Source organism: Clostridium sp. BIOML-A1, from assembly GCF_009874105.1.
Lineage (GTDB): Bacteria > Bacillota > Clostridia > Lachnospirales > Lachnospiraceae > Coprococcus.
Map to the genome: position 1 here is coordinate 230,686 of NZ_WWTL01000002.1, position 46,550 is coordinate 277,235.

The 46,550-nt window shown below is 40.1% G+C and carries 37 protein-coding genes and 2 tRNA genes (1 of these 39 running past the window's edge); 6 read left to right on the plus strand and 33 right to left on the minus strand.

Annotated elements, in window-relative coordinates; all coding sequences use genetic code 11:
- The 5 genes from GT641_RS02595 to thyA all read right to left on the minus strand — a co-directional run.
- A protein-coding gene (locus tag GT641_RS02595; protein WP_243143674.1) for a hypothetical protein crosses the window boundary here: on the minus strand, positions 1-1,329 show its 5' end (the start). The gene continues 2,208 nt to the left of window position 1, outside the view; 1,329 of the gene's 3,537 nt are visible here — the first part of the coding sequence; the start codon lies at positions 1,327-1,329; its stop codon lies beyond the left edge, outside the window.
- A gap of 63 nt (positions 1,330-1,392) precedes the next feature.
- Positions 1,393-4,008: a hypothetical protein gene (locus GT641_RS02600; protein WP_161116756.1), complete on the minus strand. Its 2,616-nt coding sequence runs from the start codon at positions 4,006-4,008 to the stop codon at positions 1,393-1,395.
- Between the two features lie 66 nt (positions 4,009-4,074).
- On the minus strand, positions 4,075-5,091 hold the full coding sequence (locus GT641_RS02605; RefSeq protein ID WP_161116757.1) for a rhomboid family intramembrane serine protease: 1,017 nt from the start codon (positions 5,089-5,091) through the stop codon (positions 4,075-4,077).
- A 2-nt stretch (positions 5,092-5,093) separates the two neighbouring features.
- The gene (locus tag GT641_RS02610; RefSeq protein ID WP_119963519.1) at positions 5,094-6,203 is read right to left on the minus strand and encodes a heavy metal-binding domain-containing protein; all 1,110 of its coding nucleotides are present in this window, start codon (positions 6,201-6,203) and stop codon (positions 5,094-5,096) included.
- Between the two features lie 131 nt (positions 6,204-6,334).
- The gene (gene thyA, locus GT641_RS02615) at positions 6,335-7,165 is read right to left on the minus strand and encodes a thymidylate synthase (protein ID WP_119963518.1); all 831 of its coding nucleotides are present in this window, start codon (positions 7,163-7,165) and stop codon (positions 6,335-6,337) included.
- Positions 7,166-7,328: 163 nt separating this feature from the next.
- Between thyA and GT641_RS02620 the strand changes: the two genes are divergently transcribed.
- Together GT641_RS02620 and GT641_RS02625 are read left to right on the plus strand one after the other, a co-directional pair.
- Positions 7,329-7,745, plus strand: a complete 417-nt coding sequence (locus GT641_RS02620) for a helix-turn-helix transcriptional regulator (RefSeq protein WP_044944927.1) — start codon at positions 7,329-7,331, stop codon at positions 7,743-7,745.
- Positions 7,742-8,158, plus strand: a complete 417-nt coding sequence (locus tag GT641_RS02625) for a helix-turn-helix transcriptional regulator (RefSeq protein WP_008400699.1) — start codon at positions 7,742-7,744, stop codon at positions 8,156-8,158. Before GT641_RS02620 ends, GT641_RS02625 begins: the two co-directional genes overlap by 4 nt.
- Before the next feature lie 22 nt (positions 8,159-8,180).
- On the opposite strand, the gene GT641_RS02630 is transcribed toward GT641_RS02625, so the two are convergent.
- The 6 genes from GT641_RS02630 to GT641_RS02655 all read right to left on the minus strand — a co-directional run bounded on the left by GT641_RS02630 (position 8,181) and on the right by GT641_RS02655 (position 16,671).
- Positions 8,181-9,059, minus strand: a complete 879-nt coding sequence (locus tag GT641_RS02630) for a TIGR01212 family radical SAM protein (protein ID WP_008400698.1) — start codon at positions 9,057-9,059, stop codon at positions 8,181-8,183.
- A gap of 103 nt (positions 9,060-9,162) precedes the next feature.
- Positions 9,163-9,810, minus strand: a complete 648-nt coding sequence (locus GT641_RS02635) for an HAD-IIIA family hydrolase (RefSeq protein WP_008400697.1) — start codon at positions 9,808-9,810, stop codon at positions 9,163-9,165.
- A 26-nt stretch (positions 9,811-9,836) separates the two neighbouring features.
- Entirely contained in the window at positions 9,837-11,495 is a 1,659-nt protein-coding gene (locus GT641_RS02640) for a putative manganese-dependent inorganic diphosphatase (RefSeq protein ID WP_008400696.1), read from the minus strand.
- 80 nt (positions 11,496-11,575) lie between these two features.
- A complete protein-coding gene (gene carB / locus GT641_RS02645; protein ID WP_008400694.1) occupies positions 11,576-14,779 on the minus strand; it encodes a carbamoyl-phosphate synthase large subunit in 3,204 nt (1,067 codons plus the stop codon).
- A complete protein-coding gene (locus tag GT641_RS02650) occupies positions 14,779-15,852 on the minus strand; it encodes a carbamoyl phosphate synthase small subunit (RefSeq protein ID WP_161116758.1) in 1,074 nt (357 codons plus the stop codon). Before GT641_RS02650 ends, carB begins: the two co-directional genes overlap by 1 nt.
- A 165-nt stretch (positions 15,853-16,017) precedes the next feature.
- Positions 16,018-16,671, minus strand: coding sequence for an epoxyqueuosine reductase QueH (locus GT641_RS02655; RefSeq protein WP_347562829.1), 654 nt, complete (start codon positions 16,669-16,671; stop codon positions 16,018-16,020).
- Between the two features lie 148 nt (positions 16,672-16,819).
- On the opposite strand from GT641_RS02655, the gene GT641_RS02660 reads away from it, so the two are divergent.
- Complete coding sequence (locus tag GT641_RS02660) at positions 16,820-17,053, plus strand: hypothetical protein (RefSeq protein WP_021943757.1); 234 nt, start codon at positions 16,820-16,822, stop codon at positions 17,051-17,053.
- 141 nt (positions 17,054-17,194) lie between these two features.
- Here GT641_RS02660 and GT641_RS02665 read toward each other — a convergent pair whose 3' ends face one another.
- From GT641_RS02665 to GT641_RS02700, 8 genes are all read right to left on the minus strand, one after another.
- Complete coding sequence (locus tag GT641_RS02665; RefSeq protein WP_008400688.1) at positions 17,195-17,611, minus strand: hypothetical protein; 417 nt, start codon at positions 17,609-17,611, stop codon at positions 17,195-17,197.
- A gap of 65 nt (positions 17,612-17,676) precedes the next feature.
- A complete protein-coding gene (locus GT641_RS02670; RefSeq protein WP_008400687.1) occupies positions 17,677-18,198 on the minus strand; it encodes a DUF6106 family protein in 522 nt (173 codons plus the stop codon).
- 59 nt (positions 18,199-18,257) lie between these two features.
- Complete coding sequence (locus tag GT641_RS02675; protein WP_008400686.1) at positions 18,258-19,184, minus strand: GNAT family N-acetyltransferase; 927 nt, start codon at positions 19,182-19,184, stop codon at positions 18,258-18,260.
- A 12-nt stretch (positions 19,185-19,196) separates the two neighbouring features.
- The gene (gene ispF / locus GT641_RS02680; RefSeq protein ID WP_008400685.1) at positions 19,197-19,745 is read right to left on the minus strand and encodes a 2-C-methyl-D-erythritol 2,4-cyclodiphosphate synthase; all 549 of its coding nucleotides are present in this window, start codon (positions 19,743-19,745) and stop codon (positions 19,197-19,199) included.
- 147 nt (positions 19,746-19,892) lie between these two features.
- Positions 19,893-19,966 (minus strand) — tRNA-Met (locus tag GT641_RS02685).
- A 15-nt stretch (positions 19,967-19,981) separates the two neighbouring features.
- Positions 19,982-20,054, minus strand: a tRNA-Val gene (locus tag GT641_RS02690).
- A gap of 118 nt (positions 20,055-20,172) precedes the next feature.
- The gene (locus tag GT641_RS02695; RefSeq protein WP_008400684.1) at positions 20,173-20,697 is read right to left on the minus strand and encodes a DUF1700 domain-containing protein; all 525 of its coding nucleotides are present in this window, start codon (positions 20,695-20,697) and stop codon (positions 20,173-20,175) included.
- Positions 20,698-20,788: 91 nt separating this feature from the next.
- The gene (locus GT641_RS02700; RefSeq protein WP_161116759.1) at positions 20,789-21,856 is read right to left on the minus strand and encodes a transglutaminase domain-containing protein; all 1,068 of its coding nucleotides are present in this window, start codon (positions 21,854-21,856) and stop codon (positions 20,789-20,791) included.
- A 199-nt stretch (positions 21,857-22,055) separates the two neighbouring features.
- On the opposite strand from GT641_RS02700, the gene argH reads away from it, so the two are divergent.
- A complete protein-coding gene (gene argH, locus GT641_RS02705) occupies positions 22,056-23,441 on the plus strand; it encodes an argininosuccinate lyase (protein WP_008400682.1) in 1,386 nt (461 codons plus the stop codon).
- A 15-nt stretch (positions 23,442-23,456) separates the two neighbouring features.
- Positions 23,457-23,687 carry a hypothetical protein gene (locus GT641_RS12940; RefSeq protein ID WP_008400681.1) on the plus strand — a complete coding sequence of 77 codons (231 nt, stop codon included), beginning with the start codon at positions 23,457-23,459 and terminating at the stop codon, positions 23,685-23,687.
- Positions 23,688-23,972: 285 nt separating this feature from the next.
- Here the strand turns inward: GT641_RS12940 and sigG are convergent, their stop codons facing one another.
- The 6 genes from sigG to GT641_RS02735 form a co-directional block, all read right to left on the minus strand.
- Positions 23,973-24,749, minus strand: a complete 777-nt coding sequence (gene sigG / locus GT641_RS02710; RefSeq protein WP_008400680.1) for an RNA polymerase sporulation sigma factor SigG — start codon at positions 24,747-24,749, stop codon at positions 23,973-23,975.
- A 101-nt stretch (positions 24,750-24,850) separates the two neighbouring features.
- Positions 24,851-26,449 carry a peptide chain release factor 3 gene (locus GT641_RS02715; protein ID WP_008400679.1) on the minus strand — a complete coding sequence of 533 codons (1,599 nt, stop codon included), beginning with the start codon at positions 26,447-26,449 and terminating at the stop codon, positions 24,851-24,853.
- 2 nt (positions 26,450-26,451) lie between these two features.
- The gene (locus tag GT641_RS02720) at positions 26,452-26,955 is read right to left on the minus strand and encodes a helix-turn-helix transcriptional regulator (RefSeq protein WP_021943746.1); all 504 of its coding nucleotides are present in this window, start codon (positions 26,953-26,955) and stop codon (positions 26,452-26,454) included.
- A gap of 51 nt (positions 26,956-27,006) precedes the next feature.
- Entirely contained in the window at positions 27,007-27,711 is a 705-nt protein-coding gene (locus GT641_RS02725) for a 4'-phosphopantetheinyl transferase superfamily protein (protein ID WP_008400677.1), read from the minus strand.
- Between the two features lie 153 nt (positions 27,712-27,864).
- Positions 27,865-30,438: a tubulin-like doman-containing protein gene (locus tag GT641_RS02730; protein ID WP_008400675.1), complete on the minus strand. Its 2,574-nt coding sequence runs from the start codon at positions 30,436-30,438 to the stop codon at positions 27,865-27,867.
- 558 nt (positions 30,439-30,996) lie between these two features.
- A complete protein-coding gene (locus GT641_RS02735; protein WP_161116760.1) occupies positions 30,997-32,649 on the minus strand; it encodes an alpha-amylase family glycosyl hydrolase in 1,653 nt (550 codons plus the stop codon).
- 227 nt (positions 32,650-32,876) lie between these two features.
- On the opposite strand from GT641_RS02735, the gene GT641_RS02740 reads away from it, so the two are divergent.
- Positions 32,877-33,089, plus strand: coding sequence for a DUF6198 family protein (locus GT641_RS02740; protein WP_347562830.1), 213 nt, complete (start codon positions 32,877-32,879; stop codon positions 33,087-33,089).
- A 113-nt stretch (positions 33,090-33,202) separates the two neighbouring features.
- Here GT641_RS02740 and GT641_RS02745 read toward each other — a convergent pair whose 3' ends face one another.
- From GT641_RS02745 to GT641_RS02775, 8 genes are all read right to left on the minus strand, one after another.
- On the minus strand, positions 33,203-40,840 hold the full coding sequence (locus GT641_RS02745; RefSeq protein WP_161116761.1) for a fibronectin type III domain-containing protein: 7,638 nt from the start codon (positions 40,838-40,840) through the stop codon (positions 33,203-33,205).
- Positions 40,841-41,351: 511 nt separating this feature from the next.
- Positions 41,352-42,254: an SGNH/GDSL hydrolase family protein gene (locus GT641_RS02750; RefSeq protein ID WP_161116762.1), complete on the minus strand. Its 903-nt coding sequence runs from the start codon at positions 42,252-42,254 to the stop codon at positions 41,352-41,354.
- A 117-nt stretch (positions 42,255-42,371) separates the two neighbouring features.
- Positions 42,372-43,334 carry a cation diffusion facilitator family transporter gene (locus tag GT641_RS02755; protein WP_161116763.1) on the minus strand — a complete coding sequence of 321 codons (963 nt, stop codon included), beginning with the start codon at positions 43,332-43,334 and terminating at the stop codon, positions 42,372-42,374.
- 239 nt (positions 43,335-43,573) lie between these two features.
- Positions 43,574-43,708 (minus strand): hypothetical protein, encoded by a 135-nt coding sequence (locus GT641_RS13275; protein ID WP_279282133.1) that lies wholly within the window; start codon positions 43,706-43,708, stop codon positions 43,574-43,576.
- 313 nt (positions 43,709-44,021) lie between these two features.
- Positions 44,022-44,555, minus strand: coding sequence for a hypothetical protein (locus GT641_RS02760; protein ID WP_044944921.1), 534 nt, complete (start codon positions 44,553-44,555; stop codon positions 44,022-44,024).
- A gap of 14 nt (positions 44,556-44,569) precedes the next feature.
- Positions 44,570-45,538, minus strand: coding sequence for a hypothetical protein (locus GT641_RS02765; protein ID WP_161116764.1), 969 nt, complete (start codon positions 45,536-45,538; stop codon positions 44,570-44,572).
- Between the two features lie 81 nt (positions 45,539-45,619).
- The gene (locus GT641_RS02770) at positions 45,620-46,069 is read right to left on the minus strand and encodes a hypothetical protein (protein WP_161116765.1); all 450 of its coding nucleotides are present in this window, start codon (positions 46,067-46,069) and stop codon (positions 45,620-45,622) included.
- Positions 46,070-46,086: 17 nt separating this feature from the next.
- Positions 46,087-46,550 (minus strand): polymorphic toxin type 35 domain-containing protein (locus GT641_RS02775; RefSeq protein WP_243143675.1); only part of this gene is annotated, 464 nt, incomplete at its 5' end.

Genomic DNA, 46,550 nt, shown 5'->3' on the forward strand with positions numbered 1-46,550 from the left:
TGCTAAGAGTTTCTCATCAGCCTTCTTCTTTGCATCGAATTCTGCCTTCATCTTATCTTCATAAACGGCTTTTTTCTTTGCACATTCTTCAAGCTGTGATTTCAGTTCTTTTTCTTCTTTTTCAGAATCTGCAATCGTCTTCTTGGCTGTTTCAACGACATTCTTTGCATCCTGAGCCTTACGTTCAGCAAGTTCGATAGCCTGTTTTTTCTTGGTCTCGGCTTCAACCTTTGCCTTTTCAGCCGCAGCCTTCTTACGTGCCTCTTCTGCTTTCTTTTTGGACTCTTCCTCTGCTGCTTTACGTTTAGCTTCTTCTTCAGCTTTTTTCTTAGCTTCTTCTTCAGCTTTTTTCTTAGCTTCTTCCTCTGCCTTCTTCTTAGCTTCTTCTTCTGCCTTTATACGTGCAGCTTCTTCTTCGCTGGTTTCATCAATATTGGAGAGGTTCTCAATACCGGCTCCAAGGAAGTCTTCATCTTCATCGTCATCATCTATATCATACATAGATGAAACATCCGCGTCATCTTTGTTTCTGTCAGGTAAAATACTGAAAAGATCACCATTATTGTCATTTCCTTTTTTAGTCTTAACCTCTTTCACCTTAACATTCTTGCCCGGTGTCCATTCAGCATCATCTGAAACAACAGATGTCATATCATCTTCGTCAAATCGTTCTGCTTCATCAGATAACGTTGTCTTATCTTTACCTTTTATCTTATTCGGTTCAAGGGAAGCATTCATATTCAAAGTCGAACCAAGACCGCCTCCTGTCGCACCCGGTTTTCCTGAAAGGCCTTCTCCTGAAGGTGCACTACCAAGTCCACCAAGTCCGCCGGCTCCTTCTCCAAGGCCACCGCCAAGTCCGCCGAGACCGCCAGAGCCTTCTCCAAGGCCACCACCAAGTCCGCCGAGGCCACCACCAAGTCCCTCATCGGCAATACCACCGAGGTTAAGACTGATCTTTGGCATTTCCTGCTTTTCATTCTTTTTCTCTGTTTTAGCTTCACTCTCTGCCTCTATATTATTTGTATCCGGCTTTTCAGCTTCAGCTTCTTTGTTCTCTGTCTTTTCAGGCTCATCCTCATGAACAATACCTAATGCTTCTTCTCTCTTACGACGCTTCTTCTCCTCAATACGCGCAAGTTCTTCAGCAGACAAAGTCTTGTATTGGCTCTTGCTTCCACTATCTGAAGTTTTCTTTTTATTGCTGCTCTTATTCTTCAAAGCCTGTTCTTCTTCAAGTCTTTTCTGCTTTGCAGCTTCAGCAGCCCTTTCTTTTTCAAGCTGTGCTTTAATCGCAGCAATCATAGCTTCTGTTTGATCTATAGCCAATTTGTACGCCTCCTTCCACATTATCAAATAAAAAAATAATATTTATATTAATCTAATTATTTGTCATTTTTTCTTAAGCTTATATTTTTTTTCATCAGAATGTTTTGATTCAGATTTCTTTACAGCTTCGGACTCTGAAGCACTATCATTTCCCTTTATGTTTTCCGATTCATCGGTTTCATCCTCGCTTGAAGGATTTAACACAAAGCTGTCCTGATGCATATTGAAATAATCAGTGTTTGATGCATATTTAGTTCCAAGCTCGATTCCGAGTCTTGCAAGCAATTCATCTGTCTCACTGATCAAAGCTTCCTCTTTTTTCAGATTTTCAGCCATCTTCTGATCGTATTCTTCCTGTATGTCTTCATGCTTTACATGTTCTACAACAGGTGGTTTATCACTGTTATAATCAGGGAAAAGACTTGATCTGAATGTAGGAAAATCTATTTTTCTGCCATTTACATTTGCAGAATTCTCAACCACCGGTTCTAAGATTTCTGATTCTGAATCTTTTATTTCAAAAACCTCTGTTTCAGGATTTTTTGATGCAGGATCATTTATTTCAAAATCGTCGGCTTCAAAAATCTTTGCTTCGGAAATCTCCGTTTCAGAAGCATCATTATCTATATCATAATCCTGTTCTGATATTACTTCTGAAGCTGATTCATCGAGTTCATCAGGTACCGACTCATCAAACGCTTCTGTTGTGACGTCGACAGTTTCTTCCGGTATATAAGCATCTGTTTCCGACTGTTCAGATTCTGTCGTCTCCGGCTCCGCCTGTTCCGGTTCTTCTGCTTCGATATCAACATTAACTTCCGCTTCGTCAATGATTTCAGCTTCCACATCTTCTTCCTGCTTGATTTCTTCTGTCTCAGACTGAATGATATCTTCATCACTTTCATCTGGCATCAGATCTTCCGGCACTTCCGAGATCTCTACAATATCGTCATCCTCATATGCCTGCTCAAACGAATCGTCTTCCCAATCGTCTGTATCAAATTTGTATTCATCCAGTGACTGGATCGCAACATCAATATCAAATTTATGATCTTTCTTTCCTTCAGATTCAGAAACATCTCCCGAAAGCTCTTCATTTTCACTTATCTGAGGTTCTTCCATGAGAACCGTCTCGTCTTCTTCTGCTAGCTGTTCAGCAATCTCTGCTACCTCTGCATCCTCATGTGGCTCCGCAGGTTCTGCATACTCAGCTTCTTCAGCAACAATCTCCGACTCTGTATTTTCTTCAGACTCAGGTTCTGTATTTTCTTTTTCAATAACTGTTTCAGTATCCGATTCTGCAGCCTCTTTCTCAACAATTTCTTCAGTCTCAGGTTCCGCAGTCTCTTCCTCAACAATTGTCTCAGTCTCAGGTTCCGCAGTCTCTTCCTCGACAGTTGTCTCAGTCTCAGGTTCCGCAGTCTCTTCCTCGACAGTTGTCTCAGTCTCAGGTTCCGCAGTCTCTTCCTCGACAGTTGTCTTGATCTCCGGCTCGCTTTGTTCAAGCGCATCCGGGTCAACCATCAATACTGTATCGAAATCATCTGTAATATCCGAAGTATCAAAATCATCCAGACTTTCATCGAATGATTCTTCTGATATCTGATCCAGATTCTTTTCTTCGCTAACAATCGAAGCGGTCTCCGGCTCTTCCGGCTCTTTCATTATATCTTCACTCTGAGTCGAATCTATATTCTCTTCTACCGCCATTACTTCATCCAGTAATTTGTCTTTGTCCGGTTGCAGCTTCTCTGTTTCAGCAATTACCTCTTCAATCGCAGCCTCTTCTTTCTTTGACAGTCGTCCTATATGAAATCTCTTTCCTTTATCCTTTTTTTCCTCTGACTGTTCATTTTCCTGTTGTTCTTTCTTCTGCTGTTTCTTTAATTCTTTCTTTTCTTTAGATTTAAGCAGCATCTGTTTGAACTTCACAGAATTTGGTATGGGTTCACGATCATCGACCATCAAAGTAATCTTAGGGTCTTTCGGGAACATACGAAGGTGATCAGCTTCCAAAACCTTTTGTTCAAATGTTCTGATCTCTTCCTGTTCTTTTGAATCATCCTCCTGTTCTGATGCAGGATAACAATATATAGTTTTCTCTACATCATATGATTTATCTCTAAGCCGGTTCACATTCTCAATATATGGGGAACCTTTATAGGTCGCGCAGAAAATTTCAGCCTCCGACTGAAGTTTCTCCATATTTCCCATTGCAGCATACAATAACAACATCTCAAAATCCCAAGCTGCATCCGTTTCGGCTTCATTTGCTGAAATAAGAATTCCATACAGCTCTTTGAACGATTTTCGTTTTGCTTTTGCAATCATGTATTCTATACGATATGTACCTGCATCTTTTTCATCTTGATTAAATTTATAGATGTCATAATATGTGTCTACAAGTGAGTAAAACCCCTCAGATAAATACACTTTAATCAGTGAATATATAATCTTATTTCCAACAGGCGCCATGGAGTGGGCTTTTACAAGAGCAGCTCTGGCTTCCGAATAACGTCCGTTTTCATAGTAAACTTCACCACAAATCTTGATAAACTGAGGTGAAAGCGATCTGGTCAAATCCTGATGTTCAAGTATATCCAATGCAAGACTATAATCCCCGCTTGCCGCAAGTTCTTTTATTTTGTTGACACTTGACATGCTAATTCCAGTACCCATCCAATCATACTCCTAAACTAATTTTCATCAGCTAATTTTATCACATCAGGTCATCTTTTACAACTGTCATGTACCTGAGTTTTGCTTCTTCGAGCATATATATGCACAAAGCAATCCTGTAAATAATCCAGCTATCAATCCTCCTATATGCGCTGCATTATCTATGCCTTCCGAAACATATCCATTCAATATTGTGATCACGGATAAAAAAATAAGATCCTTTAATGAAATATCTGATATCTTTCCTTTACCAAAAAAGGCAAAAACAATCAATATACCCATCAAGCCGCAGATTGCACCCGATGCACCTCCTGCATATTCGTAAAAGTTTCCCATATAACAACTGACTATCGAACAAACAGATGCTACAATGCCGCAGAACAAATATACGCATATATACTTCACTTTCCCCAGCAGATATTCTACCCTTGCTCCAAGAGCAATCAATACAACCATATTGCTTAAAAGATGTGTCAGAGAAAAATGGAAAAACATAGAGGTTAGCAGTCTGTAATACTGCTTTTCAACAAGAACATACCGAAGATTATCTGTCAGAATTTCTTCAAGAAAAGAATATCCGTAAGCATCCCTGGTATATACATATGCTATGAATACCAAAATATTGAGCAATACCAGAATCGGTGTTACCACTCCAAATATTTCCTTTAACCGGATACGCCAGTGGTCTTTTTCCGCATAAATCTCTTTTTCAAGAATCCTCTGTAACCCGTCAAAATCTGCCGGTTGATTCTCAAAAATATATAATTTACCATAATCCTCACTGAACAGCCAGACATTGTCCATCTTCTTAATGATCGTACTTAAGTCGTCATCAAATATTCCGTCCTTGGTAAGTAGCAGGTTCAAAATCATAACTCTTTTTCCTGTTTCTTCCAGATCATTTCTAATCTGTGAATTAAACTTTATAAGATTATCCGCTTTCAAATTTCTGCTATTTCCAAGCACAATAACGTATATGGCATCGCCTTCCGCTCTGCCATATACATTATTACTGTCAGGATTTAATTTTTTATATCCTTTTTTCCCCAGATGCTCAATGATCTGTAACATATATTGTTGCATTTTTACAATCCAAGGAACAGATTCTCAACCTTCTCAATTACAGTTTCCTTCATATCTCCGCGTGTTTTTTCATACTGAATACCGGATTCCATAATCTCCAATAACTGCATACGAAGTCCTGAATCAATATCCTTAATATACTTCATAAGGACATCCTTGATCTCCATAACATATTCTTTCTGTTTCATTTCTTCCAACATCGGCTCATAATTAAATGTTATGCTGTTCTTCATCTCATCCTGTTTTCTGCCACAGATCACGCATTCCTCTGCGCCACCTTCATTTACATGTCCACAGTTACAGGTCCATACAAGTCCATCCGACTTATAATTACATACAGCATCAAGACCTTTTTTAACTTTAAGTGCTTTATACTTCAATGCACTCATTTCAACATCGATCGGATCATCTCCGCATGAATATACACCTCTTGCAGTTACATATTTCTGAATATATACTTTACAACTTGTAATAATCTTTATGTATTTTTCAGGAAGTTTACATTCTATATAATCAGATTTTAATAATGATACATTTGTTTTATCAAATACAAAATCCACACCTGTTAATGTGATTTCATCACCGTAAATATTTACAAACTGAATATCTGCTTTGATTGCTTTGACATCATCCATATTGTAATTATTATACCATGCCGAAATCTTGGTTCCATTTCCCTCAGATGCAAGGATAACTTTTACGGCTCTCGGTACAAGCTTGTCGTAATAATTATTTACATATAATTCTTTTCTTACAAAATCGCTCTTATCAAATTCGGATTTGTACTCTTTTTTCACCGAAACAAGTGTACCGCTAACAATAACCGCTGAAATATTAGATGAATAATCAACTATATTTGTTTTAAAGCCTACGACCGCATTGTAATTTGTCTTTCCGACAACTTCCTCAAATGACTTGATGGTTTCCTTCATTGTTCCATCCAGCTTGTCATGGTACATGCTGCTTCTGTCTGTTGCAATGTCAGCAATAGATGCACCGATCTCCTTTAAAAAATTAGAGCTTAAAATTGTCTGTACAAATTTATAAGGACCATATTCTGTTATCTCATATCCTTCAAAACTTGTGCCTGATGTAATCATAATATTTGCCATGTGTAACGCACCTCCAAAAATATATGAAAATTGTATCACAATATATCGGAATAGACAAATACTTTTTGTGAATTTTATATTAAAATCATGTCTTTTTTTAGTAATTTTACTCAAATAACCACAAATATTGTTTAAACTGCAATCGGAATATTCTTCACTTGTGGTCCTGTCTGATAATCTTCAATTGTAAAATCATCCAACGTAAACTGATAAAAATCTTTTATATCCGGATTCATGGTAAACTTTGGTGCAGGATAGGTTTCTCTGGATATCAGCTCTTTTACGATCGGAATGTGTCTGTCATAAATATGTGCATCTGCAATTACATGCACCAGTTCTCCCGGTTTAAACCCTGTAACCTGTGCAATCATATAAACCAGTGCTGCATACTGAACAACATTCCAATTATTTGCCGCAAGTACATCCTGTGATCTCTGATTCAATATAGCATTCAGGCGATCTCCTGTTACATTAAATGTCATCCCATAAGCACACGGATACAGATTCATCTCATGAAGATCCTCGTGTACATACATATTTGTCATCATACGACGACTGTATGGATTATGTTTCAGATCATAAATCAAGCGATCCACCTGGTCAAACATACCTTCTTTGTACTGGTGTTTTACACCCATCTGATATCCGTAAGCTTTTCCGATCGAACCATCTTCATCTGCCCAGCTATCCCAGATATGACTTTTCAGATCATGTACATTATTGGATTTTTTCTGCCAGATCCACAGTATCTCATCTATAGCAGACTTAATATATGTCTTTCGAAGTGTAATTGCCGGAAATTCCTTTGACAGATCATAGCGGTTTACGACGCCAAACTTTTTGATCGTGTAAGCACTTGTTCCATCCTCCCACTTAGGGCGGACTTTTTCTCCCTCTGTACTATATCCGTTTTCTATGATTGATCTACACATTTCTATAAAAATATCATCCGCACGACTCATTTTATACCTCCGTTTTTTTCATAAATAAAGCTTCTGTAATTGTATCGTATCAACCGAAAAAACGCAACTTATTACATGAAACACTACCATTTATTACATTTCGGCACTTTTTTTCTGCAAATCGTGTATGATGTTGCAAAGAAATGAAAGGAGACTTACACAAATGCCAAATGAAAATTATCCATTACCTAAGCTTCTACGTTACTTCCGTGAGAAAAAACAAATGACGCAGGCAGAGGTCGCCGAGCAGCTCTCAATCTCGCGATCCGGATATGCTAATTATGAATCAGGGCGGATACTTCCCGGTATCGAACATATAGCCAAATTATCGAAGATTCTCGACCACGACTTCCTGTTCGCCTATTCCATGTCATTAAAAAACGCAGAACAGGACAATTACAATCTGATTGAAGCAGTCAGTGATCCATCTGCATATCAGGCTGTTCCTGTTCGCAAAGAAACAATTACTGATCTTATCAATCAGTTGAAGGAAGTCCCAACATGGGAGTTGGAGCTACTAAAAACCTATGTACAATTATACTGTAATGAGAAAAACGAAAAGGAGAAAAAGAATATATGACATCCGTTATCCGAACCAATATAGGCAGTGCACTGTTATCCCTTCGAAAAAGCAAAACCTTATCCATGCGTGAAGCAGCCGAAGAATTAAAAATATCCCAATCTGCCTATTCCCAATACGAACGTGGCAGTTCTATACCCGATATAAAAACAATTTTTTATGCATCAAATTACTATCATATCAATATTCAGTTTCTTGTATTTCTAATCTGTATTGATCTTGCATCTCTGGAAAACATTAAAAATGAGAACCTTTTTCAGTTATTTACCTTTGACAATATATTTGACTGGGATTTTTTTCATGTATTTAAAGAGTATGATCGTCTGTCTAAAAATTACAAGGATGCCGTCACCCGTTTTCTTCATGCCGCAAATATCTGTAATCAGAATGAATCCAGAAAAAACAACAACTAAAAAAACAGCAGTCAGATCTGTTTTATAGCTGTCTGACTGCTGCATTTATCGTATTCATTACTTTTTTCTTATCTGCGCTCCAAAGCGGTGCGATCAATAGTTTCTTCGGTCCGTCTCCGGTCAGGCGATGGATCACCATATCCGGCGGCAGTACCTTCAGACACGAAACAACACATTCTGTATAATCTTCCAGCGACAAAACAGAACATTCTCCATTCTGATACAATTCAGCAAGGTTGGTTCCTTTAAGGACATGAAGTAGTTGTAGCTTTATGCCCTGTGCACCGCTCTTTCCTATATACTCTGCTGTTTCGATCATATCTCTCTGTGTCTCTCCCGGAAGTCCCAATATCATATGTACGATCACATGTACACCAAGATCACAGAGTTTTTTTACTGCCTCGTCATATACCGAAAGCGGATATCCGCGATTAATAAGCTTTGCCGTTTCCTCATGGATCGTCTGAAGTCCGAGTTCTACCCACACCGGCTTGATTCTCTGTATATCACGCAGCATATCGATCACCTGATTTCCCAGGCAATCCGGTCTGGTTGCAATTGAAATAACTGCAATGTCTGACCGCATCGCTGCATTTCTATAAATATCCCGCAAACGGTCGATATCACCATAAGTATTCGTAAATGACTGAAAATATGCAATATAATGTTTACCTTTGAACTTCGAAGCAACCAGCTGTTTTGCCTGTTCGATCTGTTGATCTATGTCCATATCCGCTTTTGGACTGAAATCACCCGATCCTAGACTACTGCAAAAGATACAACCGCCAATTCCTGCCGTTCCATCCCGGTTCGGGCAGGTGGTTCCAGCATTTAATGACAGCTTGTATAATTTCTCCCCGAAGGTATCCTTTATATATTGATTTGCTGTATATATATTCATCTTACATATTCCTTATACATTGAACTGCCATGTTCATGTCCATCTCCATATTATATATCTTCCATATACAACTTCCATATCGATCAGACAGCAGCTTTACTGTTTAAAAAAATTCGAGCAGCTTCTCCGGCTTATGGATGATCTGGGTAGCACCATGTTCTAACAGGAATTCTTCATCACGAAAGCCCCAGGTAACAGAGATACATTCCAGTCCGCTGTTCTTTGCGGTCATGATATCCACATCTGAATCTCCAACATAGACTGTGCCTTCCCGTCCAATCTGCATTTCCTTCATTGCTTCTATGCAAGTGTCCGGTGCCGGTTTCTTTGCTACATTTGCAGACTCTCCGATCGCTGTACTTATATATGCACCAAAGAACTGATCCCTCAGTCCCTTCACTGCAGCATCAAATTTGTTCGATACGATACCTACCGGTATTTCTTTTTCTTTTAACGCCTTAAGCACATCGACAACTCCCTCGTAAGGGCCTGTCTTATTCAACATATTCTTTGAATAATGTTCCTTGAATATCGCGAGTGCTTTTAATGTATCGTCCTCTGAAGTTCCCGTCGGAACTGCACGCTCCATCAGCTTCTCTACGCCATTCCCTACAAAGCGGCGGACCTCATCGATTGTCCGTTCCGGATAATTCATCTGACGAAGTGCGTAATTTGTACTGTCTGCCAGATCCTCTAATGTATTTAAAAGTGTTCCATCCAAATCAAATATAACTGCCTGATATTTCTTCATTGTACATCTGCCTTTCTGCCTTTGTTCTATTCCGGCTGATCGAGTTCCTGTACGGCACGGACAAGTGCCGGAACGATCTGCTTCTTTCTGGAAACCACGCCTTCCAGATATGCATAATGATCGACAAATTCCGTCTGGAATGCACGGGAACAGATCTCCTCTGCCTCATCTCCAAATGCCAACATTCCGGAACTATCGTCTAAGATACTTGTCATTACAAACAAAAATACATCACATCCATTTTCTGTATAATCGGTCAGATACTCATACATACTCTTCTGTATCTGCTCAATCTCTCTGGTATTGATCGATGTGATCTGTCCGATCGCAAAGGTACGTCCGTCGATCTCAAATTTCTTATAATCCTGATGCAGAATCTCATCGATTGTCTTTCCCTTCAGATTACTTCCGGCATCAAACATCTCCATTGCGAAATCATTTACATTAATCTCGGCAAGTTGCGCCAGTGCATATGCTGCATTCTTATCCTCACAGGTACAGGTCGGTGATTTAAACAGCAGCGTATCTGATAAAATAGCCGCACACATCAATCCTGCAATCTTCTTATCCGGTATAATGTTCTGCTCTCTGTACATCTGATATATGATCGTAGATGTACAGCCAACCGGCTGATTTCTGAAATAAACCGGTGCAAGCGTTTCTACATTTGCAATTCTATGATGATCGATGATCTCCCGGATCTCTGCCTTGTCGATATTATCAACCGACTGTGTACGTTCATTATGATCGACCAGGATCACCTGTTTTTTTCTGGCATTGATATAGTTACGTCTGGAAACCAGTCCCAGATAATTTCCACTCTTATCTACAACAGGGAAATAACGAACTCTCGTCTTCGACATAACACTTTTTATCGTTTCAACCGAATCATCCTCGTTAAACGTCATTATATTATCACGAACCATAAAGAACCTTACCGGTATACTCTGACCGATCAGTCTGGCCACCTTATAAGTATCATTCTGAGATGTGATGATCGAACAGCCCTTAAATGCCGCAAGCTTCACAACATCGTCATCCACCTTATCCACCAGACAAAGGATCAGCATACCTGCTCCCTTTTCGATAGCCATTAGCTGAGATTCCTTCCGGTCACTTAAGATAACAATGTCGTCCGGCTTTACAAAATGCTCCATAAGCTCCACATGTGCCGCGCCTATGATAACTTTTCCTTTCGTAATATAACTATGCGGATTTCCACAGACCATCTCACCATCGATCGTCTCCATGATATGTCGGCACCTGGTTCTCGCTTTATACAAAATATCGTCTTCCGAATTCAACATATAAGCTTCTGCAATATCTCCAACAGTTAATATTCCACGAATCTTTCCGTTCTCCACAACCGGCAACGTCGTTGCATCATTCTTCTGCATGATCTCAAATGCCTTCTTCATTGTTGTATCACCCGGTACACCGGAAACGAGCCGGTAAGAAATATCACTCAACTGGGTGTCCACGTTTTTGATCAACTCCGGTACTTCCACATCAAAATAATTTAATACAAATTCTGTTTCTTTATTGATATTACCCGCTCTTTTGGGAATGTATTTATTTTCTGACTGATTCTTAAGATCTGCATACGCGATCGCTGAACAAATCGAATCCGTATCCGGATTCTTATGTCCGATCACAAACACCTCATCTCTTGGAATGTTATGCATATTCCACCTCCTATTAAGAACACAAAACAGCCTGCTGCAAAATGCAGCAGCCTGTTTTGTCAGGTTGTATCATATTATACTTATAATTCGCTGATGTCAACCAGTGATAATCGTCTATTTGCGGATGACTCCAAACTTGTAAGCAGTGCATTCGCTGTATCAAGACTTGTAAGACAGGTAACACCGGTTTCAACTGCATGACGTCTGATCACGAAACCATCCTTGCTTCGTTCAACACCCTGTGACGGAGTATCGATGATCAGATCGATCTCATGACTTAAGATCAGATCCAACAGGTTTGGTGATGGTTCCTCTACTTTGTTGATCAGTTCAGCAGGCACTCCATTCTCATTCAGGATTCTGCATGTGCTCTTTGTAGAGAAGATCTCATAACCAAGAGCCGCAAAACGTCTGCCGATTTCTACTGCATCCATCTTATCTGCATCCTTAACTGTAAGAATCATCTTCTTTGTCTTTGGAAGATTTACACCTGCGCCAAGGAACGCTTTGTAAAGGGCTTCGTTGTAGTCCTTGGAGATACCAAGACATTCACCTGTTGATTTCATTTCCGGTCCCAGACTGATCTCGGCTCCACGGATCTTCTCAAATGAGAATACCGGCATCTTGATCGCAAAGTATTCTGCTTCCGGCTGAAGTCCCGGCTTATATCCCATATCCTTGATCTTCTCGCCTGTGATAACACGGGTTGCAAGATCTACGATTGGAATACCAGTAACCTTGCTGATATATGGAACAGTACGGCTGGAACGAGGATTTACCTCAATTACATATACTTCATCATTGTATGCGATAAACTGTATATTGATCAGACCGATTACATGAAGGCTGTTTGCAAGCTTTCTTGTATAATCTTCAATTACACGTTTGATCTTTGGTGAAAGCGTCTGTGCAGGATATACAGAGATACTATCACCGGAATGGATACCGGCTCTCTCTACATGCTCCATGATACCAGGGATCAGGATATCTTCTCCATCACATACGGCATCTACTTCTACTTCCTTACCCATGATATATTTATCAACCAGAACAGGATGCTCCTGAACATGTCTGTTGATGATATCCATAAATTCAATAATATCTTTATCAGAGATCGCGATCTGCATTCCCTGTCCGCCTAATACATAAGAAGGTCTTACCAGAACCGGATAACCGAGTTCATTGGCTGCCTCTAAGGCTTCATCTCTGGTAAATACCGTTTTTCCGGCAGGTCTTGGGATACAGCACTTCTCAAGGATCTCATCAAATAATTCTCTATCCTCAGCGGCATCTACATTCTCTGCACTTGTACCAAGGATCGGAACACCCATCTCCATCAGTGCTTCCGTCAGCTTGATCGCTGTCTGTCCGCCGAACTGAACAACCGCACCATCCGGTCTTTCCAGATCTACAATTGCTTCTACATCCTCTGCTGTCAGTGGCTCGAAATACAGCTTATTTGCAATATCAAAATCTGTACTGACTGTCTCAGGATTATTATTTACGATAATGGTCTGGTATCCCTTTCTCTCAAATGCCCATGTACTGTGTACGGAGCAGTAATCGAATTCGATACCCTGTCCGATACGAATAGGACCGGAACCAAGAACCATAACCTTCTTTACGGAATGATCTTCCTCTACTTCATTCTCACCGTCGAAGCAGGAATAATAGTATGGTGTAGATGCTTCAAACTCTGCAGCACAGGTATCAACCATCTTGAAAGATGCACGGATACCATAGCCATACCGCAGCTCTTTGATCTCTTTTGTTGTCTTTCCTGTAAGCTGTGCGATTACCTTATCCGGGAATTCTACACGCTTGATCTCCTTCATCAGTTCCTTGGAGATATCTCCCTTGGAATCACGGATCTCCTGTTCATAGTCAACCAGATTGTTGATCTTATCAATGAACCAAAGATCAATCTTTGTGATATCGTGAATTGCTTCCTGTGTAATGCCACGGCGAAGTGCCTCAGCGATAACAAAGATACGTCTGTCATCTACATGATGCAGAAGCTTTAAGATATCACTGTCAGACATATTCTTATATCTGCTGGAATGAAGACCATCTACATGCTGTTCCAGAGAACGGATTGCTTTCATCAATGCGCCCTCAAAGTTTGTGCAGATACTCATAACCTCACCGGTTGCCTTCATCTGTGTTGTCAGATCATGATCTGCCTTGATGAACTTATCAAACGGAAGTCTAGGAATCTTAACAACAACATAGTCCAGTGCAGGCTCAAAACTTGCAAACGTCTTCTTGGTAATTGCATTCTGGATCTCATCCAGATTATAACCAAGTGCGATCTTTGCAGAAACCTTGGCGATCGGATAACCGGTTGCCTTGGATGCAAGTGCTGACGAACGGCTTACACGAGGATTTACTTCGATTACACAATATTCAAATGTAGTTGGATGTAATGCAAACTGTACGTTACAGCCACCACGGATATTTAATTCAGAAATAATATTTAATGCAGATGTACGAAGCATCTGATACTCTTTATCACCCAATGTCTGGGATGGTGCTACTACGATAGAGTCACCGGTATGGACACCGACCGGATCCAGATTCTCCATATTACAAACTGTAATACAGGTACCATTTGCATCACGCATTACTTCGTATTCGATCTCTTTCCAGCCTGCGATACAACGCTCTACCAGAACCTGACCGACACGACTAAGTCTCAGACCATTCATCAGGATCTCGACAAACTCTTCTTCATTCTCAGCGATACCACCGCCGCTTCCGCCAAGGGTATATGCCGGACGGAGTACAACCGGATATCCTATCTTCTTAACAAATTCCAGACCGGCTTTTACCGTTGTAACAACCTCAGATGGTGCTACAGGCTCATGGATCTTCTCCATGGTTTTCTTGAATTCCAGTCTATCCTCTGCTTTTTTGATTGTTGAAGAAGATGTACCGATCAACATAACATCATGTTCTCTTAAGAAACCGGACTCTTCCAGTTCCATTGCGATATTTAAAGCTGCCTGACCACCCAGTGTTGGCAGAAGGCTGTCCGGTTTTTCCTTCTCGATCACTGCTTTTACTACATCGGCTGTTAATGGCTCAATGTATACCTTATCTGCGATATCCTTATCTGTCATGATCGTAGCCGGATTGGAGTTGATCAGGACAACGCAAAGGCCTTCTTCTTTTAATGAACGACAAGCCTGTGTACCGGCATAGTCAAATTCTGCAGCCTGTCCGATTACGATAGGACCGGAGCCAATTACAACAACTTTTTTAATATTCGGATTCTTTGGCATTACTTAGACACCTCCATCATATTCATAAATACATCAAACAAGAAGTCTGTATCAAGAGGACCGGCACATGCTTCCGGATGGAACTGTACGGTCTGTGCATTCTTACCAAGGTAATGAACACCTTCTACTGTACCATCATTTACATTGATAAAGCTGACCTCGGCAACCTTTCTGTCAAGGCTCTCTTCTTTTACCATATATCCATGATTCTGAGTTGAAATATAAACCTTTCCGGTCTTTAAATCTTTTACAGGATGGTTCGCACCTCTGTGACCGTATTTCATCTTTACGGTATCGCCGCCATTTGCAAGAGCAAGCAGCTGATGTCCAAGACATATTGCAAAAATAGGAATATCTGTATCGAAAAGTTTTTTCACTTCTTTGATCGTAACCTTACAATCCTTTGGATCTCCAGGTCCGTTTGTTAACATGATGCCGTCCGGTGCATCTGCGATGATCTCCTTCGCAGGTGTCTCAGCAGGATATACAGTAACCTGACAACCTCTCTTTAATAAAGATTTGATAATATTTCTCTTAACGCCGAGATCGATCACAGCTACCTTGTAGCCATCTCCCGGATAAACTTTCTTTTCTTTGCATGTAACATCAAGAACAACATGTCCCATCTCCCATGCTTTGATCCGCTTCAGACAATCTTCAAGGTCATAAGAAGCATTTGTTGTGATCATGCCCTTCATTGTACCCTGATTTCTGAGGATCTTGGTCAAGGCTCTGGTATCAACTCCCTCGATACCTGTTATATTGTTATTAATAAGGAACTGGTTAATACTCTGTTCACTTCTAAAGTTACTTGGCTTCTTCGCAATCTCTCTTACAATAAATCCTGACTGCCATGGTTTATCAGCCTCCATATCTTCCAGACATACACCATAATTACCAATCAACGGATATGTCATACAAACTGCCTGCCCGGCATAGGATGGGTCTGTCAACACCTCTAAGTAACCTGTCATAGACGTATTGAAAACAATTTCGCTTATGATCTCATCGGTTGCTCCAATACTGGTGCCTTCAAATACATGTCCATCTTCAAGTATCAAAAAAGCTTTCATAATACAATTCCTTTCTTCTTTTTTCTATTTTTGCTCAAAAAAAAAGAGTGAACAGAGAATCTGTGCACACATACAAAGATCCTCATCTGCCTCTTTTTTCTAGTTTTGTCAATTCTAACACATTTGTTATTGTTAGACAACACTTTTTCATCGAAATTCGTCAACTTATTTCTGAGCAGCTTCCTGCTTCATTTTTTCTGTTGCTTCATACACTCTTCTGCTGAATTCACAGCCGCAGAAGTTCTGTCTATATAAATTATATTCCTTTGAAAGCTCGATCGAATGTTTATATCCGTTTTTCTTCTTAAAATCACTATGCAAAAATGTTATACCATACTGCTCACCCAGTTCTTCTCCGATCTCATTGAGCCAGTCTGCATTTTTATGCGGGCTGATCGACAGTGTCGTAGTAAAATAATCAAATCCATGCTTCTTTGCAAATGCTGCACTTTTATCCAGACGAAGCTTATAACAAGCATAGCACCGGATTCCACGTTCCGGTTCCTCTTCCATTCCTTTTGCCATTTCAAGAAACCGTTCGCTCTCATGCTCTTCCAGATATGACTCCACCCCATTCTCCTGATATACTTCATGAACAAAGCGTTTTAATTCATTCCAGCGTTTCTCGTATTCTTCATCACTTGTGATATTCGGATTATAAAAATAAGCAGTAATATCAAAATAATCGGTCAGAACTTCAAGGCAATGACTGGAACACGGGGCACAGCAGCAATGAAGCAATATCTTCTTTTTACTGCCGGAATCCGATATTTTCTTCAATTCTTCTTCCATCATAGTATAATAGTTTGCATTTTTCACTATTTATCTCTCCTTTTTTATCAAAAATAACGGAAGTTTTTCCCTTTTTTTGCCTTTTTGTGCATTATTTACAGTTGACTTTGTGCTATCTATACAATATACTATATTCAAACAAACATAGACATACTATATGATGGAGGTGTTTATCATGACAGTTGAACAGGCAATCAAAAAATACAAATTACAGCCGGTAAGTGTCAGCGTTGCAAAAGTGAAAGCCAAAGAACTGAATGTGGAGGAAGTTTTGTACATGAATGTACAGAAGAATAAATACGCCTACATTGTTAAAGATGGTGCACGGGGAATCATGCTTTACTCCGATGAAAGAAGTCTTTATACCAAATTGTATAAAGGACTTAAGATGACTCCTCTTCAGCCATAGTTTCGTATTTAATTTCACACCACATAAAAGAAGCTTATCATCAGAAGTCCGGATTTCAGACCGAATCTGTTATAAGCTTTTTTTATTACTCTAAACGTCGCAGCTGCTTCAACAACAAAAAAACTCGCTTTGTATTTATATTTAAAACAATCTGTACTCCGGCAATTCTTCTCCAAACAGAAAATGCCTGATTCCATCATCCACAAATATTATGATCAATGAAAGGAACATCCACAACACAGAATATGGCAGACATATCTGCCCCATCACATTATATGGCAGATATGAATAATCCCATACTCCGACATGAAAGATCAGATTTACTATAACTCCGGTAATAAATTCCAACAATGTTATGATCTCTGCCGATAAAAACATCTGTAACGAGATCGGCATTCTCGGGAACATCTGATTCAAACCTCCGCAGGCAATCATACACAGCCCCCCACAGATTATCATGGAATAATGAGAATAATCTCTGGTAAATATTTCAAGAAAATAATATACCATTCCTCCGGTCAAAAACAAAGACAGATATTTAAAAAAAGTAATTTTCATCGCAAGCACCTCTTTTATAGTATCTGTCTTTCTGCTTATAAATATGTGTCCGTTCCTGACTTTCTCTATTCCCGGATTTTTCCTTTGAAAAATTGTTTTACATGTTCAATCGTCTTTGCATCAAGCTCTAACAGGACTTCCTCTGTGCGGTTATTCTTATTCAGGATGAAAGAATAAACAGGATTCTCTGTGTTCTTATCCTTTGAAGTGAAATTCATCGTTTTAATACCGGAATTTGCCTGATGCTCATTATCCCTATAGATTGAATCTACAGTCGTGATCTGTTTTACTTCTCCGCCTTCAAAATGATACACCTGTTTTCTGCTGCTCTTTGCGGTGATCCTTGCAACCTCAACATCATCATTTACGAACAAATATTCAAACTCACACTCTTTTCGATTAATCGCAAATGAAAATATAATTACACCAACAACCGCAAGCGGAAGTCCAAAGATTGTGCCTCCCGGTACAAAGAACATAAAAAATGCTCCCACCACGGTGATAATTGCTCCAAGTACGATCAATGCCATGATTCCGGCAGAAGTCTTTGTTTTCACTATATGTTCTACATATCCGTCTGTTGTCATTTTATTTCTCCTTTTTGTATATACACTCTACAACTATTATACATGGTATCCATATTTTTTTAAACCACTTCATTTATGAAAATACGATCTGATTTTCTATATAATTCTGTGTACTCCGTATATGGCTCATAAAACATGATCCCACGGCCTTTCTTTATCATCTTATGATCTGTATATGTTCCAAACAATTCAACCTTAGAAAATACAGGAATATCACTCTCACAAATTCCATATAACAACGGATCAAGCGATCCGGTAACTGTACAATACTGAACGATCTCTGCGCGATCCCCATCATACATGGTTCCATACACCGCCGCTATCTCATTCTCATCCTTTATAATATATACATCACCGAACAGGGACTGACATTCCATTCCAAGATCTTCCAGGTAGGCTCTGGTTCGTGGTACAAAGAGATCATAGCGTTGTGCCAGTTTTTCAGAAAAACTCTGCAACTGTTCATCTGTTATATCTTCCAACCCACAAAGCTCATAATCATTCTTCTCAGGTTTCAGATCGGTTATATTATAAAAGCCGCTTTCTACTACCGGAGCAAATCCCAGACCTTTATAATAGATCTCTTTCTCCGGCATCAGATAAATATAATCGTAATCATTCTCAGCCGCATATGCAAGCACATGCTTCATTAATATCGACATGATTCCATGTCTTCGGAACTCAGGCTCGGTCGCAACGCCAACGATATATCCACCCTTTTTATATGTGGTTGCTCCTGCTGTCGTCTCAGCAAGAGTATATGAATTCAAATGCACCATAGAAATAATCTTGGAGTCAGTCTTTGCCACAAAGATATGATTCCTTGTTGCCACATTTGAAAAATAATAATCCATATATGCATCCTGATCGTCAAATGACTGTTTCCAGAGCTTACGGATCTCGTTCATATCTTCCGCTCCGGCAGTTTCTATCCTGATCGAATCAAACGTTTTGCAATCCATCTGATCGCATCTTTCTTCATTCATACCCTAAACTACCTACTGTCTGACCGGACAGCCCTGACAGCCGGCGCAGCCTCCCTGGTTCATTCCCATAACATCATAATCATAGTTCCCGACAGTCTCTAACAGACAGACAGCCTGTGAACTGATTCCAAGACCCACTCCGGTAAATCCCAGCTTTTCCTCTGTCGTAGCCTTCACATTCACCCTGTTCACCGGAAGTTCCAGACATTCTGCAATATTCTTTCTCATATCTTCTATATATGGGGCAAGCTTCGGCTGCTGTGCGATCACTGTCGCATCTATATTCTCTATAAAGAAAAATTTCTCATCCAGAAGCTTCTTCACTTTCTTTAACAGCACCATGCTGTCTGCCCCCTTATAACGGTCATCTGTATCCGGAAAATGCCTGCCGATATCTCCCAATGCCGCAGCACCGAGAAGCGCATCCATGATCGCATGAAGCAGAACATCTGCATCTGAATGCCCAAGCAGTCCTTTCTCGTATGGAATCTCCACTCCGCCAAGGATCAACTTTCTGTCTTCTACTAATTTATGAACATCATAGCCCATTCCAACTCGCATATTTGATTTCTCCTTATTATTTCATTCACTCATATTTTTCTATCGTTATGATGACCACATGAACCGGCATCAATATGCCGGTTTATTCAAATACCATCACACTGCTACAAAAAAAATCGCCATGATATCATGACGATTAAAGGTTAGTAGCGGGAGGGGGATTTGAACCCTCGACACTGCGGGTATGAACCGCATGCTCTAGCCAACTGAGCTATCCCGCCATATTTTATTTTAAATGGGACCTACAGGGCTCGAACCTGTGACCCTCTGCTTGTAAGGCAGATGCTCTCCCAGCTGAGCTAAGATCCCATTTCGTTTGTGTTCTCTGTCGAACACCTTTGCTAGTATAAGGGATATACCGATAATTGTCAAGAACTTTTTTCAACTTTTTTAAAACTTTTTTATTTGTTAAAAAATCTGCTTCCGACTACATTCGATGATTGTCGATCAGACTGATGATCAGGTTCACGATAAACAAAATTGCAGCAACCGGAATGATCACATATACAAGAATCTTAACTCCGATCACAACCAGTAATACGATCAGGGCAAGTAATAAAACAAGTCCGATTCCGATCACAACCTTACCAAGCGTCGTAGAAAAATCAAGTTTTCCAAAGCAGACACTGGTATTTCCATTTTCATCCATTTTGATATGCCAGCCCTTTGGTGTGTCTCCTCCATCTCGGCTCACACTTCCGCGTCTGCCGTTCGTTGTCTCTGTATAGGTATAGCTCTGTTCTGTCCGGTCAGCTCCTGCGGTATCAACGATCGTCTTTGCGATCAGTCGCCCGGAGCCAAGTTCCGCAACAATTTCCTCCTCAGTCTTACCTTCTGCTATTTTTCTCCGGAAATAAGACTCATAATATTCTATTGTTTCACGATATTTCTCATATGATACATTCCCATCCAAGCCTTCTCTGAGCTGATCCATAAATTCCTTCTTACTCATTTTTATCACACTTCACTCTCCCCTGTTCATCAGGCATTGAGTTTTCCTTTCTCCCGTACTGTCACGGGCATTTTGTTTTACAATAATAAAATCATATATTTACATATACAATGATCACATAATATTCTCCCATATCTTCAACCAGATACTTAAGTTTTTTTATAGCCGAACTGTCATAGAGAAATGACAGATCCGGTCTGTCCGTATCCATATAATAAACAATTGCTTCGAGCACATCCGAGCGTCCGATCTGCTTCGTGATCCCTTTCTTATATGCTTCAAAATCATCAAATACTGCAAATGTCTTCACATAATAATTCATATCTGTATCTGTGCAGGTACGGTAAAACTCCCGTTCCCATGTATGATTTTCGGCAAGTGCCTCATCTGTCAGATTAAAATATGTGTGTTTTATATACGATCCCATGTCCGGAACCGCATCATCCCAAGTCAGATCGATATTATACCATTTGCCATTAAGTTCAACCTGATTCCACGCATGCAGGTCACCATCTGCCGTTCCGACTACAATATCACATGGAATATCAAGACAGGTCATCAACATAAAAAACGCTTCCGCATAACCATCACATACTGCTTTATGAGATACAAGGACACCATAGGCATCATATGCATCCTGCTGTTCCTCCGGAAAACCATATACACAGTTTTTTATCAGATAGTCATGTACCGCCACCTCTTTGTCAAAATCACTCATCGGTTCTTTGATGCAGGTCTGATAAAATTCTATATATGCATCATACATAGCAATCGCTTTCTTTTTATCCGATGGTATCTCTTCATCAAAAAGCGCTTTCCGGATCACATAGTAATTCTCGCTACGATCAAAAGAAAGCTGAATTGCAAGATAATCACCGGAAGATACCAATACCCGATAGGTATCTACACTTCCGAATGCCGAATCCACATATTTATTAATATCACTGATATCCTTTATCTTTACATTCTTTACATAAAAGATATCAGAATCATTTCCATCCTCCATCGAATGCATTACATTTGTTCGTAATGCTACCAGTCCGTTCACAACATCCTGACGATGAAATATATTAAAAAATGCCCATCTTCCTGTATAGAAAAGAACGATCAGCACAAGTGCCGTAATGATTCCTTTCAAAATAAAATGTCGTTTCTTCATCCAATCCATCCATTCTGACAATTTAGGTTATTTTATCATCTGTCCACAACTGCTGTAAACCTGTAAATATCTTTTTCATAAAAATTTGATATTTACCATGCAAAATTCTTCTGCTAATCCCTGTTTTTGTTGATTAAGCTCTCATCCTGTTGTAAAATGAAACAGTTAAAATTATTTTAGAGAAAAGAGGAACTACATTATGGCACAGCTCTGGGGTGGTCGTTTTACAAAAGAAACAGACCAATTAGTATATAACTTTAATGCTTCGATCTCTTTTGATCAGAAGTTCTATAAACAGGATATCCGCGGAAGCATTGCGCATGTTACCATGCTTGCAGCATCCGGCATCCTTACAGAAGCAGAACGAGATCAGATCATCGACGGCTTAAACAGCATACTTACCGATGTGGAAAATGGTACACTTGAAATCACATCCAAATATGAAGATATTCACAGCTTTGTAGAAGCAAATCTGATTGACCGTATCGGTGATACCGGTAAGAAATTACATACCGGAAGAAGCCGTAATGATCAGGTAGCTCTTGATATGAAGCTCTATGTAAGAGATGAGATCGTTGAAATTAAAGCTCTTGTACTGGAATTAATGAACACCTTACATTCCCTGATGAAGGAACATATCCACACATATATGCCCGGATTTACACATTTACAGAAGGCGCAGCCGATCACTCTCGCCCATCACTTTGGTGCATACATGGAGATGTTCAAGCGTGATTACGGCCGTCTGTGTGATATCTATGCAAGAATGAATTACTGTCCACTGGGCTCCGGTGCTTTAGCCGGCACAACTTACCCTCTGGATCGTGAGCTAACTGCTTCCCTGCTTGATTTTGCAGGTCCTACTCTTAACAGTATGGATTCTGTCGCAGACCGTGATTACTGCATCGAATTATTATCCGCTCTTTCAACGATCATGATGCATCTGAGCCGTTTCTCAGAGGAGATCATTATCTGGAATACAAATGAATATCAGTTTGTCGAACTGGATGACGCATACAGCACAGGAAGCTCGATCATGCCACAGAAAAAAAACCCTGATATCGCAGAGCTGGTTCGTGGTAAGACCGGACGTGTCTATGGCGCACTGACTTCTCTCCTTACCACAATGAAGGGAATTCCGCTTGCTTATAATAAGGATATGCAAGAGGATAAGGAATTTACCTTTGATGCGATCGATACCGTAAAGGGATGTATCGCATTATTTAACGGTATGATAAAAACTATGACTGTAAATAAAGACCGTATGGAAGCATCTGCAAAGAACGGATTCACAAATGCTACGGATGCTGCCGATTATCTGGTAAACCACGGTGTTCCATTCCGTGATGCTCACGGCATCGTAGGTGAACTGGTTCTCACCTGTATCGAACGGAACATCTCGCTGGATGAGCTTCCACTAGACGATTACAAGGCAATCTGCCCGGTATTTGAAGACGACATCTATCTGGCGATCAGCATGGAAGAATGTGTCAATAAACGTAATACAATCGGTGCTCCGGGACCGGAAGCTATGAATAAGATCATCGAGATCAACGAAGCTTATCTGAAGGATCTGAATAAGTAAGGAGATGAATCAGAAATGAATCGAACAACAAAAGCAAAATATGATCTGGCTGAACGAATGTTAAATGTTCACATCGAACCGGCCGAGGTTGCCATAATGAGCGATCTTCCACTCGAGGAAGTAGAAAAGCTGAAAGCAAATCTCATGAAAAACAGCGACACCGGCGGCACAACCGTTCAGGACTATATGGCAGAGCTTGCCACCGAAGCCAAATCACAGCTAGAAGCTCAAAACAAGAATAAATAGAGCAAAAAAAGCACAATAAATGTAAAAACTAAAATAAAATATGGGAAATCACAATAACACAGATTTACCTATAAACAAATAAAGAGGTATCTATATTTTGTTCTACAGACCTTTTTCATGTCGGTCCTTAACGAACCGCAAGGCGGTGAGTTTAGTACCGCTACGTGATAACTGAGCCCTTACCAAGGCTATTTAGCCGAGGTTAGTTCAAAGTTATACAGCGTAAAAATAGAATGAAAATGCTCTGTAGAATAAATATATAGATACCTCTTAATCGTCCATATATTATCTGAGGTAGCCCTTTAGAGATTTGATCGCACTCTTTTCGATACGGCTGACCTGCGCCTGTGAAATTGCGATCTCCGATGCGACCTCGGTCTGTGTCTTTCCTTCAAAGAAACGGAGCCTTAATATATTATATTCTCTCTCGTTTAATTTCTTCATTGCCTCTTTCAATGAAATATTCTCTACCCAATTTTCTTCTTTATTCTTCTTATCACTTAACTGATCTACGATATATAACGTATCTCCGCCTTCCTGATAAACAGGCTCATATAATGAAACCGGTGTCGATATGGCATCCAGTGCTGTCGTGATATCTTCCGGTGCTACATCGATCTCCTTTGCAATTTCATCCACGGTCGGTTCCCGATCCAACTTCTTTAACAAAGCATCCTTTGTGTAGATTGCCTTATATGCAATATCTCTTAACGACCTGGATACCCTGATACTGTTATTATCCCGCAGATACCTCCGACATTCTCCAAGTATCATCGGAACTGCATATGTCGAAAACTTCACATTCAGACTCCGGTCAAAATTATCAATTGCTTTTATCAATCCTATGCATCCAACCTGAAACAGATCGTCAGGGTTCTCATTTGAATTCGAAAATCTCTGGATCACACTCAGAACCAGTCGCAGATTGCCCTTGATAAAGGTCTCTCTGGCAGCCATATCTCCCTGCTCGATCCTGTCAAACAATTCATCCTTTTCCTTGTCTGTCAGTAACGGAAGTCTGGCTGTATTCACACCACATATCACTACCCTGTTCAGTGCCATATCATGTTCCTCCTGCTTATGTCTGCCTGTCTGTCAAACGGATTTTTTCTTAGGCCTCATAAGAAAAGGATTTACATTTTCAAGGTAGATTATTCATTTATTTAATTCTTTCTGAACTCTAACAGTTCCAGTCCTTCATTATGCTCAAGCACCTGATTGATAACCCATTCATTTGCAAATAACAATAATGGATTACCCTTCATATCCTTCACCTTCTTAACATCGCTGACACGTTTCAGCTTTGTAAGATCTGTAGATGGATCTTTTACCCAACGGATATAGTTATAAGGGATCGGCTCTAAACGGATCTCACATCCATATTCATTCTCCAGTCTGTATTTTAATACATCAAACTGAAGAACACCTACAACACCTACGATAATCTCAGACAATCCTGCTGTAAACTCCTGAAAGATCTGAATTGCACCCTCCTGTGCGATCTGAGTAACACCCTGTACAAACTGCTTACGCTTCATCGTATTCATCTGAACAACACGACAGAAATGCTCCGGCGCAAATGTCGGAATTCCTTCGTACTGGAATTTCTTACCCGGAAATGTAAGAGTATCACCGATTGAAAATAATCCCGGATCAAATACACCGATTACATCACCCGCATATGCTTCTTCTACGATCTTACGATCCTGCGCCATAAGCTGCTGCGGCTGGGATAATTTTAATTTACGCTTACTGGCTGCATGGTAAACCTCCATACCGGCTTCAAATTTACCTGAACAGATACGCATAAATGCGATTCTGTCACGATGCGCTTTATTCATATTTGCCTGTATCTTAAATACGAAAGCTGAAAATGGTTCTGTAACCGGATCGATCACACCCTGATCCGACATTCTTCCAAGAGGAGGTGTCGTCATTTTCAGGAAATAATTCAGGAACATATCGATACCGAATGTATTCAGTGCAGAACCAAAGAATACGGGTGAAAGCTCTCCCTTCTGAACCTTCTCGAGATCGACTTCATCGGTTGCACCGTCAACCAATTCAATTTCTTCCTTAAACTGGTCATACAGGTACGGTCCGATCAGATCCTTAAGCTCCTGATCCTCGATATGATATTGCGTCTCCGCAGCCTTCTTCGCACCACCGGTTGAGATTGCTTCAAAGGTATCGACCATCTTGGTCTCTCTGTCATAGACACCCTTAAATTCCTTACCGGAACCGATTGGCCAGTTCATCGGACAGGTACGTATTCCAAGGACATTTTCAATCTCATCTAACAATTCAAATGTATCTCTTGCATCACGATCCATCTTATTAATAAATGTAAAAATCGGGATATGACGCATTACACAGACCTTAAAAAGCTTGATCGTCTGTGCCTCTACACCCTTTGAGGCATCAATAACCATAACAGCAGAATCCGCAGCCATCAGGGTTCGATATGTGTCTTCTGAGAAATCCTGATGTCCCGGTGTATCAAGAATATTGATACAGTAGCCTTCATAATTAAACTGAAGAACGGATGAGGTAACTGATATACCTCTCTCCTTCTCAATATCCATCCAATCGGATACCGCATATTTGGAATTTGCTTTTCCTTTTACCGATCCTGCCGTATTGATTGCACCACCAAACAGGAGAAACTTCTCTGTTAAAGTCGTCTTACCGGCATCCGGGTGGGATATGATCGCAAATGTTCTTCTTTTCTTAATCTCGTTTTCGATATTCTTGTCTGCCATTTCTAATTTCCTCTTTTACTCATAATTGAATCTTTATTTTTTTTAGCCCACATCATCAACGATTGAATGTTGACCGACATTTTTTCCAATTCAGACAGAACCGAATCAAACTGCTCCAGTTCTCCTTCATCTACAATTCCATCGGAGGTGATATTGATCAGTTGCTCCGTAATATTCTCCATCTTCTGAGAAGATCCAAGGAACTGAAGGATCAGTCGATCCAAGCTATCTGCATTGATCGGTTTCACTGTCTCACGACCGATTGCACACTCCCCTGAGCAATACATATTACAAAGCTCCGGTATCTCATATACATCCGCCATCGCCAGAACTTCTTCCGGATAAGGAACTGACATGCCAAGCTCGATCCGTGATAACCGCGTCCGGTCAATATTTAAAATCTCAGCCGTCTTTTCCCGGCTGGTAAGATTTGGATTATTCTTTGATGCATTATATCTTGCGATATAATACGGATTATTCAGTGCTTTCGTAGCTTTTTTACTCATATCATGTTCCTCCAAAACTTCACTTATGTAGCAGTACATAAATTTTCATCATCATATTACCACACAATCTACATTCTGAGAAGAAAAAAGAACCGACTTATCAGAAAATACAGTTTCTTCTAACAAACCTTCCTTATCTGCACAGGCACAGAGATTATATTCCCGACCTGTTTTATCTGTTATTCTGAATTCTCGGAAATAGACATTTTTCTTTTTCATCTCTGAACGATCCATAATTTTTTTCTGAGTCGGATCTGAAAAATCAAGTCCTTTTCCTGTCATCTTACCAAATGATTCCATCCGGGTCCAGACCCGCGCAAAATATAACGCAGCCGCATCCGGATCCAACTTCTTATATTGTTCTTTGTCCGCTTCTGAAAATAACCGGTTCACGATCTTCTCCCGTCCACCCTGTATCAGCTCGATATCAATGCCACAGGACAGATCGTGTTTCGTTTCTTTATGAAAGATCAGAACTGCAACGCATCCGCTGTGACTGATATTAAATGCTATCTCAGGATGATCTGCCAGATAAACCTTGCCATGCTCCATGATCTGATAGCGACAGTCTTTCTCAGACAAATGACACTCTTTTAACGCCCGGTCAAGCAAAATTCCCGCAGCAACCGACAATTTCTTATCCTTCTCATATCGAAGCCTATTCACTTTTTCCAAACGATACTCAGACAGCTCTTCCAGATACTTTTTCATCTGCTCCTCTGTCATATCCGACACATCCGCATACCAAATCAGCATGGAAATTTTCCTTTCTATCTATTCATGTAAATCTTTTTCTAGTATAACCATATTCCGGTAAAAATCAAATTTAAAAAAACCCCACATACGAAAGTTTGAAAAACACTAACGGTTTCATACACCTCCACATGCAGGATTCTTTCATACTATTTATTATAACGTGCAAAGATTCGGGAAATCTCTCATATCCCTATTCACTTCGTCAATATGCAGTCCTTTGTAAGAACTATCTACTGCATTATAGGCTTTCTGCATCTCTGCTGTACATGCCATCATAGATGCAGGCACGCCGACATACATATCATTGATCGAAATCTCGATCTCCCCAGGATTCAATGTAATGGAATCCTCCTTCTCATTATATGGTTTATCCATCAGGATTCCTTTTACTGCCCTACTGAAATACGGCATTACATTTGGCACTGATATATATTTCTTATTTAACAAAAGTTCTTTGTAGCCATCCTTGAGCACACATAACTGCTTTTCTTCCTGAATATCATTTACAAATGCAGCAGCTACCTTCTGCATAACTTCATCCCGTCGGTCATTTGTCGGTGAACCAAACATAACATTGATATCATTCTCCGCAAGCTTCTTATCAGAGAATGCAACGGATAACATCTTCTCCGGACCATATGCTCCGATACCGCTGAATAAACGACGATAAATCTTCTCCATCGCATCCTTGACAGGAACAACTCTTCCGTTATCAATATTTGCTTCATTATCTAACATCAACCGGATCAATCCATCCTTTACCTCATTGATACGACTGTCATTTACATAATCAGTCGGAAGGAATTCATGTCTGGCTGCATTCTTTAATATATTCTTGGTTGTTACCTTACCTTCATTTGCAAGATCCTCGATTGAATTCTTCAGATCTTCTCCGAACTGGGAATAGATCTCATCCAAACGCTCTGCTCGCTGCTGCAACCAACGAAGTGTATCACCAAACAGATCCTGTGCATCAATCTCATCCATGATCCGATTTCGTTCTGCAGCAAGTGTCTCTTTGATACAGGCATCATAATATCCATTCTCTGTCTCACGCTTTGCAGACGGAAAAGTGAAGAAACGTTTTGCTACAATCTCACATATAGATTCTATAATTCTGGAATATTCACCGGATGGTGTATATTTGCTGTGAAGCTCCTGCAGCTTCTTAACCTCTGCCATCATACCTCTGGTAGAATCTGCCACACCGGCTGTCGGTGCTCCGATAATATCAATTGCTGCATACGGACCGCATTTCTCGATATATCTGGCAATTACCGCATCTAAGGAATTCCATAATTTATTCTTAATGGACTTGATCATAACCGGAAGCTCCTTATCCATATTATCAAGCTTCTCACCCATATGTTCTCTGAGTCCGTCTGTATGCTTCTTGATCATCTTATAGGTTGGCTTCGTAAACTGTCCAAACTGGATCAACCCGTTCACACTGAGGTTGATCTCATCCCCCGGCTCTGCATGAAGAAAAGCATCCAGTTCCTTTAAAGCATCCTTAATATCCGTTTCAATCTGCGGATTGTCGAACGGAGATACAAATAATCGCTTATACGCCTTATTGAACAGATCACTCTCACAGATATTCTCAATCTCACGGATTGGTATCTTATAATCTGCTTCACTGACAACCTTATAATAACAGTTTGCTGTCGCAATCTCAGAATCCGAATGCTCCATCTTCCAGTTTGTCACAGAATATTTCTCGTTATCAAAGAACACATCACGAAGCAGCTTCCTGTCATCATTTACATCATTGTTACCGATATATTTATTACATGCAAGCTTATATAAGAAGCTTGCTGTATCCATAAGAATTGTTCCCTCCGGCAGATATCCCTGACTGTCCTTTTTACCGGATACAAGCATACATGCATCGAACAGATTCTCCCGGATCACCATCTTGTGAGTGGTGCTTTCAAATATATATGCATCATCCTTTTCTGAAAGCTTCATATAATAATCAACTTCTTTTAACGCAGCACAGCCATTTGCCATCATTCGGAACATTAATTCCGGATCTTGGGTTACGCTCTTGTTGCCAAATATAACATCCGGCATTAACAAACAGCCTCCGATCCGAAGATTCGCCCACTTTTTTGCCTTTCCGTATGCACGAATATTATATGCAAGATCGGATAAGATACCGCTTCCGGTTCCGCCGGAAAGACTTGATACGATGATCACATCCATCCAGTTACCATTCGCTTTATCATGGATCTCTTCCAGTCTGTCAAATAACAGCATACGGATATCTTCATAAGCATTTGAAAACATCAGTCGTCCGATCTGACGATTGCCATGCGCACCATCCTTTGTCACTGTTACATCCGGAAAATCTGCATCCATCCAGTTTGCTAGATTCGGATGTACCGGATTCTTCTTGATTCCATCCGCAAGTATATTTTCAATATTAGGTCTGTAGATACTTAATACTTCAAGTGCATTAAAACCAATATGTTCTTTACTGTCCTCAATTGTCTGTTCCATCTCGGGAATATCTGAATCAACCATCAGAAAATGAATATTATCCTCCGGTGTGATATCATCGACCATCATTCCTTTTAAATTACAAACTGTTCTGCTTCCGATTCCACCTAAACCAATTACAAGCAAATTCCCATTAAACCGGTCATCATGACTGATCCTTCCAAATACGCGGATGTCTCTCAGTTTGCTAAATTCTTCTTTTTGCGTATCAATAAGTATCATATACAATCTCCTTAATTATAACCATTCCCCCGGCACAGAAGCGGGTTCAGCCAATTCTGCGCAGCTCCGTCACAAATATACTAACATATATATTTTATGCTAACACTATTTTATGTGATTTTCAACAAAAAGCTACATATTTTTTAGAAGTTTTGTATTCTTTTTCCTATACAATCTTAACATTCTACACATAACTCTTATTCTTTATGCATAAATTTTTGCGACAAAAAAGTCCATCAGACTTGCTCATTCAGAAAACTGACTCTGCTATAAATGACTCGCTGCGATTTCTATTCGCTGCACATGCCTGATTCGTAAATACTCCTGTGCTAACTCGCCTTCGACTCAAACAAGCACCCGTATTTACTGGCAATGTGCATCTCACTACGAAATTCTCGCTGATGTCATTTTATAACAGAGCCAGTCCTCTGAAGGAAACAAGTCTGATGGACTTTTTCTGTCTATAAATTTCTCTAATAAAATATTATACAAAATACTTAATACCATCTTCTCATAGTAATTTTCATTACTATAAGTAAAATGTAGGCAAATTATATATTATTCATTGGTTAAATATACGACAACACCCTTGTTTGCCGGGAGGTCTACGATCAGCTTACCATCGCGGATCTCAAGGCTTTCTCCACCTGTACAGTCACCGCCTGCGGCTACAGCGTTTCTCTCCTGCTTATGCATAGTCTGTTCGAATTCGCCGATCACACGATGCATGTTGTTCATGGTATCATTCAGATTTCCAAACAGATTCCATACTGCCTGTCCGAAGTCTGCGCCTGTTTCCAGTGCTTCTAATGCCTTACGGATATCTTCTGCCTTATAGCGGATCTCACCGGAGGCTCCAACCAACTGACCGGCTTTATCAAGCAGCTCATTTCGTGCATTTCCCCATGCCTTTGCTGTTGCATCATCTGTACAGGTATCCTCCTGTACTTCTGTTGACTGATCGATCGTCAGGAGGTTGACTGCTTTATTTGCACCAATCGGCAGATTGATCTCCATGTGTGCACCGTTATCTGCATTATTCAATGCTGTTACAACTGCACGTCCATCCAGACATCTTGCAAATGCAAACTGTCCGGTCGTCAGATACAATTCCCGGTAGTCTCCATAGGTCAGTTCCGGAAATCTCTGTTTCAGATGTCCAAGTGTTGTATACAATGCAGGGAGCTCATCTTTTTCATTAAAATCAGCCAGATTCAGATCCGGACGCAGATTCCAGTCTGAACCATTCTCCTTATTGCCCGGTATACCGAATTCAGAACCGTAATAGATTGACGGAATTCCCGGTACGGTATATACGAGGATCGCTACATTGTACATATGCGCCTTGTTATTTAATTTACTGTAAATTCTTGCTACATCGTGGTTATCACAGAAGGTATATAACTTCTTATCACCTACAATGCCATTTAAACGCTTGATCGTATGTGCAATCTCAAAATAGTTATGGTCGTTATGTCCGGAATACAAGCCCTTATGCAGTTCATAATTTGTTACGGAATGGAGCATATCGTTATTTACCCATCTCGAATAATCTCCATGAATAACCTCGCCCATCAGCCAGAAATCCGGCTTTAATCCATTGCAGAAGGAACGTAATTCTTTCATAAAGCCAAAATCAAGTACGTCCGCAGCATCCAGACGGATTCCATCAATATCAAATTCATCGACCCAGAACTTTACGGTTTCAAGATGATAATTCTTTACTTCCGGATTCCAGAGGTTTAATTTCGCAAGCAGATTATATCCGCCCCAGTTATCATAGGAAAATCCATCGTTATATTCGTTGTTACCCCAGAAATTCACATTGCAGTACCAATCCTTGTATCTGGAATTCTCCCGGTTCTGCTTTATATCCTGAAATGCAAAGAAATCTCTGCCTGTATGATTAAATACACCATCTACGATGACCTTTACATCATTTGCATGACAGTTCTTTACGAACTGCTTAAAGTCATCATTTGTTCCAAGTCGTCTGTCTACCAGCCGATAATCGGTTGTATCATATCCATGCGAACCGGATTCAAATAACGGTCCTATATAAATCGCATTGCATCCGATCCGCTTCGCATGCTCCGCCCATTCATTTAACTTGTCAAAATGTGCTCCCGTCTCTCCATTGTTATCATGTGGACATCCACACAATCCAAGTGGGTAAATATGATAAAATACTGCGCTGTCATACCATGCCATAGTCTTTATCTCCTTTTATCATTTTTTGTATACATATTGCAAAAAGCCATACATATCACTCATGTAAAATTATACCACAAACCTGTCGTATACGCGAAACTTTTATGCAAATTCCGATTTCCTATATATTCCATATAAATTTATCTTCCTGCATTTCATTTTTTCCCGACACATAATCATAAAAACTCTGTACACAGGGAGGCTTATAAGCAGTCGCGTCACAGATTATAAAGAAGAAATATTCGGTTGTTAAGATCTCTTTTGATGTTATCTGTCTGCTTACAACTGCATGTATGACTGGTATCTTCCTCGGTCACATCAAAGGTCTTGGAATCGGAACTATCCTTGCAGCCTTTACAATGGGAAAAGGCATTGCCATCGCCGGACAGATCATTGATAAACGTATGATCTTTGTTACCTATCTGTCCAGAAAGAAATAGATTTTTATATAAATATTTTGACCAAAAATAAAATTCCATGAATGGGATAACAGGGAGCCGGAAAGCTCCTGTGTTACCCCACCATGGAATTTTTTTAACTTAAATTTACAGTTTTATTTTACTGTGACCTTCACCCGTTTATTTACTCCATTTAATGCAGTAACATAGATATAACAGGTTCCTTTTTTCTTTGCATGGATCGTACCCTTTGCTGTTACAGTAGCAACCGCTTTATTGGTACTGCTGTAGCGAAGCTTAGCACCATGCCCTTTGGATAACAGTTTCTTCTTGTTATCCTGTAAGATAAGCTTAGTTGTTATCTTTGCTGTTTTACCTTTCTTTAAGGTATACTCTGTCTTCTTGCACTGAATCTTCTTTACATTTGTATATGTCTTGTTCTTCGGACCTGCGATATGGAGGGTCAGTCCTGTAGCAATATACTGCTTCTTTCCATTCACAATACGATATGCCTTGACGCGGACTCTGTATGACTGCTTCCGATTCAGACTCTTGCCTTTATACTTACTCAGTACTGTTGCGTTCTTCTTTGCACCTGAAATCTTCTTAACAACAGTCAGCTTCTTTCTGTTACATGGAGCTGCATAGACATCATATCCCTGTGCCCCCTTAACAGCTTTCCAGGTCAGTTGGATTCCCTTCTGTGTCCAGACAACCTTCTGTTTGCTGGAAAGTGTCTGTGAATTCTTCTCGATCTGCTTCTTAGTCAGTTCCTCTACAACCGGTTTTTCCGGTTCTAACGGAGGCTCCGGCGTCTTAACAACCGTTACCATGATCTTAATCGGTACATTCTGTAACAGCTTCTCATCAACGGTACATACCAGTTTGCTCAGATCTGTATTGTTCGTACGGACATCTGCTGTGATATCTGTACCATTCATACTCCATGCATTGATCTCGTAGCCAGCGATCACCGATGCTGTCATTGTAACCGTGCTGTCCCGATATACTTCAAGACTGCCGGATCCGGCGGATACATCCTGCATAAGATCATTCTGTTTTTTGCGATCCACATGAACAGCTATTGTTCCTGCCTTTGCTCCATCTGCTGATACCAGCTCATACTGAAGTTCTACCTTTGGAATCTCCTTATAAGTAACTGCAACCTCTACATTTTTCTCAAAGCCTGTATCTGGTGCCTGAATCCTGATCTGCTTATTGTCTGTATTTTCTATATCAGAAACCGTCATATCACTGTAAGCTGCACCATCCATCATTACTGTGATCTGATCCACTTCATATCCGGTCTTCGGTACTGCTGTCATAACGATATCCTCTGTGCGGCATCTGTCAATATAACCACCGGATGCAACATTACACTCCAGTGTTCCGTTATTATCACTGTTATATGCGACAGTTGAACGATCAAGCAGAACGAGTACAACACGCATGGATTTGTTTACACTGTTAAATGAACTTTCCTTCGCATCCTTTCCGGTTGCGATCGTCTGTTCTTCTGAACCGGTAAATAGCTTCCACGCAGAGATCTGATACTGCTCCGGTACATCTGCTTTCATAACAACCGGCAGATTCTTTACGATCTTTGTATCATTGCTGATCTGCACTGAATCGCTCCATGCCGTAACAACATCATCTACCTGCTGTCCCTGTTCATTTACCGCTTCAAAATGAAGTGTTTCCATCTGGAACATATTGACAACCAACTTGATCTTCATGTTCTTCTGGACGTTGGATACTACATACTGATCTCCTCCGGTTGCTGCAACTGTATAATGTATATCATCTGTATAGATTCTCCATTCTGATACAGTAACGGATTCCGGAAGATCTGCTGTAAGTGTCACCGTTGATCCCTTTGCTGCCTTGCCATCCTGAACCTGTTCTGAGACATTGATCTTACAGCCTGCAACCGATGTATCCGGATCTTCTGCGATCACTTCTGTCTCAAATAAATATGTCTCTACCGGTTCAAATTCAACAGCCACAACAGTATCTGTCTCCACATTATCGAGTGTGATCTCTGTTCCGGCAAAGATACTTCCGTCAGTATTTTTCTGGATCTTTGCTGAACCACCATGAGAAACCGTCCACTGTTTTACGACATAATTCTCATCTGGAACTGCCTGAAGCAGGATACTCTTTCCCGTAAGGATGGTCTCACCTGTATCGATCTTGCTTCCATAGTTTCCGGCCTTTACATAATATGCCTGAAGACTTCCGTTTTCCGGCTGATCGTAATTCAACTGGTAGGTTTTTGCTGCAAATGATACACTGACATGAACACTGCTGCTCAATGCTGAAATGATCAATGTATCTCCATTTACCACATAATCAGTTCCGAGAACCAGATCATTTCCATCGCTTCCTGTTACCTTCCATGCTTTGATCTTATAATTATCCTTTGGAATTGCTTTAAAGGATACCTTGCTCTGATCTGCTAATCCGGCTCCGGATGCAAATGGCTCTTTGGAGTCTCCACAATATCCTTTTATCGTTCCCTTGCCATCAGACTCATATCGGACTGTATACTGGTTCGATACGATCTGATATTTTCCTCTGTTCAGAGTGACGTTATATTTCTTCAGGAATTCTTTTACCAGATCTATATACTCACTGTCTTCTTCGGTTCCAACTGTAAGCCATGCGATTCCGGTCTGGTAAACACCTGCTGACGAATTTTCATCTAACTTCGGCTCAGCCTCTATTGTTATCAGATCCGATAGCTTATATTTAGCTGCATCTGAATCCAGAATACCGGATTCTGTGTCATCACCCGCATATTTTACATCAACATCTGACAGGCTTAATACTTTATCTGCCGTGTCATCCTCTGATATATCATCCTTTGATGGAGCAGTAATAACGATCGGCCGTTTGCTTACAGTAAGCATCTTCATCGCATATGATTTGGTCTGACTGGTACCGCTCTGTCTGGTTATCGTCGCAGCAAATGTATGCTGTCCCGGCCATTTCGGTGTAAATGTATTACCGGTTATATTTTCTGTTACAACCTTATCATCTCCATCTACATAGGATACCTGATAGGATACAGAAGCATCCGCTGCTAGCGGTTCTGTCGTTATATTACCGGATGTATTATTTTCCCGTTTTCCCTGTCTGACTTCTAACTTAATGGTATTGCCATATTCCGCATTGTTGCCTGAAAGAACGTATACCGTATCATCGGTACGATCTATTACATAATAAACGGTCTGTGTATCTGTAGGATATAATGATGTATTTCCTCCATAGGATACAGTTACCGTATAATCTCCGGCTTCTTCCGGATTCCATACAACAGACGCATTACCATTCTTATCTACAATGGTTGATATATCACGAATGGAACCGGTTCGGTTATTGAAGAAGTTTACATTTACAATTCCTGTTTTATCGATATTGACAGAAGATGTAACTGCCTCTGCAACATGGATCTGAACCGTTGTCTGATCTCCCTTTATGATATCTTCAACCTGTGTATCATATGTTTCATTCACAGTAACGACCTCGCCAGGGGTAACACCATACTGGTTAGAAGCACTACTTCCCATAAGAGAAAAGGCATCATCCGTAGCGATCTTCAATTCATTAAATGTTGTAACGATCTGCTCCTGCTGGTTCTCATCTGTTACCGTCTGCTCTGTCTTATAATAATAAATCTCATCGGCAGTCCGATCTGCTTCGGCGGATTTTGCATACATGATATAAGCATTATTTCCTTCGTATGCCTCCGGCCAGTACAGATACCAGGTTGTTCCATCAACCTCGATATACTGCTGATTTGTAGTGCCGGCAGATTCTTCTTTATATCCGGCATAAGCAGGCACATAGGACTGAACAGTACCGACATACGCTTTTGCTGTAATTGCTCCATCTGTGTTCTGCTCTAACTGATACCACTGTGTAACTGCTTCTGACATAGCATCCGTGCTGTACAGCAATATCTCACCATCGGCTGTTACTGCTGTATATGCATAATAAGTCTTGCCCGCTGCAGTCTCTGTCACCTGTTCTGTTACAGGCTTTATTGTATCTGCATCAACTCCGTTCCAGAGAGCGGCTGCATCACCGGTTGTTCCACTCTGGAATACATTTGGTATTACTTCATTTAATTTCACCTTTGCAGTTGCTGTTCCTGCTGTCTCGTTATATCCTTCCAGTACATACCATTCATTTGTCTGGCTGTCAAAATAGATAAATGCCGGTATTACCGCATTCGGATATACGGCAGATACCGCTGCACCATTCTTATACTGAACAAATGTCTCCTTCTGCGTTCCGATCGTAACCGCTACCGTCTTCGATACCGTACGTTCATTGGTAACTGTCCGTGTCTGTGTGTACTGTCCAAATGCTGTATTAGTTCCCTTATTTGCACTGTCGGACTGTGTATTGCTGATCGTTGCTGTCATCATACTGTCAGCTCTTCCGACATGCAGGATACCCGGAGCTCCATATGCATATAACCGCACACCCTTTATCAGCTCAGAAAGAACGCATCGATAAGAATTGCCATCCATATCTTCTGTAATGCCATTCAGCTTCAATGTGCTTCCATTTATACCGGAAGCTTCTTTGTCCGTCAAGTTTACCCAATTGACCGAACCTGCTTTTCGAACCTGCCATGCATAGGACAGACCGCCTTTTGCATTTGCAGATGGAAGTGCATCGATCACAAAGCTTGCATTACCGCCGACAACAACTCTCTGAACATTTGTCATACTTAAGATATCCGGTTTCTCACTGTCAGCCAGTGTATGAACGGATACCTCTGGTGTGTATTCGGAGTATACAGTCTCGCCTCCGCTGTTTGTTCCAACTGAACGAAGTGCAAATTCATATTCCGTCGATGGTTTCAGTCCATCATAGGTGTAAGAAGCACTGTCGCCACTGATCGTATCTAACAGACTGTATTTATTGGTTGTAATACCATCATTAAATACCTGATAGATCTCATATTTCTCTGCCTTCTTATAACCACTTTCCCATGCAAGCGTTACGGAATCCGCGGTCACTGTATCCACACTGATATCTTCCGGTGGAGATGGCGGCTGTTCGACATTCTTTACAACAAAGCCAAGAATCGGAACATTGCTATCGCCAAGCTTTGCCTGCCAGATACCAAATTTGGTACTGAAGCTGTACTGAGAATCCGTCGCCGGCGGGTAAGCTACCACGCCTTCCTTTGATACTGATGAATAATCAAATGTTGTCTTACCGGAGCCCCAGCCACCGCCAAGCTTGACACCACCGCCATAATTCATCTTCGCTACCTTGGCATCAATTTCACCTTCTACACCAAGTGTCAGTTCGAAGCTGTTCGTCTGGGTCATTGTTTTACTGCTCTGTGTATTGTCCGTAATATTCATAGCTACCGTTGTCTGGTCATTGACCTTATTATTGATCTCTATCCAGTTCGGATAGCCAACGAAACCTTTCATTCCAAGCGAGCTGGTCGCATAGGTATCCGGACATCCCGGCGTACTGGACAGAATATCCTTCGTAATTACCTTATTCTGCAGAGTTTCATCACTTTCTGCAAATCGGTTAAAGGTATCTACATCCATGGTCGAATAGACCGGCTGCTGCTGCACTCCGACCTCCATGGTATACGATGCACTTCCATTCGCCGGTGTGATGACATATTCATACAATATAACCGGCGTTCGATAAAGTACTACCTGATTCTTCGTACCATCATTTTCAAAACTGATCGAATACTCATGGGAAAGCTCATCCTCATACGACCACTCCCAGTCATGGGTATAGGACGCCTCCGTATGGAACTGCAATGCTGAAGAACCGATGGAAAATGATGCATATGCTCCGATGGATGCCATTTTCGTCTTACTGGTTACCGTTCCTTGTCCGGATAGCTTACCATATAAGGTTTCTCCGATATTGCCATTATAATAATTATCCTGAAGCTCTCCAAAATATGGAGCAGCCTGTAATATAGCCAGAATATCTACATTACTGTATGTATATTTCTTGCTCTTAAAGGTAAATACATCTGTATCTTTATCCGCATCAACTGCTGCGATCGCCAGACATGGGAAATCACTCATGCCGACATGCCGCACCAGCTCGTTTGAAGTCGAATCAAAATAACTGCCCGGTGTACAGATACCGGTCGATGAATCCTTGTTCTGTTCCTTACCGGACATGTTCACCCGGTAAAAGTACCGGTTAAAGCTCTGTTGCTTATATCCGGTCGTATATAAAACCTGCTCAATTCCCAGATCATTTTCATCAAAGTTTCCTGCCACACATCCGTCTACCCAGGTATCGGATATGATATAACCGCCGATTCCTTTATCACTGCTCTGACATACCTTGGCTGTATAGTCCTTTTTCCATGATTCATTTTCAAACTTCCAGAAAACACCATCTAAGAAAACCTGCTCCGCATCATTTCTTCCGTTTACTGCCGCACAGGTCAATGCAGGAAGCGGATGCACATTATCATCTTTATCAAAGCCTGCATTTACAAAATTACACATATCCATTACGTTTCCGCCGGATGGAATTAATGTCTCCACCTCTTCATTTGGATCGTATTTCAATGTTACCAGCATATACTTTTTATTTGAACCGGATTTATCTCCATCCGGGCCATCATTATCACTGTATACACCGGCAACTACAACTTCCGGGAAGCCATCAAAATCAATATCACCTGCTGCTACAGATGCGTAACGCATATATACACTGCATGTATCCTTATCCATTACATACTTATTCATCTGCTGTGGTTTCTTGTTCTCTACCTTATAACAGGCAAATACAGAGCTTCTCTGCTGCAGCTTCTTTCCATCACTGTCATCGTGGATATTCGAATAGGAACCAACCAGAAGGATCTCATCTTTACCATCCCGATTGATATCCGAAGTTTCTATCGACATGTTGATTGTTGCTCTTGCTGTCTTACCATTATTGGTAAATTTACCTGCCATATCCGCTCCGGTATTTCCCATAAAACTACGAACCGAAATATTATCACTGATCGGCGATAAGGTGATTCCGTCCAGGATCATAATATACGGATCTCCACGTTTTGGAACATAGACTGCGATATCTTCATCTCCATCACCATCAAAATCTCCTGCCTTTAATGTAAAATAATTCTTATAGGCACTGTATTTTTCAAGCTGATTATCCCGAAGCCAGTCATTATCATCACCCGATCCAAGGCTGAAGGTCTTTCTTAATTCCTGACCTTTACCGGATGCACTGTATCTTGCTACAACAAGCTGCGGATCTTTTCCCAGTGATGCGCCAACAAGTGCAACCATATTATCACGTCCGGTTCCATACGGATCATAACCGTCTACATTTACATACTTGACATCAGCTGCGCCGGATGCTGTACGGCTCTGCATAAATCCATTGTTGTTCCGTTTCGAATCCGGTCCAACATAATAGCCCTTGATATCCGAGCTTTTCGTATAGTTATACGTCTCAGCATTTCGGTTCTTTCCACTGGATCGATACCATAAAAATGCTTCCATTTTTTCATTAAATGCAGAATAGCCGGAACCATATGGATTTTCACCGTCATTTGCATTAAATGAACTTGGTGTCGTCAGATTAAATCCATATTTATCCTTTCCGCTGTTATCTGCATTTGAAATATCTGCCTGCGTGACCGCCTGCCCCGGCGGCTCATCCGCAAGAACTCTGACCGGATTTCCAACCCCAGGAAACATACCGATCACCATCGAAATCGAAAGCATTGCTGCCATCCATTTCTTTCCCCATTTTCTGTTCATGTTCTCATCATCCCTTTCTTACATAAACGTTATTCTTGTTTCTGAATGCTGTCTCTGCATCCAAACCTCCAGTTACATAATAATTATATCGAAATATTTTCTAAAAAGAAAGAAAAATAGATACATTTTATAAATATATCCATCTTGTAAACACAATATGTGTATTTGTTCTGACAATTTGCGTTAGTTGATTAGAAGCGGATACAATTTAAAACGCATAATGTTATGCAAATATTGTCGGATCAAATCATTAATTATACCCCTCTTGCTTCAAAAAAAGACATTTTCATATGATATCCTTATAAAAATATATCCCAAATTTCGGACATATCTTAAACTGTAACATCATACGAAAATGTCTTATTATGTGCTTCAACTATTCTATTTTTTATTCATTAAACTGCTGTTCTATTATGAATGAATGCTATTCTATTTCCATTTTACTTGATAAATAAATGCTGTCTTCTGATCACATCTTATTTTGTAAGAAAATACTGTGCCTGAGTACATCTTACTTTGTAAACAATGCTTCTATAAATACATCTGCGATCAACTGCTGTCCCACTGCAGTCGGATGATCATCCGGATCTATATAATTTTCTGCATTCTGATTATTAAGCACAATATCATTCGATGAAGCAAAGGCTTCATAGCAATCTGCCAGTACAATATTCTTTTCTTTACATACTGTACTAATGATTGTATTTGCCTGACTGATCTTTTCTTCTGCATACTGTCCGATATTGACTGTTATCCCGCCTGCCGATATTTCATAATCCATATTACGATATGGATTATATAATGTCATGATCGCAATCCGGCAATCCGGCGAAGCCTTACGGATCAGATCTATACTATCTGAAAGATTATTATAAAACCGATTCAGATTATCTTCCGCAGACCGGTCTGCCTCCTCAAAGTCCCGGACAAATGTCTTTTTATTAATTTTTTTCCAAAGCGAAGAATCATCTCCTGCACCGGAATATCCATAAAAATAATCTTCATACTGCATAACAAAGAATTCAAACGGAAGAAGTGCATCATTCGTACCAATGCAAAATGTCACATAATCAGCATGGTCTAACAGATCTACCTTGCCTTTCTTGATATTTTGCCACATGTCGTCACTGAGCTGACCATTTACACCTTGATTACATTCGACAACCTGCATCCCCTGTTGTTTCATATAAGCAGCAATCCTTGCAGAAAATCGTTCATTCTCAGCATGTTCTAATGAATATCCATATGTAATCGAATCTCCCAATGCAACATATATAACAGAATCATCCGATACCTGCTCATCTAACTGCAACAATTTTGCATTATTCTTTGTACGACCATGCAATCCCCAGACGATTGCAATAACACATGCCCCGGCTACTGTGATCAGTCCGGCAGCCTTCCATTTTTTCATATCGATCACCTCTGTCTTATATAATACTCCCTTATAATATAACACTATTTTATATTTACAGGCTAACGAATTAGCATTTTACATACCCGGCGCCAACCCGAAGCCTTTCGTATTATCCTAATCCGGTATAATCTCTATATATACCTGATCGTATTTGTATTTCAGTTCTTGCTTGATCTCATCTCGGACACGATGCAGAATGCTGATATGTATAACGTCTGTTTTATTTCCAATATATACTTCGACCCAAAGCTTCCGTCCGGTCTGGATAACATCTAAGAATGTAACCTCATAGGGATAATCATTCATATGTTTATCCACGATTCCACGTATCTGATTTAAGACATCTTCCTCCGGCGCAAATAAAATCAGATTTTTAATGCTCTGGAAAATCTCCTTTACCGGTTCTGTTATAAGAAGCAGTGCCATAATTACAGCTACTGCAGGATCAATATATGGCGTCAGGAATCGAAATCTCGTTGTAAGCAATATCATCTGAACTGCAAATGCTACGGCTACTCCCATACTGCTTATAACATCAAGCTTCCACATATAAAGCTCAGCTTTGATCGTCGTAGACTCATACTTTTTACTGTAATGACCAAGCAACAGATACATGCCTGCACATCCAAGACATACAAGCAATTCAAATATAGCAATACTGCCGGCATCAACTTCATGTCCACCATGTAATAACAGCTTTATATTTTCAACCATTAGATTGCAGGTAAGTGCTAATAATACACTGTACTTTACCAGTAAAAACAACGATTCTACCTGCGCATATCCATATGGATGCTTCTCTGTCACCGGTTTATAAAGCAGGGGCACAAGCACCAGAAACGGTCCGATCATCACTAAATCCGCTGCATCAAACAAACAATCAGTCCACAAAGAATGGGAATGGGTAAACCATGCCATCACACCTTCCGCTACTATAAACAATACACTTCCAAGAAATGATAGTTGTAATATTCTCTTTTCAATCGTCAGTTTCTCTTTCTTTTCCCTACGTTCTTTCTTTTCCCTACGTTCTTTCTTTACACTGTCCTTTTTCTTCGTACTATTATCTGTCTTCATCTGTTTTCTCTTTCTTACTTTCATCTTTTTCTATTCTTCAATCTCACAACTACCACTATAACACAAAAATCCCGCCCGGCATACACCAAATGGGATTCTTTGTATCGTTCACAATTATATGCAAACATATAATTTTAATTATTAACTAACAAAAAGCCCCTGTTACTGCAATATAACAGTAACAGAGACTTTTTATTATTGACTATTATAATTCACGTTTTCGTGCAGTCTATTATTTGTTAGCGATTGCAGCCTGTGATGTCAGTCACAGTAAGACGCTCCCCTGCCTTGCCCTGACCGTAGGTATACTTTGCATACGAATCCACGCCGTAATCATCCAGCGCATATCCGTCTATCAGAAGTTCCTCTCCCACTTTTATCTCTGTCTTTGCTGTGTCTATATACACCGCATAAGCGGGTACGTCAAATATGCTGTCATAGCTGTCATATATAGCTTTGTCTGCATCCGTGGCAGGCTCGTATGCGAGCAGTACACTCTTTTCCCATACAGCTCGGAAGCCGTGAAGCTTGTGAGCACATCACCGTCTATACCGAAGCTTACCTTGTCCCTGTCTGAATCCGGTATCTCAGCCCAGCTATGAGAAGACTTGCCCGGTCATACTACGAATCCTCTATAAATCCAATACCTTTATAACACTACTCATATTTGTATGCTACGAGCAAACACTAATTAACTTTCCAGTATTTTATCTGTCTAACAATGTCCTCTCGTACCTTTTCCTCAGTTAAATAATCTGGAAATACACCATCCTTCTTATAATCATCTGATATTGTAATGTTCCTTTCAAGCAATTCTTTTAAAAATTTAATAATCTTTGCTTTTTTCTTATGATCAAAAGCCTTAAATGCTCGCAACAAATCTGTGTAGGTACTAATCTCTCTAATCAGCGTCCAAGTATCTTGTATAGTCATGTTATCGCTAATATATTCTTCAGCAATTCTTATACCATTCTTATCGCCTAGTAACGAAGTAAAATGGCAATACATATCAAAAGCATGTGCTGTTTTATACATATTTTTACTTCTTAATAATTCTTTGTATTCAGCATTTTGCTTGCTTTTGAGCCATTCCTTTTCTAAAGATTTCGGTACACAATATCTTTTATATTTTTCATATTGTCCATCACGAACCATCTGATAATAGCTGCCATCATATTTATCAAAAACAGCCTTGGCATCTTCAAAATTCTTATTACTCATAACTATTCTAGCTCCTAATTGATTATTGCTTCCCATATATCCCCATTTTTTATAAATGAATATCCATGTTCTACTAAAAATTTTACCTCACTTGAAAAATACCCATCTGCTTCTGCTGGATTATGAGATAAAATAAAATTTTTTCCCTGCGAAAGCTGTTGCTCTAAAAACCTTTCATTTATATACCACATATTATCATTCCAAACTATTTCTTCAATTTCTGCCCAGTTATCCAATTGAAAATATGTTGCATTTTTTTCCTTCGCAACATTAATGTATGATACTCCATCTTTGTTATATTTCCCCAAAACAACTGTTGTTGCGGTACTATTGTGTGTTGCACCTTTTGCCAACCGAGCATAAAAATACTGAATATTAATGTACCCTGTAAGTGTCACTTCTGCCAAAGCCAGATTACCTAATCTGCCCATCATGTCTGCTGCCTGCTCTGCAGAACTTAAATCTCCCGTAAACAAATAATCGAGGTTATCAGTCCACATTTCATAATTCAACGCTATCATCGCAACAACAAGTAAACCCAACATAGTGCCATATGCCACCAATGAAAACGGTGTTAGCGTAAGTGCGAAGAATTGAACAGCAGCCCAAACCAACATTGACGTTGCAGCAGCCGAAGAAAATGTAGCGCATAATCCTCCAAGCGTCAAAAGCGCCGATAATGAACCCCCATTCAGCCCTCCGGATATCATATACGCCCCTGCTCCGGTCTCCGGGTCTATGACCATATACCCTGTTCCCGACCAGCTGCCTATCGTCATGTCCTCTGCCGGAATTGTGACTATCTTACCTGCGTTTACGGCTTCCGTCACTGCCTGTTTTGTGGTGTCTGTTGTATTCAGTTTTTCCATCTCTTCCGCCATGTTAGCGGATGAGATGAGCAGAAGTTCTATCCCCTTCTCCTGTGCCGCAGCCAGTATGCTGATGGTTGATACGCTCTCGTATCCTGTGAGCTCCTCCCACACCGTACTCTCGTAAATATTGCTTACTTTTTCCCTTATTTCTCCTCAACTTAATCCAACCTATACATATCTGCATGTATTACATTATCTACTTGCATTAAGACCTAATATCATTTTCGCTGTTTTATTATTTTTGTCCATTGTTAATAACAGTTCTGCATATTCCTTAGCATGACTATAATCCATAATGCGTTCAGGAAGTCCATAAAAAAATAGGATTCTTTCTAAATTTCCAATGCTATTTTGTATTTTAAGTGCAAGTCTTGAATAATAATATGCCGCATGATATGCTCCCTCATAAAATGCTAACGGTCCCAATAACAAATCAATTAAGACGTCTAACCAGAACATATCCTGTGTAGTTTTAAACATATCCTGTGCAAATAACAGCAGGGTTACATTTTCTGTATCATTTGCACATATGATAATTGTATCTCTAATCAAATTCCTATCCATATCCTTACACAAGCCTTTAGCAAAATCAAATTGTCCGTCTAATATATATTTAACAAATTTTTTTTCCATTTCACTCATTTCCCTCCAGTGTATATTCAATTAACCCATGCATTTGATATAGATATTCTTCCATCATAAGACTTCATATAAGTTACCGTAACCTCATAGCCATTTAATACAGCTGTTTTTTTATATGCAGACTTATATGAACCTTCTTTGCCTGTTTTCATAACATTTACTATTATACTTTTTATATCCTCCCAATTTTTATCAGAAACCAAATATTCCCAATTATGTTCAGAACTTTTACTACCATTAATGATATGGTTTACTTTGTTATCGCTAAAACCATTCAGTTGTTCTAAACATTCAGAAGCATCCTGACCATTGACATACATATTATCGATTTTATTTAATCGACCATTAATTTGACTTGCCACGAATACTTCCACCAAAGCCAGATTACCTAATCTGCCCATCATGTCTGCTGCCTGCTCTGCAGAACTTAAATCTCCCGTAAACAAATAATCGAGGTTATCAGTCCACATTTCATAATTCA

Coding starts and splice junctions, on each gene's coding strand:
- GT641_RS02600 (WP_161116756.1), bottom strand. CDS start 4,008: ATGGGTACTGGAATTAGCATGTCAAGTGTCAACAAAATAAAAGAACTT.
- GT641_RS02605 (WP_161116757.1), bottom strand. CDS start 5,091: ATGCAACAATATATGTTACAGATCATTGAGCATCTGGGGAAAAAAGGA.
- GT641_RS02610 (WP_119963519.1), bottom strand. CDS start 6,203: ATGGCAAATATTATGATTACATCAGGCACAAGTTTTGAAGGATATGAG.
- thyA (WP_119963518.1), bottom strand. CDS start 7,165: ATGAGTCGTGCGGATGATATTTTTATAGAAATGTGTAGATCAATCATA.
- GT641_RS02620 (WP_044944927.1), top strand. CDS start 7,329: ATGCCAAATGAAAATTATCCATTACCTAAGCTTCTACGTTACTTCCGT.
- GT641_RS02625 (WP_008400699.1), top strand. CDS start 7,742: ATGACATCCGTTATCCGAACCAATATAGGCAGTGCACTGTTATCCCTT.
- GT641_RS02630 (WP_008400698.1), bottom strand. CDS start 9,059: ATGAATATATATACAGCAAATCAATATATAAAGGATACCTTCGGGGAG.
- GT641_RS02635 (WP_008400697.1), bottom strand. CDS start 9,810: ATGAAGAAATATCAGGCAGTTATATTTGATTTGGATGGAACACTTTTA.
- GT641_RS02640 (WP_008400696.1), bottom strand. CDS start 11,495: ATGCATAACATTCCAAGAGATGAGGTGTTTGTGATCGGACATAAGAAT.
- carB (WP_008400694.1), bottom strand. CDS start 14,779: ATGCCAAAGAATCCGAATATTAAAAAAGTTGTTGTAATTGGCTCCGGT.
- GT641_RS02650 (WP_161116758.1), bottom strand. CDS start 15,852: ATGAAAGCTTTTTTGATACTTGAAGATGGACATGTATTTGAAGGCACC.
- GT641_RS02660 (WP_021943757.1), top strand. CDS start 16,820: ATGACAGTTGAACAGGCAATCAAAAAATACAAATTACAGCCGGTAAGT.
- GT641_RS02665 (WP_008400688.1), bottom strand. CDS start 17,611: ATGAAAATTACTTTTTTTAAATATCTGTCTTTGTTTTTGACCGGAGGA.
- GT641_RS02670 (WP_008400687.1), bottom strand. CDS start 18,198: ATGACAACAGACGGATATGTAGAACATATAGTGAAAACAAAGACTTCT.
- GT641_RS02675 (WP_008400686.1), bottom strand. CDS start 19,184: ATGAATGAAGAAAGATGCGATCAGATGGATTGCAAAACGTTTGATTCG.
- ispF (WP_008400685.1), bottom strand. CDS start 19,745: ATGCGAGTTGGAATGGGCTATGATGTTCATAAATTAGTAGAAGACAGA.
- GT641_RS02695 (WP_008400684.1), bottom strand. CDS start 20,697: ATGAGTAAGAAGGAATTTATGGATCAGCTCAGAGAAGGCTTGGATGGG.
- GT641_RS02700 (WP_161116759.1), bottom strand. CDS start 21,856: ATGAAGAAACGACATTTTATTTTGAAAGGAATCATTACGGCACTTGTG.
- argH (WP_008400682.1), top strand. CDS start 22,056: ATGGCACAGCTCTGGGGTGGTCGTTTTACAAAAGAAACAGACCAATTA.
- GT641_RS12940 (WP_008400681.1), top strand. CDS start 23,457: ATGAATCGAACAACAAAAGCAAAATATGATCTGGCTGAACGAATGTTA.
- sigG (WP_008400680.1), bottom strand. CDS start 24,749: ATGGCACTGAACAGGGTAGTGATATGTGGTGTGAATACAGCCAGACTT.
- GT641_RS02715 (WP_008400679.1), bottom strand. CDS start 26,449: ATGGCAGACAAGAATATCGAAAACGAGATTAAGAAAAGAAGAACATTT.
- GT641_RS02720 (WP_021943746.1), bottom strand. CDS start 26,955: ATGAGTAAAAAAGCTACGAAAGCACTGAATAATCCGTATTATATCGCA.
- GT641_RS02725 (WP_008400677.1), bottom strand. CDS start 27,711: ATGCTGATTTGGTATGCGGATGTGTCGGATATGACAGAGGAGCAGATG.
- GT641_RS02730 (WP_008400675.1), bottom strand. CDS start 30,438: ATGATACTTATTGATACGCAAAAAGAAGAATTTAGCAAACTGAGAGAC.
- GT641_RS02735 (WP_161116760.1), bottom strand. CDS start 32,649: ATGGCATGGTATGACAGCGCAGTATTTTATCATATTTACCCACTTGGA.
- GT641_RS02745 (WP_161116761.1), bottom strand. CDS start 40,840: ATGAACAGAAAATGGGGAAAGAAATGGATGGCAGCAATGCTTTCGATT.
- GT641_RS02750 (WP_161116762.1), bottom strand. CDS start 42,254: ATGAAAAAATGGAAGGCTGCCGGACTGATCACAGTAGCCGGGGCATGT.
- GT641_RS02755 (WP_161116763.1), bottom strand. CDS start 43,334: ATGAAGACAGATAATAGTACGAAGAAAAAGGACAGTGTAAAGAAAGAA.
- GT641_RS02760 (WP_044944921.1), bottom strand. CDS start 44,555: ATGAGTAATAAGAATTTTGAAGATGCCAAGGCTGTTTTTGATAAATAT.
- GT641_RS02770 (WP_161116765.1), bottom strand. CDS start 46,069: ATGAGTGAAATGGAAAAAAAATTTGTTAAATATATATTAGACGGACAA.